The 55,444-nt window shown below is 71.2% G+C and carries 60 protein-coding genes (2 of these 60 cut by a window edge); 34 read left to right on the top strand and 26 right to left on the bottom strand.

Going from position 1 to position 55,444, the window contains the following annotated elements; genetic code table 11:
• A protein-coding gene (gene recF / locus DJ010_RS12615; protein WP_109694522.1) for a DNA replication/repair protein RecF crosses the window boundary here: on the bottom strand, positions 1-946 show its 5' portion. 170 nt of this gene lie to the left of the window's left edge; 946 of the gene's 1,116 nt are visible here — the first part of the coding sequence; its start codon is at positions 944-946; its stop codon lies off the left edge, out of view.
• A 110-nt stretch (positions 947-1,056) separates the two neighbouring features.
• Between recF and DJ010_RS12610 the strand changes: the two genes are divergently transcribed.
• Positions 1,057-1,488: an NINE protein gene (locus DJ010_RS12610; protein WP_109694214.1), complete on the top strand. Its 432-nt coding sequence runs from the start codon at positions 1,057-1,059 to the stop codon at positions 1,486-1,488.
• A gap of 22 nt (positions 1,489-1,510) precedes the next feature.
• Positions 1,511-1,951 (top strand): DUF2752 domain-containing protein, encoded by a 441-nt coding sequence (locus DJ010_RS12605; RefSeq protein ID WP_109694212.1) that lies wholly within the window; start codon positions 1,511-1,513, stop codon positions 1,949-1,951.
• On the opposite strand, the gene gnd is transcribed toward DJ010_RS12605, so the two are convergent.
• The 3 genes from gnd to dnaA all read right to left on the bottom strand — a co-directional run bounded on the left by gnd (position 1,948) and on the right by dnaA (position 6,063).
• Positions 1,948-2,871, bottom strand: a complete 924-nt coding sequence (gene gnd, locus DJ010_RS12600; RefSeq protein WP_109694210.1) for a phosphogluconate dehydrogenase (NAD(+)-dependent, decarboxylating) — start codon at positions 2,869-2,871, stop codon at positions 1,948-1,950. The two genes, DJ010_RS12605 and gnd, sit on opposite strands and share 4 nt — an antisense overlap.
• Before the next feature lie 122 nt (positions 2,872-2,993).
• Positions 2,994-4,139: a DNA polymerase III subunit beta gene (gene dnaN, locus DJ010_RS12595; protein ID WP_109694208.1), complete on the bottom strand. Its 1,146-nt coding sequence runs from the start codon at positions 4,137-4,139 to the stop codon at positions 2,994-2,996.
• Positions 4,140-4,494: 355 nt separating this feature from the next.
• Entirely contained in the window at positions 4,495-6,063 is a 1,569-nt protein-coding gene (gene dnaA, locus DJ010_RS12590) for a chromosomal replication initiator protein DnaA (RefSeq protein WP_170124642.1), read from the bottom strand.
• Between the two features lie 545 nt (positions 6,064-6,608).
• Between dnaA and rpmH the strand changes: the two genes are divergently transcribed.
• From rpmH to DJ010_RS12550, 8 genes are all read left to right on the top strand, one after another.
• Positions 6,609-6,746: a 50S ribosomal protein L34 gene (rpmH, locus tag DJ010_RS12585; protein ID WP_109694204.1), complete on the top strand. Its 138-nt coding sequence runs from the start codon at positions 6,609-6,611 to the stop codon at positions 6,744-6,746.
• Between the two features lie 37 nt (positions 6,747-6,783).
• On the top strand, positions 6,784-7,170 hold the full coding sequence (rnpA, locus tag DJ010_RS12580; RefSeq protein ID WP_109694202.1) for a ribonuclease P protein component: 387 nt from the start codon (positions 6,784-6,786) through the stop codon (positions 7,168-7,170).
• Positions 7,167-7,469 carry a membrane protein insertion efficiency factor YidD gene (yidD, locus tag DJ010_RS12575; RefSeq protein ID WP_109694200.1) on the top strand — a complete coding sequence of 101 codons (303 nt, stop codon included), beginning with the start codon at positions 7,167-7,169 and terminating at the stop codon, positions 7,467-7,469. The genes rnpA and yidD overlap by 4 nt, the downstream gene beginning before the upstream one ends.
• A 90-nt stretch (positions 7,470-7,559) precedes the next feature.
• Complete coding sequence (gene yidC, locus DJ010_RS12570) at positions 7,560-8,627, top strand: membrane protein insertase YidC (RefSeq protein ID WP_109694520.1); 1,068 nt, start codon at positions 7,560-7,562, stop codon at positions 8,625-8,627.
• A 26-nt stretch (positions 8,628-8,653) separates the two neighbouring features.
• Positions 8,654-9,211 carry a Jag family protein gene (locus DJ010_RS12565; protein WP_109694518.1) on the top strand — a complete coding sequence of 186 codons (558 nt, stop codon included), beginning with the start codon at positions 8,654-8,656 and terminating at the stop codon, positions 9,209-9,211.
• Positions 9,212-9,226: 15 nt separating this feature from the next.
• Positions 9,227-9,991: a 16S rRNA (guanine(527)-N(7))-methyltransferase RsmG gene (gene rsmG / locus DJ010_RS12560; protein ID WP_245927507.1), complete on the top strand. Its 765-nt coding sequence runs from the start codon at positions 9,227-9,229 to the stop codon at positions 9,989-9,991.
• 200 nt (positions 9,992-10,191) lie between these two features.
• Positions 10,192-11,136 carry a ParA family protein gene (locus DJ010_RS12555; RefSeq protein WP_281271138.1) on the top strand — a complete coding sequence of 315 codons (945 nt, stop codon included), beginning with the start codon at positions 10,192-10,194 and terminating at the stop codon, positions 11,134-11,136.
• Positions 11,133-12,125: a ParB/RepB/Spo0J family partition protein gene (locus DJ010_RS12550; RefSeq protein WP_109694196.1), complete on the top strand. Its 993-nt coding sequence runs from the start codon at positions 11,133-11,135 to the stop codon at positions 12,123-12,125. Before DJ010_RS12555 ends, DJ010_RS12550 begins: the two co-directional genes overlap by 4 nt.
• A 129-nt stretch (positions 12,126-12,254) precedes the next feature.
• Here the strand turns inward: DJ010_RS12550 and DJ010_RS12545 are convergent, their stop codons facing one another.
• Together DJ010_RS12545 and DJ010_RS12540 are read right to left on the bottom strand one after the other, a co-directional pair.
• Positions 12,255-13,043 (bottom strand): lysophospholipid acyltransferase family protein, encoded by a 789-nt coding sequence (locus DJ010_RS12545; protein WP_109694194.1) that lies wholly within the window; start codon positions 13,041-13,043, stop codon positions 12,255-12,257.
• 95 nt (positions 13,044-13,138) lie between these two features.
• Positions 13,139-14,353: a pyridoxal phosphate-dependent aminotransferase gene (locus DJ010_RS12540; protein WP_109694192.1), complete on the bottom strand. Its 1,215-nt coding sequence runs from the start codon at positions 14,351-14,353 to the stop codon at positions 13,139-13,141.
• Between the two features lie 71 nt (positions 14,354-14,424).
• Between DJ010_RS12540 and DJ010_RS12535 the strand changes: the two genes are divergently transcribed.
• A complete protein-coding gene (locus DJ010_RS12535; RefSeq protein WP_170124641.1) occupies positions 14,425-15,075 on the top strand; it encodes a GNAT family N-acetyltransferase in 651 nt (216 codons plus the stop codon).
• 98 nt (positions 15,076-15,173) lie between these two features.
• On the opposite strand, the gene trxA is transcribed toward DJ010_RS12535, so the two are convergent.
• The 7 genes from trxA to DJ010_RS22100 form a co-directional block, all read right to left on the bottom strand.
• On the bottom strand, positions 15,174-15,500 hold the full coding sequence (gene trxA, locus DJ010_RS12530) for a thioredoxin (protein WP_109694190.1): 327 nt from the start codon (positions 15,498-15,500) through the stop codon (positions 15,174-15,176).
• A 91-nt stretch (positions 15,501-15,591) separates the two neighbouring features.
• The gene (gene trxB, locus DJ010_RS12525) at positions 15,592-16,620 is read right to left on the bottom strand and encodes a thioredoxin-disulfide reductase (protein ID WP_109694188.1); all 1,029 of its coding nucleotides are present in this window, start codon (positions 16,618-16,620) and stop codon (positions 15,592-15,594) included.
• A gap of 131 nt (positions 16,621-16,751) precedes the next feature.
• Complete coding sequence (locus DJ010_RS12520; RefSeq protein WP_109694186.1) at positions 16,752-17,486, bottom strand: hypothetical protein; 735 nt, start codon at positions 17,484-17,486, stop codon at positions 16,752-16,754.
• A gap of 101 nt (positions 17,487-17,587) precedes the next feature.
• Positions 17,588-18,298, bottom strand: coding sequence for an RNA polymerase sigma factor SigM (gene sigM, locus DJ010_RS22695; protein ID WP_109694184.1), 711 nt, complete (start codon positions 18,296-18,298; stop codon positions 17,588-17,590).
• A complete protein-coding gene (locus DJ010_RS22690) occupies positions 18,288-20,345 on the bottom strand; it encodes a protein kinase family protein (protein WP_146207336.1) in 2,058 nt (685 codons plus the stop codon). Before DJ010_RS22690 ends, sigM begins: the two co-directional genes overlap by 11 nt.
• Positions 20,346-20,454: 109 nt before the next feature.
• A complete protein-coding gene (murJ, locus tag DJ010_RS12505; protein ID WP_109694180.1) occupies positions 20,455-22,128 on the bottom strand; it encodes a murein biosynthesis integral membrane protein MurJ in 1,674 nt (557 codons plus the stop codon).
• On the bottom strand, positions 22,125-24,455 hold the full coding sequence (locus tag DJ010_RS22100; RefSeq protein WP_158283011.1) for a DUF6049 family protein: 2,331 nt from the start codon (positions 24,453-24,455) through the stop codon (positions 22,125-22,127). Before DJ010_RS22100 ends, murJ begins: the two co-directional genes overlap by 4 nt.
• 75 nt (positions 24,456-24,530) lie before the next feature.
• Here DJ010_RS22100 and DJ010_RS12490 point away from each other — a divergent pair, with 75 nt between their 5' ends.
• On the top strand, positions 24,531-26,027 hold the full coding sequence (locus DJ010_RS12490; RefSeq protein WP_109694178.1) for a CCA tRNA nucleotidyltransferase: 1,497 nt from the start codon (positions 24,531-24,533) through the stop codon (positions 26,025-26,027).
• Between the two features lie 63 nt (positions 26,028-26,090).
• A complete protein-coding gene (locus DJ010_RS12485; protein ID WP_109694176.1) occupies positions 26,091-26,750 on the top strand; it encodes an HNH endonuclease family protein in 660 nt (219 codons plus the stop codon).
• Between the two features lie 26 nt (positions 26,751-26,776).
• Here the strand turns inward: DJ010_RS12485 and DJ010_RS12480 are convergent, their stop codons facing one another.
• The 3 genes from DJ010_RS12480 to DJ010_RS12470 are packed head-to-tail and all read right to left on the bottom strand — an operon-like array spanning position 26,777 to position 28,567.
• A complete protein-coding gene (locus DJ010_RS12480) occupies positions 26,777-27,523 on the bottom strand; it encodes an SDR family NAD(P)-dependent oxidoreductase (RefSeq protein ID WP_211318768.1) in 747 nt (248 codons plus the stop codon).
• 2 nt (positions 27,524-27,525) lie between these two features.
• On the bottom strand, positions 27,526-28,092 hold the full coding sequence (locus DJ010_RS12475; protein WP_158283010.1) for a VOC family protein: 567 nt from the start codon (positions 28,090-28,092) through the stop codon (positions 27,526-27,528).
• A 19-nt stretch (positions 28,093-28,111) separates the two neighbouring features.
• Positions 28,112-28,567: a MarR family winged helix-turn-helix transcriptional regulator gene (locus tag DJ010_RS12470; protein WP_109694172.1), complete on the bottom strand. Its 456-nt coding sequence runs from the start codon at positions 28,565-28,567 to the stop codon at positions 28,112-28,114.
• Positions 28,568-28,596: 29 nt separating this feature from the next.
• On the opposite strand from DJ010_RS12470, the gene DJ010_RS12465 reads away from it, so the two are divergent.
• Positions 28,597-29,085: a cupin domain-containing protein gene (locus tag DJ010_RS12465; RefSeq protein WP_211318767.1), complete on the top strand. Its 489-nt coding sequence runs from the start codon at positions 28,597-28,599 to the stop codon at positions 29,083-29,085.
• A gap of 11 nt (positions 29,086-29,096) precedes the next feature.
• Complete coding sequence (locus DJ010_RS12460) at positions 29,097-29,660, top strand: GNAT family N-acetyltransferase (protein ID WP_109694170.1); 564 nt, start codon at positions 29,097-29,099, stop codon at positions 29,658-29,660.
• Positions 29,661-29,739: 79 nt separating this feature from the next.
• Here DJ010_RS12460 and DJ010_RS12455 read toward each other — a convergent pair whose 3' ends face one another.
• Positions 29,740-30,822 (bottom strand): inositol-3-phosphate synthase, encoded by a 1,083-nt coding sequence (locus DJ010_RS12455; RefSeq protein WP_109694168.1) that lies wholly within the window; start codon positions 30,820-30,822, stop codon positions 29,740-29,742.
• Between the two features lie 27 nt (positions 30,823-30,849).
• Positions 30,850-31,434, bottom strand: a complete 585-nt coding sequence (locus tag DJ010_RS12450) for a PadR family transcriptional regulator (RefSeq protein ID WP_109694167.1) — start codon at positions 31,432-31,434, stop codon at positions 30,850-30,852.
• Between the two features lie 132 nt (positions 31,435-31,566).
• Here DJ010_RS12450 and DJ010_RS12445 point away from each other — a divergent pair, with 132 nt between their 5' ends.
• Positions 31,567-33,921 (top strand): transglycosylase domain-containing protein, encoded by a 2,355-nt coding sequence (locus DJ010_RS12445; RefSeq protein ID WP_245927506.1) that lies wholly within the window; start codon positions 31,567-31,569, stop codon positions 33,919-33,921.
• A 9-nt stretch (positions 33,922-33,930) separates the two neighbouring features.
• On the top strand, positions 33,931-35,412 hold the full coding sequence (locus DJ010_RS12440; protein WP_109694165.1) for a glycosyltransferase family 87 protein: 1,482 nt from the start codon (positions 33,931-33,933) through the stop codon (positions 35,410-35,412).
• Here DJ010_RS12440 and DJ010_RS12435 read toward each other — a convergent pair.
• Entirely contained in the window at positions 35,314-36,381 is a 1,068-nt protein-coding gene (locus DJ010_RS12435; protein ID WP_109694163.1) for an alanine racemase, read from the bottom strand. The genes DJ010_RS12440 and DJ010_RS12435 overlap by 99 nt on opposite strands.
• A complete protein-coding gene (locus DJ010_RS12430; RefSeq protein ID WP_109694161.1) occupies positions 36,378-37,523 on the bottom strand; it encodes a lipid II:glycine glycyltransferase FemX in 1,146 nt (381 codons plus the stop codon). The genes DJ010_RS12435 and DJ010_RS12430 overlap by 4 nt, the downstream gene beginning before the upstream one ends.
• Positions 37,524-37,557: 34 nt before the next feature.
• Here DJ010_RS12430 and DJ010_RS12425 point away from each other — a divergent pair, with 34 nt between their 5' ends.
• Positions 37,558-37,977 (top strand): MarR family winged helix-turn-helix transcriptional regulator, encoded by a 420-nt coding sequence (locus DJ010_RS12425; RefSeq protein ID WP_109694159.1) that lies wholly within the window; start codon positions 37,558-37,560, stop codon positions 37,975-37,977.
• Between the two features lie 271 nt (positions 37,978-38,248).
• Here DJ010_RS12425 and DJ010_RS12420 read toward each other — a convergent pair whose 3' ends face one another.
• Positions 38,249-39,064, bottom strand: coding sequence for a deoxyribonuclease IV (locus tag DJ010_RS12420; protein ID WP_109694507.1), 816 nt, complete (start codon positions 39,062-39,064; stop codon positions 38,249-38,251).
• Positions 39,065-39,093: 29 nt separating this feature from the next.
• Positions 39,094-39,738, bottom strand: a complete 645-nt coding sequence (locus tag DJ010_RS12415; RefSeq protein WP_245927504.1) for a TetR/AcrR family transcriptional regulator — start codon at positions 39,736-39,738, stop codon at positions 39,094-39,096.
• An 84-nt stretch (positions 39,739-39,822) separates the two neighbouring features.
• Between DJ010_RS12415 and DJ010_RS12410 the strand changes: the two genes are divergently transcribed.
• From DJ010_RS12410 to DJ010_RS12385, 6 genes are all read left to right on the top strand, one after another.
• Entirely contained in the window at positions 39,823-40,260 is a 438-nt protein-coding gene (locus DJ010_RS12410; protein ID WP_170124639.1) for a hypothetical protein, read from the top strand.
• Between the two features lie 164 nt (positions 40,261-40,424).
• On the top strand, positions 40,425-40,712 hold the full coding sequence (rpsF, locus tag DJ010_RS12405; protein WP_109694505.1) for a 30S ribosomal protein S6: 288 nt from the start codon (positions 40,425-40,427) through the stop codon (positions 40,710-40,712).
• 113 nt (positions 40,713-40,825) lie between these two features.
• Entirely contained in the window at positions 40,826-41,401 is a 576-nt protein-coding gene (locus DJ010_RS12400; protein WP_109694154.1) for a single-stranded DNA-binding protein, read from the top strand.
• Positions 41,402-41,583: 182 nt separating this feature from the next.
• Positions 41,584-41,820 carry a 30S ribosomal protein S18 gene (gene rpsR / locus DJ010_RS12395; RefSeq protein WP_109694152.1) on the top strand — a complete coding sequence of 79 codons (237 nt, stop codon included), beginning with the start codon at positions 41,584-41,586 and terminating at the stop codon, positions 41,818-41,820.
• 32 nt (positions 41,821-41,852) lie between these two features.
• The gene (rplI, locus tag DJ010_RS12390) at positions 41,853-42,299 is read left to right on the top strand and encodes a 50S ribosomal protein L9 (RefSeq protein WP_109694150.1); all 447 of its coding nucleotides are present in this window, start codon (positions 41,853-41,855) and stop codon (positions 42,297-42,299) included.
• Between the two features lie 83 nt (positions 42,300-42,382).
• A complete protein-coding gene (locus DJ010_RS12385; RefSeq protein WP_109694148.1) occupies positions 42,383-43,048 on the top strand; it encodes a hypothetical protein in 666 nt (221 codons plus the stop codon).
• On the opposite strand, the gene DJ010_RS12380 is transcribed toward DJ010_RS12385, so the two are convergent.
• Together DJ010_RS12380 and DJ010_RS12375 are read right to left on the bottom strand one after the other, a co-directional pair.
• Positions 43,045-43,611 (bottom strand): hypothetical protein, encoded by a 567-nt coding sequence (locus DJ010_RS12380; RefSeq protein WP_109694146.1) that lies wholly within the window; start codon positions 43,609-43,611, stop codon positions 43,045-43,047. The genes DJ010_RS12385 and DJ010_RS12380 overlap by 4 nt on opposite strands.
• Complete coding sequence (locus DJ010_RS12375; protein ID WP_245927502.1) at positions 43,608-44,984, bottom strand: MATE family efflux transporter; 1,377 nt, start codon at positions 44,982-44,984, stop codon at positions 43,608-43,610. Before DJ010_RS12375 ends, DJ010_RS12380 begins: the two co-directional genes overlap by 4 nt.
• 453 nt (positions 44,985-45,437) lie before the next feature.
• Between DJ010_RS12375 and dnaB the strand changes: the two genes are divergently transcribed.
• Positions 45,438-46,832, top strand: a complete 1,395-nt coding sequence (gene dnaB, locus DJ010_RS12370; RefSeq protein WP_109694144.1) for a replicative DNA helicase — start codon at positions 45,438-45,440, stop codon at positions 46,830-46,832.
• 109 nt (positions 46,833-46,941) lie between these two features.
• Here the strand turns inward: dnaB and DJ010_RS12365 are convergent, their stop codons facing one another.
• Positions 46,942-48,987: an MMPL family transporter gene (locus DJ010_RS12365; RefSeq protein WP_109694142.1), complete on the bottom strand. Its 2,046-nt coding sequence runs from the start codon at positions 48,985-48,987 to the stop codon at positions 46,942-46,944.
• A gap of 74 nt (positions 48,988-49,061) precedes the next feature.
• Here DJ010_RS12365 and DJ010_RS12360 point away from each other — a divergent pair, with 74 nt between their 5' ends.
• From DJ010_RS12360 to DJ010_RS12350, 3 genes are read left to right on the top strand one after another with little or no spacing between them, the layout of a single operon-like run.
• On the top strand, positions 49,062-49,493 hold the full coding sequence (locus tag DJ010_RS12360) for a MarR family transcriptional regulator (RefSeq protein ID WP_245927500.1): 432 nt from the start codon (positions 49,062-49,064) through the stop codon (positions 49,491-49,493).
• 43 nt (positions 49,494-49,536) lie between these two features.
• On the top strand, positions 49,537-50,034 hold the full coding sequence (locus DJ010_RS12355) for a DUF427 domain-containing protein (RefSeq protein WP_109694138.1): 498 nt from the start codon (positions 49,537-49,539) through the stop codon (positions 50,032-50,034).
• Between the two features lie 25 nt (positions 50,035-50,059).
• Positions 50,060-50,641 (top strand): VOC family protein, encoded by a 582-nt coding sequence (locus tag DJ010_RS12350; protein WP_109694135.1) that lies wholly within the window; start codon positions 50,060-50,062, stop codon positions 50,639-50,641.
• A gap of 18 nt (positions 50,642-50,659) precedes the next feature.
• Here the strand turns inward: DJ010_RS12350 and DJ010_RS12345 are convergent, their stop codons facing one another.
• A complete protein-coding gene (locus DJ010_RS12345; RefSeq protein ID WP_109694133.1) occupies positions 50,660-51,124 on the bottom strand; it encodes an Rv1443c family protein in 465 nt (154 codons plus the stop codon).
• 32 nt (positions 51,125-51,156) lie between these two features.
• Here DJ010_RS12345 and DJ010_RS12340 point away from each other — a divergent pair, with 32 nt between their 5' ends.
• The 6 genes from DJ010_RS12340 to DJ010_RS12315 all read left to right on the top strand — a co-directional run.
• Positions 51,157-52,257, top strand: coding sequence for an S-(hydroxymethyl)mycothiol dehydrogenase (locus tag DJ010_RS12340; RefSeq protein ID WP_109694130.1), 1,101 nt, complete (start codon positions 51,157-51,159; stop codon positions 52,255-52,257).
• A complete protein-coding gene (locus DJ010_RS12335) occupies positions 52,257-52,889 on the top strand; it encodes an MBL fold metallo-hydrolase (protein ID WP_109694128.1) in 633 nt (210 codons plus the stop codon). The genes DJ010_RS12340 and DJ010_RS12335 overlap by 1 nt, the downstream gene beginning before the upstream one ends.
• A 32-nt stretch (positions 52,890-52,921) precedes the next feature.
• Positions 52,922-54,022 carry an NAD(P)H-dependent amine dehydrogenase family protein gene (locus DJ010_RS12330; protein ID WP_109694126.1) on the top strand — a complete coding sequence of 367 codons (1,101 nt, stop codon included), beginning with the start codon at positions 52,922-52,924 and terminating at the stop codon, positions 54,020-54,022.
• Positions 54,019-54,513: a carboxymuconolactone decarboxylase family protein gene (locus tag DJ010_RS12325; protein WP_109694124.1), complete on the top strand. Its 495-nt coding sequence runs from the start codon at positions 54,019-54,021 to the stop codon at positions 54,511-54,513. Before DJ010_RS12330 ends, DJ010_RS12325 begins: the two co-directional genes overlap by 4 nt.
• A gap of 67 nt (positions 54,514-54,580) precedes the next feature.
• Positions 54,581-55,324 carry an SDR family oxidoreductase gene (locus DJ010_RS12320; protein ID WP_109694121.1) on the top strand — a complete coding sequence of 248 codons (744 nt, stop codon included), beginning with the start codon at positions 54,581-54,583 and terminating at the stop codon, positions 55,322-55,324.
• Between the two features lie 16 nt (positions 55,325-55,340).
• A protein-coding gene (locus DJ010_RS12315; protein ID WP_245927534.1) for an RrF2 family transcriptional regulator crosses the window boundary here: on the top strand, positions 55,341-55,444 show its start. 343 nt of this gene lie beyond the right edge of the window; the window shows 104 of its 447 coding nt (coding positions 1-104); it begins with the start codon at positions 55,341-55,343; the stop codon falls past the right edge of the window.

The following is a 55,444-nucleotide window of genomic DNA, read 5'->3' as shown; positions in this document are numbered from 1 at the left end:
CGAGGATCAGGATCGGGTCGTCGCCCTCCGCGCGCAACAGGTCGTACGACGCCAGCCGCAGCGCGAGCGCGAACGACCACGACTCCCCGTGCGAGGCGTAGCCCTTGACCGGCAGCCGGTCGGTCTCGCCCGGACCCAGGGTCAGCAACAGGTCGTCACGGTGCGGCCCGACCAGCGTCACGCCGCGGGCGACCTCCTCGTCCTGCCGGCGCGCGAGCTCCTCGCGGAACGAGTCCTCGAACGAGCAGCGGTAGGCGATCCGCGCGTCGTCGCGCGACGCCCCGCGGGCGACGGCCTCGTAGGCCTTGCCGAGGTACGGCGCCAGGTCGGCCACGAGTGCCTGGCGGGTCTCGAGCAGCTCGGTGCCGGCGGCGACCAGGTGGTCGTCCCACACCGCCAGCGTGGCGAGCGCGGCGTCGCGGCTGCTGCCGCGCGCGGCGTAGATCGTCTTGAGCAGGCTGTTGCGCTGCTTGAGCACCCGGTCGTAGTCGGCCCGGACGCCGGCGAGCCGCGGGGTGCGCAGCACGAGCAGGTCGTCGAGGAACCGCCGCCGCTCCGACGGGTCGCCCTTCACCAGCGCCAGGTCCTCGGGACTGAACACCACCGTGCGCAGCAGGCCGACCAGATCGCGGGCCTTGGACAGCGGCGAGCGGTTGACGCGCGCCCGGTTGGCGCGGCCCGGGTTGAGCTCCACCTCGAGCACGGCGGTGCGGCCGTCACGGACCACCGCCGCGCGCACCAGGGCCTGCTCGGCGCCGGCGCGGATCAGCGGCGCGTCGGTCGCGACCCGGTGCGAGGCGAGCCGGGACAGGTAGTCGACCGCTTCGACGAGGTTGGTCTTGCCCTGCCCGTTGCTCCCGACGAACGCGGTGACACCCGCGTCGAGGGGGACCTCCACGTCGGCGTACGACCGGAAGTCGTGGAGGGTCAGGTGCGAGACGTGCACCACGCCATCATCCCGCGCCCCGCCGACGACTGCGCGCTCGCCCGCGGGTTTTGCCCAATCGCTGCAGGAATGAGGTTTCAACACGTCCTCCGGGACCTAGGCTGCACTCCATGACTCAACCTCCAGTTCCCCCGCCGCCCGGTGGCTACGGCGGTCCCCCGCCCCAGCCGGCCAACCCCGGTGGTCCCTTCTACGTCTCGGTGCTCGGCCAGGAGCAGGGCCCCCTCGACTTCAACGGCCTCGCGCAGATGGCGGTCGCCGGCCAGGTCAAGGGCGACACCCCCGTGCGCTCGGGCGACAGCCAGCAGTACATCGCCGCGAAGGACGTGCCCGGCCTGTTCTCCGACAAGGAGTGGCTGACCATGGTGCTGATCGCCTGGATCGGCGGCAGCCTCGGCATCGACAAGTTCTACAAGGGCGAGACCGGCCTCGGAGTCGTCAAGCTGATCACCTGTGGTGGTTGCGGCTTCTGGGCGCTCTACGACGCGATCATGATCGCGCTCCGCAAGCAGCACGACGTCGACGGCCGCCCCTACCGCTGAGCCCGACGCCGAGCCGATCCCCATGACCCCGACGACAGGGACCCCGTCCACCTCCGAGGAGCAGCAGCTCCTCCGGCGCCGCCGCATCTCGGGTGCGGAGGTCGTCGCGGTGGGCGGGGTCGCTGCCATCGGAGCGTCGTTCGTCTTCTCCCCCGACCACATCGAGGACGGCCCGGTCCTCTGCCCGTTCCGCGCCCTCACCGGCCTGCCGTGCCCCGGCTGCGGGCTGACCCGTTCGTGGGTCTACGCCGCGCACGGCTGGTGGGAGCAGTCCTTCTCCTCCCACCCGTTCGGGATGCTGCTCGTCGCCGCGGTCGTAGTGCTGGCGGTGGTCGTCGCCGTCCGTCGCGTACGACGGGTCCCCCCGCCCGATCTCGACAAGGTCCTGCGCCACCCGGTCGCGCTGGGCATCGGGGCGGTCTGGCTGGTCTTCGCAGCCGTCCGCCTGGCCTACGCGCTCTAGCCGTCGGTCGGCGGCGGCGGAGACACCGTCGGCGGGACGTCCTTCCGCGTGACGGCGTGTCCGCCGAAACCGCGGCGCATCGCCGCGACCGCCTTCATCGCGACGTCGTCGTCCTGCCGCGACACGAAGCGGGCGAACAGGCTGGCGGCGATGGCCGGCATCGGCACGGCGTTCTCGATCGCCGCCTCGACGGTCCAGCGGCCCTCGCCGGAGTCCTCGGCGTACCCCCGCAGCTCGTCGAGGTGCTCGTCCTCGCGGAGCTGCTCGACCAGCAGGTCCAGCAGCCAGGAGCGGACGACGGTGCCGGTGCGCCAGGAGGCGAAGACGTCGGGCACGTTCTCGACGATGTCGACCTTCTCCAGCAGCTCCCAGCCCTCGGCGTAGGCCTGCATCATCGCGTACTCGATGCCGTTGTGGACCATCTTCGCGAAGTGCCCCGCGCCCGGCGTCGAGCCGCAGTGGACGATGCCGTCGGGGCTGTCGCCGGGCTTCAGCGCCTCGAAGGCCGGCATCACCTTCTCCGCCTGGTCGGCCGGCCCGCCGTACATCAGCGCGTAGCCGTTCTCCAGGCCCCAGACCCCGCCGGACACACCGCAGTCGACGAAGCCGATGCCCTTCTCCGCCAGCGAGGCCGCGTTGACCGCGTCGTCGGTGTACTTCGAGTTGCCGCCGTCGACGACGACGTCTCCCTCGCCGAGCAGCTCCTTGAGCGCGGCGATCGTGGAGCGGGTCGGGTCGCCAGCCGGCACCATCACCCACACCACCTTGGGAGCGGGCAACGCCTCCACCAGCGCCTCGAGGCTGTCGACGTCGGAGAGGTCGGGGTTGCGGTCGTAGCCGACGACCGTCAGGCCCGCGTTGCGCATCCGGGTGCGCATGTTGCCACCCATCTTGCCGAGTCCGATGAGTCCGATGTGCATGTCGTGAGCCTAGCCGGGCGCGACGAAGGAGCGCACGGCGTGGCGAGGGAGGTCGTGCAGGGCCGCGGCCGAGCTTGCGAGGGCGCGACGGCGGTCGAGACCCGGTTCGGTGCGATGAGGGCTCAGCCCAGCAGCCGACGCGGCATCAAGAGGTAGCGGAACGAGCCGGCGTGGTCGGAGACCGACTCGTCGGGGGTGCCGGTGATGACGACCGGCTTCGACGCCTGCGTGAAGGAGAGCTCGACGACCGCCTCGTCGATGACGCCGAGGCCGTCGAGCAGGAACTGCGGGTTGAACCCGGTGACCAGGTCCTCGCCCTCGATCTGCGCCTCGACCGACTCCGACGCCTGCGCCTCGTCGCCGGACCCGGCGTCGAGCGTGAGGGCGCCGTCCTTGAACGCCAGCTGCACGGCGGTGTTGCGCTCGGCGACGAGCGAGACGCGCTTGAGCGACTCGATGAGCGAGGCCTTGTCGAGCTTGGCGACGGTGAGTCGCTCGCTGGGGAACAGGCTGCGGACCTTGGGGAACTCGCCGTCGAGCAGTCGCGTCGTCGTACGACGGACACCGCCGGGCCCGCTGCCCTCGAAGCCGATGATGCCGTCGCCGCTGCCGGAGGCCGACAGCGCGATGGTGACCTCCGCCCCGGCGGTCAGCGACTTGGCGGTGTCGCCGAGCACGCGGGCCGGGACCAGCGCAGCGAGGCTGGCGTCGGGCTGGCCCGGGTTCCAGGTGAGCTCGCGCTGGGCAAGACGGAACCGGTCGGTGGCCAGGAGCGCGATGGTGTCACCCTCGATCTCGATCCGCACGCCGGTGAGGACGGGGAGCATGTCGTCGCGGCCGGCCGCGGTGACCGCTTGAGCGACGGCGTGCGCGAAGGTCTCGCTCGGCACGGTGCCGGTCGCCGCCGGCATCTCCGGGATCGAGGGGTAGTCCTCGACCGGCATCGTCTGCAGGGAGAACCGCGCCGAGCCACAGGTGAGCGAGACCCGGGCACCGTCGATCATCATGTCGATCGGCTTGGCCGGGAGGCTGCGACAGATGTCGGCGAGCAGCCGGCCGCTGACGAGAGCGGCGCCCTCGTCGCTGACCTCCGCGGTGACGGTCGCGCGAGCCGACGTCTCGTAGTCGAAGGTGGAGAGCACGAGCCCGTCGTCGCCGGCCTCGATGAGGAGCCCGGCCAGGACGGGCGAGCTCGGGCGGACGGGCAGGCTGCGGGCGGCCCAGGCGACGGCGTCTGCGAAGACGTCGCGATCGACACGGAACTTCACGGTGTGTCCTTACACGTCGAACTACACGGGTGTGGCGGCAGGTCGAATCCTGCCATGCGGGGGGTTCTCCACAGAGGGGTGGCGGAGAACTTGTTCACGTCGGATCGGAGCATAGGAATTCTGGGAGTAGTCATAGCGTCGGTGGAAACTGTGGAGATCGGCCGTTCCCGCAGGTGAGGCTGAGAATTCGCGTGTGGACGACGGTGTGGACCACGACGGGCCTGCGTAGGCGGGGTTGTGGAGTTCGTGGGGCTGTGGAACGACAGGAAAGCCGCGGCCACAGAATCCTCCCCGTGTAGTTCGCACCAATTCGGGGGTGCTGTCCACAACGCCGACCCGGTCACCGGACGAGCGGTCAGCCCTGACGGGCCTGCATCTTGACCCGGTTGGTGAGCTCGCTGACCTGGTTGAAGACCGCGCGCCGCTCGCCGAGGAGCTGGTTGATCTTGCGCTCGGCGTACATCACCGTCGTGTGGTCGCGGTTGCCGAACTGGGCGCCGATCTTCGGCAGCGACAGCCCGGTGAGCTCCCGGCAGAGGTACATCGCGATCTGGCGGGCCATCACCAGGTGGCGGCCGCGGCTGGGTCCGGTGAGCTCCTCGATCGAGAGGCCGAAGTACGCCGCGGTCTGAGCGATGATCAGCGGCGCGGTGATCTCGGGCTCGCCGCCCTCGGGGATCAGGTCCTTGAGGACGATCTCGGCGAGGGTGAGGTCGACGTCCTGCCGGTTGAGGTTGGCGAACGCCGTGACCCGGATGAGGGCACCCTCGAGCTCGCGGATGTTGGTCTGGATCTTGCTCGCGATGAACTCGAGCACGTCCGGCGGCGCGGTGAGCCGGTCCATCGCCGCCTTCTTGCGGAGGATCGCGATCCGGGTCTCGAGGTCCGGCGGCTGCACGTCGGTGATGAGGCCCCACTCGAACCGGTTGCGGAGCCGGTCCTCCAGCGCCTCGAGCCGCTTGGGCGCCTGGTCGGAGGTGAGCACGATCTGCTTCTGCGCGTTGTGCAGGTAGTTGAACGTGTGGAAGAACTCCTCCTGCGTCTGGGTCTTGCCCTGCAGGAACTGGATGTCGTCGATGAGGAGGACGTCGACCTCGCGGTAGCGCCGCTTGAACCGGTCCTGGCGGTCGTCGCGGATGGAGTTGATGAACTCGTTCGTGAACTCCTCGGAGCTGACGTAGCGCACCTTCGCACCGGCGTACAGGCTGCGGACGTAGTGCCCGATCGCGTGCAGCAGGTGGGTCTTGCCCAGGCCGGAGTCGCCGTAGACGAGCAGCGGGTTGTAGGACTTGCCCGGCGCCTCGGACACGGCGACGGCGGCCGCGTGCGGGAAGCGGTTGGACGAGCCGATGACGAACGTCTCGAAGGTGTACTTCGGGTTGAGCCTCGACTCCGGTGCCTGGGTCGGGCGGTGGCCGTCGATGCTGGGCGGCGGCGAGGGGAACTTGTTGCGGATGGCGTCGAAGGTGGGCGTGGCGTCGTCGTCGTACGTCGACGAGTCGATCTGTCGATTTGTCGACAAGTCGCTGAATCCACCCTCACCGACCGGCTCCGGCTCGGTCCGCGGCTGCTCGGCAGCGACGACCGGCTGCTCCTCCTCCGCGGGGAGCTCGATGGGTCCGCTACGCAGGCTGGGGTCGACGGTGACGGCGAGCTGCACGTCGTAACCGAACCGGTCGGTCAGCGCGTGCTCGACGTCGCCGCGCACCCGGTCCTCGAGCCGCTTGCGCGTGTAGTCGTCGGGCACGGCGACGATCGCGGTGCTGCCGTGCAGCGTGACCGGTCGGCTGGCCTGGAGCCAGGCCCGTTGCGGTGCCTGGAGCTCCTCGACCACGGACTGCCAGGCGTCCTCCAGGCGGAGGGTGGCCGGATCCGCGTCGGGCGGCTCGTTCCGGGTCTCCGGTGCCTCGTCGTTCCCGGTCACGGCTTCCTCTCCCAATCGTGTCGCTCCACAACTTTGTCCACAGGCTGTGAACACATGGTGAGCGCCGTGCGCGGCGCCTCGCCGAGGCCGTTCCGGATCCGAATGTCCATGCGTTTGCGCAGGTCAGCGGCCAGTTCTACGTTCGGAGGCCGTGATGTCGGCGACGCATGGGCCCTCGTGTGACCCGAACCGGCGGGGAATCCCGGAGAGGCCGAACGTAGCCGGGTTGGGCCTGTGGATCAACCCGTTCTCCACAGGATCTCAGGAACCTGTCGACAACCTTCCGGCGGGGTGCCCAGGATCCTGGCCGGACCCGCCCTAGGGTTGTGCGTTTCGCCGGTTTGACCGGGCGATTCGCCGCCGCGTACCGTTGTTCGGTCATCCGGTGTCGACCGGTGCCGCATGTCCATGGCTCTGCCAGCAGGTCTCCATGGATGCGCGGTGCCAGCCGAAGCTGTGACTGCCCTCGATCGCCCTGTGCGCTCGACTGCCGGGCCGCGCCGGATGACCCTTCCCGAGACGTACTGAAAGCCGAGAGGTCGATCGTGAGCAAGCGGACGTACCAGCCGAACAACCGTCGCCGTCACAAGACGCACGGGTTCCGACTGCGGATGCGCACGCGCGCCGGCCGCGCGATCCTGGCGAACCGTCGCCGGAAGGGCCGCAAGAGCCTGGCCGTCTGAGGCCACGGCCCGACCGGCTCTGCCTCCGGAGGGCTTCGTGCTGCCTGCCGACCACCGGCTGACCCGACCCGACTCGTTCCGACACGCCGTGAAGGCGGGCCGTCGGTCCGCTGCGCGCACCCTGGTGACGCACCTGGCGACCGGTGACGCGGGCGCCGTCGAGCCGGCCCGGGTCGGCTTCGTGGTCAGCAAGGCGGTCGGCAACGCGGTCGTGCGGAACACGGTGAAGCGCCGACTCCGGCACCTCGCCCGCTCGCGGGTCGCCTTGCTGCCCGGCGGCGCGTTGCTTGTCGTCCGGGCCCTGCCGGCGGCGGCCACGTCCTCCTCCGAGGAACTCGCTGCCGACCTGGACCGTTGCCTGGGGAGGAGCCTCGAAGCCGGGCAGTCCGGCCGGCCGGGCTCCGGACAGGTGGCGACGCGGTGAAGTGGCTGTTGGTCGCGCTGCTGCGCGGCTACCGAGCGGTGATCAGCCCGCTCTACGGCGACGTGTGCCGCTACTACCCGTCGTGCTCGGCGTACGCCCTGGAGGCGGTGCAGACCCACGGGAGCATCAAGGGCAGCTGGCTGGCGGTGCGCCGCCTGGGCCGCTGCCACCCGTGGGCCGCCGGAGGCGTCGACCACGTCCCCGCCAAGACTTCGCGTCGTGACCGTGCCGCCGAGGCGGCCAGTCACCACGCGCCATCCATCGAGCAAGGAGCCGCAAGTGGTCCACTCCCCCGCTGAGGCGGGCGTCTCCGCACCCCCGGCACGCGCCTCGCGGCGTTGCCGGCGCTCGACAGACAACCCGGTATGGCGTCGCACCGGCGCCTTGCGATGCACGCACCGGAGGCACGGCTACACCCACCTCATCGAGGGAGAGGACCACTAGTGGGCTTCATCGGCGACATCGGCCACTTCATCATGGTGCCGCTGTACTACATCATCTCGGCGGTACTGCTGGGCTGGCACAAGCTGTTCGACCTCATGGGCCTCGACCCGGCCGGCGGTGCGGCCTGGGCGCTGTCGATCATCGGCCTGACGCTGGTCATCCGCGCGGCGCTGATCCCGCTCTTCGTGAAGCAGATCAAGTCGAGCCGCAACATGCAGCTGATCCAGCCGAAGGTGCGGGAGCTGCAGAAGAAGTACGGCCACGACCGGCAGAAGCTGGCCGAGGAGACGATGAAGCTCTACAAGGACGCCGGGACCAACCCGTTCGCGTCCTGCCTCCCGATCCTCCTGCAGATGCCGATCTTCTTCGCGCTGTTCCGCCTGCTCGACCAGGCGGCGAAGAAGGGCACGGCGCACGGCTTCCTCACCGAGGATCGGGCCCGACAGTTCGGTGAGTCCGAGGTGTTCGGGAAGATCCCGCTGGCCGACTCGTTCTGGGGTGCCCGGACGTGGGGTGACGACCCGAACGGCATCGTCATGGGTGTCTCACTGGTGCTGGTGCTGATGATGACCGCGACCACGTTCCTCACGCAGCGGCAGCTGATGGCCAAGAACATGCCGGCCGACGCGCTCAGCGGTCCCTACGCGCAGCAGCAGAAGATGCTGCTCTACATCCTTCCGGTCGCCTTCGGCCTCGGCGGTGTGGCGTTCCCGATCGGCGTCCTCCTCTACTGGACCACCTCGAACCTGTGGACGATGGGCCAGCAGTTCTACGTCATCCGCAACAACCCCGCCCCCGGCACGCCTGCGTTCAAGGCCAAGGAGGAGCGGGACAAGGCGAAGGCTGCCAAGCACCCGGAGAAGTACGCCGTCTCCGAGGCGGTGGCGGAGCCCGAGCGGCAGGTCGAGGAGCCGCGTCCTTCGCAGCGCGTCCAGCCCAAGCGGCAGACCCGCTCCCAACGCAAGTCCGGCAAGCCGGGCGGATCCAACCCGAACAATGGAGGCAGCAAGTGAGCACCGACGCCGAGGTCGACCCGACCATGGCCGACGACATCGAAGAGACCGACGAGCTCGAGGGCACCGAGGCGGAGGAGTCCGAGGGGTCCGACGCCGACGCCGAGGAGGGGGACACCGACCTCGTCGCCCGCCTCGAGCGCGAGGGCGACATCGCGGCCGACTACCTCGAGGAGCTCCTCGACATCGCCGACCTCGACGGCGACCTGGACATGGACGTCGAGGCAGACCGCGCGGCTGTCTCGATCGTCGGCGCCGATCTCTCGCAGCTGGTGGGTCCGGACGGGAAGGTTCTCGAGGCGCTGCAGGAGCTCACCCGGTTGGCGGTCTACCGCGAGACCGGTGAGCGTTCGCGACTGATGCTCGACATCTCCGGCTACCGCGCCGACAAGCGGACCCGACTCACCAAGCTCGGGGAGCAGGCTGCGGCCGACGTGAAGGCGTCCGGTGAGCCGATGTCGCTCGACCCGATGTCGCCGTTCGAGCGCAAGATCGTCCACGACGCGGTCGCCGCGGCGGGGCTCCGCTCGGAGTCGGAGGGCGTGGAGCCGCGACGGCACGTCGTCGTGCTGCCCGCGGACTGACCCGAGCCGTTTCACGTGAAACATCCCGTCGGCGAGACGGGCGGCGCAGGGCCCGCACCCGAGGTGGTGCGGGCCCTGTTCCCTTCCGATCGCCTCTCCCTGGTCGAGCGCTACGCCGAGCTCCTGGCGACCGACGGCGTCGTGCGGGGGCTCATCGGCCCGCGCGAGGTGCCCCGTCTCTGGGACCGACACCTGGTCAACTGCGCACTCCTGGCCACCGCGCTCCCCCGCGACGCCCGCCTGGCCGACATCGGTTCGGGGGCCGGGCTGCCGGGCCTGGTTGTCGCGCTGGCCCGTCCCGACGTCCGGGTGACCTTGGTGGAGCCGCTCCTGCGTCGCACCACGTTCCTCGAGGAGGTCGCAGCCGGCCTCGGTCTCGACAACGTGCTGGTACGTCGGGACCGGGCCGATGCCGTCCACGGAGACGAGACCTACGACGTGGTGACTGCGCGGGCCGTGGCGCCCCTGGAGCGTCTCCTGGGGTGGTGCATGCCCCTGGTCGCTCCCGCCGGCTTCCTGCTGGCGATGAAGGGTGACTCGGCGGAGGAGGAGATCGACTCGGCGCGGTCCGTGCTGAGGGAGCTCGGCTGTGCGGCACCGACCGTGGAGGTGCTCTCGGCTCCACCGGTCGCGGGCTCGGCTGCCCCCGGCACGACGTCTGCACAGACCAGGGTCGTTCGGGTTACCTGGGCCGATCCGGCGCGAGTATCGTTGCCGACTTCCGGGGGTCGCGGGGGTGGTCGAAGCGGAAAGCGTCGATCGCCGCGACGGAAGAGGTGAGGCTCGTGAACCGCTGGCCGGACGAGTTTTCCACCGGTCCCGAACCCCCTGCTGAGCCTGAAGTTCCACAGTCCGCGCCCACTTTTCCACAGGAGGCCCCGGTGTCGGGTGAACCGACCGAACCGCCGTACGACCCGTCGCCGAACGATGTTTCACGTGAAACGAGCCCCTCGGGTGTTTCACGTGAAACCGGCTTCGGCGTGCGCACGGCCGCTGATCTCGCGGCGTACGAGACCTCCTTCGCGGACGACCAGACTCCGCTCGCTGCGGAAGCCCACCAGTCCGTGATCCTCCGCCAGGGGATCCAGCGCGAGCCGGTACCCCGGCCCGAGGCCACCCGGATCTTCGTCGTCGCCAACCAAAAGGGCGGCGTGGGCAAGACCACGACGACGGTCAACATCGCGGCCGCTCTCTCAGAGCTCGGGCAGCGGGTGCTGGTCATCGACCTGGACCCTCAGGGCAACGCGTCCACCGCCCTCAACGTGGACCACCGCCAGGGCACGGTCGGTACCTATGAGGTCCTGGTGGACGACGTCCCCCTCGCCGAGGCGGTGCAGGCCTGCCCCGACTGCGAGCGCCTCGACGTGGTGCCGGCGACGATCGACCTCGCCGGTGCCGAGATCGAGCTGGTGAGCGTCGTCGCTCGCGAGGGCCGGCTGCGGAAGGCGATCCTGGGCCACCCGCGGGTCGGCGCGGCGGCCCTCACCGGTCCCGACCGCTACGACTACGTCCTCATCGACTGCCCGCCCTCGCTCGGACTGCTGACGCTCAACGCGCTGGTCGCGGGCGCGGAGATGATGATCCCGATCCAGGCGGAGTACTACGCCCTCGAGGGGCTGGGTCAGCTGCTCAAGACCGTCGACATGGTCCGGGCCCATCTCAACCCCGAGCTCGCGGTCTCGACGATCCTCCTCACGATGTTCGACGCGCGGACCCGGCTCGCCGCCGGCGTCGCCCAGGAGGTGCGGGAGCACTTCGGGGACCAGGTCATCAAGACCGCGATCCCCCGCTCGGTGCGGGTGTCGGAGGCGCCGTCGTACGGCCAGACGGTGATGACCTACGATCCGAGCTCACCGGGCGCGCTCAGCTATCTGGAGGCTGCGCGGGAGATCGCGACGCGCGGGACACGAGGGAGCAACGCATGAGTGGCAACACCCCGCGGCGGGGCCTGGGTCGCGGTCTCGGATCGTTGATCCCCACCGCTCCCCCTGAGCCGCCCACTCCGGTGGGCACGGCCACGACGACGGCCGAGCCCGCCGAGGCTGCGACCGGGTCGGCGTCCCCGCCGGCGTCCGCGCCGGCCCAGGACGATCGCCAACCGCTCGTGACCGTCGACGGCGCCTACTTCGCCGAGCTCGAGCCCACCTCGATCCGTCCGAACCACGTGCAGCCGCGCCAGGTCTTCGAGGAGGAGGCGATGGCCGAGCTCGTGCACAGCGTGCGCGAGATCGGGCTGCTGCAGCCGGTGGTCGTCCGGGAGATCTCCGCCGGGTCCTACGAGCTGATCATGGGCGAGCGCCGGTGGCGCGCGGCCCAGCAGGCCGGCCTGGACAAGATCCCGGCCATCGTCCGCCAGACCGACGACGCCGACATGCTGCGCGACGCGCTCCTGGAGAACCTCCACCGCGCCCAGCTGAACCCGCTGGAGGAGGCATCGGCCTACCAGCAGCTGCTCGAGGACTTCGGCTGCACCCACGACGAGCTCGCCCAGCGGATCGGCCGGTCGCGGCCGCAGATCAGCAACACGCTGCGCCTGCTGAAGCTGAGCCCCGCGGTCCAGCGCCGGGTCGCCGCCGGCGTGCTCTCGGCCGGTCACGCTCGGGCGCTGCTCGGCGTCCCGGATGCCGAGGTCCAGGACCGGCTCGCCCAGCGGGTGATCGCCGAGGGCATCAGCGTCCGCGGGTTGGAGGAGATCGTCGCGGTCGGCGACGACGGCCCCACCACGAAGCGGCGAGCCGTCCACCCCAAGCCGTTCGCACCCGGGCTCGTCGAGCTCAGCGACCGGCTGGCCGATCGGCTGGAGACGCGGGTCAAGATCGACCTGGGCAAGGCCAAGGGCAAGATCACCGTCGAGTTCGCGACGCTCGAGGACCTGCGCCGGATCATCAACATCATGGACCCGCAGGCCGACTGAGGTCGGCCGACCGGGGCCGGGCGCCTCGACCGCGGTGGTCACCCGCGACCGCGGAGCGGACCATGTCGACAAAGCGACCTGACGACCTGACGACTTGTCGACGAGTCGATCTGCCGACAAGTCGATAGGTCACTTGGACGACTTGTCGCCCTTCGCGGCGCGCTTGGCGGCGGCCTTCTGGGCGCGCGCCCGCCGCTCCTCCTGGTCCAGCCGCGCCGCCTCCTCGGGCGTCGGGGCGCTCCCGCCGAAGCGGGCCGGCGTCCACCAGGAGCCAGGTGCCTTCTCGTCCTCGGGGTAGGCGGCGATGGTCTCGTCGAGGAGTCGCTGCATCGCCGTACGCAAGGCGGCCGTCTCGGCGTTGATGTCCTCCCCCGTGGGGTGCATCGGCTGGCCGACGCGGACCGCGATCGTCTTGCGGGAGCGGGAGAAGTCGCGGGGGTGGTCCTTGGTCATCAGCCGGTGCGCGCCCCAGACGATGACCGGGATCAGCGGGACGCCGGCGTCGGCCGCGATCCGGACGGCACCGCTCTTGAGCTCCTTGATCTCGAAGGACCGGGAGATGGTGGCCTCGGGATAGATCCCGACGACCTCGCCGGCCTCGAGGTAGGACCGGGCGTCGAGCATCGACTGGACGCCGGAGTCGCGGTCGACGCGGATGTGGTGGAAGCTCCGCAGCAGGTGGCCGACCCCGGGCTTGTCCATCATCTCGCGCTTGATCATGAACCGGACCAGCCGCTTCGAGGGGTTCGCGGCGAGACCGCCGTAGATGAAGTCGACGTACCCGGTGTGGTTGATCGCGAGCAGGGCACCGCCCTTGCGCGGGACGTGCTCGGTGCCGGACAGCTGGAAGCGCTGCCCGAGGAGCTTGAACAGCACCTTCGCCGTGACGATGACCGGGGGATAGGTGATGTCGCGCACCGATCGAGTCTCTCAGGCCGGCTCGCTAGAAGCGACAGCGGTCCAGGCAGAACCAGTCGCAAAAACTGTGCGGTACGAACAAAAAGCGGGCTCGGTCATCGGCGGGTGGCGAGGAACTCCGCGATCCTGCCGATCGCCTCCTCGAGCACGTCGACGTCGGGGAGCGTGACCAGCCGGAAGTGGTCGGTGTCGGGCCAGTTGAAGCCGGACCCGTGCGTGACCAGGATCTTCTTGGCTCGCAGCAGCTCGATGACGAACTGCTCGTCGTCCTGGATGTCGTAGACCTCGGGGTCCAGGCGCGGGAAGCAGTAGAGCGCGCCGCGCGGCTTCACCGACGTGACGCCGGGGATCTCGTTGAGGAGTCGGTGCGCGAGCATGCTCTGCTCGTAGAACCGGCCGCCGGGCACGATCAGCTCGTTGATCGACTGGTAGCCGCCCAGCGCGGTCTGGATCGCGTGTTGGGCCGGCACGTTCGCGCACATCCGCATGTTCGCGATCAGGGTCAGCCCCTCGAGGAACTCCTCGGCGATCTCCTTCGGACCGGAGATCATCACCCAACCGGCGCGGTAGCCGCAGACCCGGTAGGCCTTGGAGAGACCGCTGAACGTCAGGCACAGCACGTCCTGCCCCGCGGCGGCGGCCGCGTGGTGGTGGACGGCGTCGTCGAAGATGATCTTCTCGTAGATCTCGTCGGCGAAGACGACCAGCTGGTGACGCCGGGCGATGTCGACCAGCGCCTCCACCATCTGCTTGCTGTAGACGGCACCGGTGGGGTTGTTGGGGTTGATGATGACGATGGCGTGGGTGTTGTCGGTGATCTTCGACTCGATGTCGGCCAGGTCGGGCATCCAGTCGTTCTCCTCGTCGCACCGGTAGTGCACCGGGGTCCCGCCGGAGAGCGTCACCGCGCCGGTCCACAGCGGGTAGTCTGGCGCCGGGATGAGGATCTCGTTGCCGTCGTCGACGAACGCCTGGAGCACCATCGAGATCAGCTCGGAGACGCCGTTGCCGATGAAGACGTCCTCCACGTCGGTGTCCCGGAGGCCGCGCGACTGGTAGTACTGGGCGACCGCGGTCCGCGCGGAGTAGATGCCCTGCGAGTCGCTGTAGCCCTGCGACTCCGCGAGGTGGTGCGTCACGTCGGCGAGGATCGCCTCGGGTGCCTCGAAGCCGAACGGCGCCGGATTGCCGATGTTCAGCTTGAGGATGCGGTGGCCCTCGGCCTCGAGACGCTGGGCTTCGACGAGGATGGGGCCGCGCACGTCGTACCGGACGTTGCGGAGCTTCTTGCTCTGGCGGATCTTGCGCACGGCACCAGTGTCGCAGCCGCCGATGTGCCGATGCAGGTCGATATCGCCCGCTGGCGGCCTACCCTGGTCGGGTGGCCCGTACGACGGTCCCGTTCACCCTCGACCACCTCGACGCCCTGGACGCCATCGAGGTGCCGTGCCGCGCGTGCCTGTTCTGGGAGCTCGACCCGGTCCGCCGCAGCCGCCTCGACGAGCAGGAGGCCCGTGACGTCAAGGAGTCCTGGATGTCGGAGGTGCTGCGGGAGTGGGGGTCCTGCGGCCGGGTCGCGATCGTCGACGGGGTCGCGGTCGGCTACCTGACCTATGCGCCGCCGTCGTACGTCCCGGGTGCGGCACAGTTCCCGACCGCCCCCGCCAGCCCCGATGCCGTGCTGCTGACGACGGCCTACGTCGCCGACGGGTACGACGGCGCCGGCATCGGCCGGCTGCTGGTGCAGGGGATGGCGCGCGACCTGGTCGGCCGCGGCGGGATCCGCGCGGTCGAGGCCTTCGCCCACGGCGGCAACCGGCTGGTCCCCGATCGCGGCTGCCTGCTGCCGGCCGAGTTCCTCGCCCGCGTCGGCTTCAAGACCCACCGCCCGCACCCGAGGACCCCTCGGATGCGGATGGAGCTGCGCTCGCTGGTCAGCTGGCGCGACGAGGTCGAGGCCGCGATCGAGCGGCTGGTGGGCGCCGTACGCCCCGCCAAGAACCCCTCGCCCGCTCACCGCGAGGTGGACTGACCGGAGGGCCGAAAACGGGATAGTCCCTGACGAAAAGCACCCGAATCACGGGATTCTCGGTGCTTTTCGTCAGGGACTATCCGCCCTGCGGGCTGACCTCAGGCGATGAAGTCGGCCAGCTCGTTGAGGATGGCGGCCTTGGGGCGGGCGCCGACGATGGTCTTCACGACCTCACCGTTCTGGTAGACGTTGATCGTCGGGATGCCGGTGACGCGGTACGACGCGGGGGTGACCGGGTTCTCGTCGACGTTCATCTTCAGGAAGGTGATCTTGTCACCGTGCGCGGCGTTGATCTCGTCCAGGATCGGGGCGACCTGGCGGCACGGGCCGCACCACTCCGCCCAGAAGTCCACGAGCACGGGCTTGTCGGACTTGAGGACCTGCGTGTCGAACTCGGCGTCGGTGACGGCGGGGATGTTGCCCACGGTTCTTCCCTTCGATGGATCGGTGCGGTGGTGTCTCTAGTGAACACGAGGGGCGGGGGAGATGTTCCCGGCGCGGCTCGTGCGGGGTGGGTCAGGCCGGCGTGCTCACGGCGGCGGCGACCTCGGTGACCTCGGCAGCCGTCGCCTCGGCCGAGCCGGCCGACGACGCGACGTGGTCGAGCATCGCGAGGTAGCGCTCGGCGTCCAGCGCGGCGGCGCAGCCGGTGCCGGCGGCGGTGATGGCCTGCCGGTAGTGGTGGTCGACCAGGTCGCCGGCGGCGAAGACGCCGGGCAGGTTCGTCGCCGTGCTCGGCTGCTGGACCAGCACGTAGCCGTTCTCGTCGAGGTCGACCTGGCCCTTGAGCAGCTCGGAGCGCGGCTCGTGGCCGATCGCGATGAACAGGCCGGTCACGGCGAGGTCGCGGGTCTCGCCGGTCACGGTGTCCCGCAGCGTGATCGACTCGAGCGACTCGGTGCCGTTGATCGAGACGACCTCGGAGTTCCAGACCAGCTCGAGCTTGGGGTCGGCGAACGCGCGCTCCTGCATGATCTTCGAGGCGCGCAGGGAGTCGCGGCGGTGGATGAGCGAGACCTTGCTGCCGAAGCGGGTGAGGAACGTCGCCTCCTCGACCGCGGAGTCGCCGCCGCCGATGACGGCGATGTGCTGCTCGCGGAAGAAGAACCCGTCACAGGTCGCGCAGTACGACACCCCGCGGCCGGACAGCTCGTCCTCCTTCGGCAGGCCCAGCTTGCGGTAGCCGGAGCCGGTCGCGAGGATCACGCTGCGCGCGGTGTAGGTGTCGGTGGCGGTCTTGACGACCTTGACGTCGCCGGTGAGGTCGACCTCGACGATGTCGTCGGCGACGAGCTCGGCGCCGAACCGCTCGGCCTGGGCGCGCATCTCGTCCATCAGCGCGGGGCCCATGATGCCGTCGCGGAAGCCGGGGAAGTTCTCGACCTCGGTGGTGGTCATCAGCGCACCGCCGGCGGTCACCGAGCCCTCGAAGACCAGCGGCTCGAGCTGGGCGCGAGCGGCGTAGATCGCGGCGGTGTAACCGGACGGCCCGGAGCCGATCACGATCACGTTGCGCGGCGTGGACTGCTCGGAAGTGTCGGACATGGAAGCCTCATCGGTCGGGGACACGTCAAAAGGACCTGACAAAGGGGTGCAACCCGATCGTAGGGGGCGGCATTCCCCCACGACAGCCCGCGCCAGCGCGGCCAGCGCGGACCAGCGCGGACCCGGCCCGATCAGCCGGGCACGGGCAGCGTGGTCGAGCGCAGCACGTCGCTGGTGCCGCACTGCAGCACCTCCACCACCTGGGCGTCGCCCATCGGCTCGCGGAACACGACCAGGGCGGGGTCGCCGTCGTACTGCACGCCGACGAGCACCCCCTTGCCCCACGCGGCGACCTTGCACCTGAAGCCGCTGGGCAGGTACTCCGCGTAGTGGGAGTACATCGCCCCGACCGGGGACGGCAGCACCAGGCGCTGGACCCGGACCAGGTCGACCCCCAGGTGGTCGGAGCGTACGACGTAGGGCCGGTCGGGCCGGGCCAGCTCCTCGCTCGGGGTGGCCTCGGCCTCCGGGGCCGCCTCGCTCGCCGCGACGCCGGCGTCCTCGGCCTCGGTGTCCCGGCGGTCGAAGTCGGAGCTCACGGCGCCGCTGTCGCCGGCGTCGAGGTCCTCACCCTGGTCGACGAACGAGCCGATGCCCAGGCCGACCACCACGGCGGCAGCGGCGGCGCCCAGCAGCGCGACGACGCGGTGGCGACGGGTGCGGGCGATCGGCACGACGTTGTCGGCGGGCTCGGGGTCGAGCTGGACCCGCTCAGCGGCCAGGCCGGCGAGCGACGACTCGAGGCGCGCGACGACGTCGGCCGGCATCGGCCCGTTCGCGCGGGCGTCCGCGAGCAGCGCCCGGACCTGCTCCTCCTCCGCGGGAGAGAGCGGGTCGAGCTGCTCGTCGGGCTCGTCGGTGGTCATCGGGGTCCTCGGTCGGGCTGGGTCGCGCTGGCGGGGTCAGGCACGGGTGGGGCGACGGTCAGGCAAGGGTCAGACAAGGGTCAGGCGGGGTCAGGCAAGGGTCAGGCGGGGTCGGCGGCCGCCTCGCCGGGTGGTCCTCGGGGCGACAACGATCCGACGTCCGGGGTGGCGGCAGGGTTCCCGGTGACGGGTGTGGGCTCGCTCTCGTCGGGCTCGTCCATCAGCGGACGCAGCAGCACGGCGAGCCGAGCCCGGCCGCGCGCGCACCTGCTCTTCACGGTGCCCTCGGCGCAGTCGAGCATCACGGCGACCTCGGCGACCGGGTAGCCCTCCATGTCGACCAGCACCAGCGCCGCGCGCTGCTCGGCGGGGAGCTGCTGGAGCGCGGCCAGCACCGCGGCCCGGCGCTCGGAGCGCAGCCCGTGCTCGGCGGGATCGAGGGTCGCGTCGGAGCCGTCGGTCGCGGTCAGGTGAGATCCCCGGCCCGCCTCGTCGAGGTCGTCGGGGAGGGGCTCGGCGCGTCGTACCTTCGCGGACCGGAGACGGTCCAGGCAGGCGTTGACGACCACCCGGTGCAGCCAGGTCGTGACGGCAGCGTCGCCGCGGAAGCTCCCGGCCCGGCGGAACGCGGCGACCAGCCCGTCCTGGAGCCCGTCGGCGGCGACCTCGGGGTCGCCGCTGGTGCGGAGCGCGACGGCCCAGAGCCGGTCGCGATGGCGGGCGAAGAGCTCACCGAAGGCATCGGCGTCGCCGGCGACGTGGGCAGCGAGCAGCTCGGCGTCGGTGCGGTCGCCGACGACCTCACCGTCCACGCACGACCACCTCCGCCAGGCCCGCCCTGAAACCACCCGAGACCACCGGGAGCGAAGTGAACCACACGACGACGTAGCGCCCGGTGACGGCCGTGCCCGGGCCCTTCGCCGAGGCCGGCTCGAGGGTGAGGTCGGGGCCCGCGGACTCGGCGGCGGCGGCGGGCGGACCGGTCGGCACGGCGTCGGGAACCTCGTCGGTGACGTAGAGCTCCACCGAGGTGGGCGTCCCGACCAGGTCGAGGTCGACCCGGGCCACCTCCCGCACGACGCCGAGGTCGAGGTAGACCCCGACCCCCTCCTTGAGCGCCGGCAGGGCGGGGCCGAGCTGGTCGCGGTAGGTCGAGGTCGACCAGCTGGTCGAGGCGTTGCCGTCGACGGCGAGGGGGACGTCGGCGTCATTCTCGGCGCCGTCCTCGCTCTGCGGGTCGAAGGCGCGCACGGTCACGTCGGGCAGCGGGCTCGTGGTCGGCTCGGGCGGCGTCGTCAGCGACGGGGTCCGGGTCGGGTCGCGCTCGGCGCCCAGCGGGGTGCGGCCGCGGCCGAGGTTGAAGGCCACGGCAACAGCGACCACGAGCGCCAGGCAGGCCGCGACCACCATCGCGAGCCGCAGCCAGCTGCGCCCGGGTACGGCGTCCTGGTCGGCCGTGTGCTCGCCGGTGTGGTCCAGGTCGGGCCCGGCGCCGGTGTCCTCCCACGGCCAGAACCCAGCGGCCGCCAGCGACGCCTCCGCCGCGGGCGGCGAGGGCCGGACCGGCTCGGGCACGTCGGTCCGCGGTCGCCGTACGGGCGCACCCTCGGGCGGCTCGGGCGCGAACAGCGGACGCTCGGGTGGCTCGTCGAACGGCGGCGGCGGGGGCGGCGGCACGCTGCGGGCGCGCAGCCAGGCCACCTCGTCGCCGTCCTCCGGGTCGCCGAAGACCGGCATGCCGGCCTCGGTCGGCATGTCGACGATGTCGGCCACCGACGGGATGGGCGGCTCGTCGGGCTCGTCGGGCTCCTCGAGCTCGTCGAGCTCGTCGAGCTCGGTCGATCCTTCCTCGGTCACCTCCGGCTCGTCCGCCGGAGCGTCGTCGAACGGCGCGGCGGTGCGCTCGAAGTCGCGCACGGTCATCTCCGGCACCTGCGGGAGCACGACCGGGCGCACCTCGTTGATCGGCGGGATCGACCCGGCGAGCGCCTCGGTCAGCCCGGTGGTGTCGCCGAGGAACTCCAGCAGCCGATCCTGCACGGCCTGGGCAGTGGTCACCTCCTCGCTCGGGCCGGCGCCGTTGTCGCCGACCCAGCGTCGGACCTGCATCAGCTGGCGGGTCTGCAGCAGCTGCTTCGATCGCCCGCTCTTGCCCGGCTTCGCCTGCTGGTGAGCCGTCTCGGTGATGTCGGTCCACAGCTGGTCGAGCGGCCGCGGCACCCCGGCCCGCACCTGCCGCGGCGCCAGCACCTCGTCGTGGGCGTGGGGCGCGGCCGGGACGATCGAGGAGGACGGGCCGGGCCAGGTCGCGGTCAGCGAGCAGTACAGCAGTCCCGCCAGGTCCTGGCGGTCGTGGTCGAGCCGACCCGCGGGCAGCCCGTGGAGCGCTGCGTCGACGCAGAGGCCGATCAGCCGGACCGCGCCGAGCCGGTCGATGAGCACGTTCTCGGGGTTGAGCCGCCCGTGGGCGACACCGCGGGAGTGGGCGGTGGCGACCGCGCCGGCGACCTCGGCCGCCAGCCACGCGGCCCGGCGGGGTCCGAGCGGCCCCCCCGCGGTCACCAGGATGTCGAGCGAGGTGCCGGTGCCCCACTCGTTGACGACGAAGCACTTGCCGTCGACGATCTCGGCGTCGAGCACGCGGAGGATCCGGGCGTCGAGGACGGTGGCCGACTCGCGCGCGGCGGCCATCAGCAGCGGGGCGCGCGGGTCGTCGTCGGGGATCACGTGGAGGGCGACGTACCGCTCCAGGACGTTGTCGTGGGCACGCCAGAACCGCCCACCGTCGCTCTCGGTCAACAGGTCGATCAACCGATAGCGGCCGGCCAGCACGTCGCCTGGCCGAGTCGACGTCGTCAACCCCCAGTCCTTCGTGTTCGGGTCTGTCCCACCACTCGTGCGCCGATAGTTCGGAGCGCCTGCGCCTCCCATCGTAGGGCGGTTCGGCGCCGGTTTCCGGGGAGTTGGGTCAGCCGCGCCGCAGTCGTGCCGAGACGGTGTCGATCACGGTGGTGACCTCGCGCAGCCGAAGCGCCCGCGCCAGCAGCACGACGACCGTCGCGGCGACCAGTCCGAGCACGGCGACCTCGACCGCCGACCACCACCAGCGGCCCGCCCCGGGCGTCTGGTCGAGCAGGTCGTCGAGCCCGAGGTCGACCAGCCACGCGGCCGCGGCGCCAGCGGCCGCGGCGACGACCAGCCGGGCGAGGAAGCCGAGGAACGGCCCCACGTCGAGGCCGCCCAGCCGGCGGGCGAGGATCGAGAACGAGACCAGCGAGCCGACGCCGTAAGCCGCCGTGTAGGCGACCACCAGCATCGCAGCCGTGTGGTCGGGATCGGTGCGGGCCACGAGCACGGTGGCGGCGGTGATGTTGACCGCTGCGATCACGCACTGGATGAGGAAGACGGTGCGGTTGAGCTCGAGCGCGTAGAAGCCGCGCAGGATCAGGTAGTGCAACGTGAAGAAGACGATGCCGACGCCGAACAGCGCGAGCGACTCCTCGTAGTTGACGTAGTCCGCGGCCGCGGCGCCGTGCCCGAACAGCGTCTGCGCGACGGGCAGCGCGATGAGGGGCATCAGCGCGGCGACGGGTACGGCGACGACGAGCGCCGTGCGGATGGTGCTCACCAGGGTGCGGGACAGTGCCGCGTCGTCCTGGGCGGCGGCGTGGGACGACAGCCGCGGCAGGATCGCGGTCGCCAGCGACACCGTGATCACCGAGTGCGGCACCATCGCGACGAGCAGGGCGGAGGAGTAGATCGTGATGCCGGTGCCCTCGTCGGATGCCGCGGTGCCGCCGGAGGCAAGCCGCACCACGACGACGTAGGCGGCCTGGTTGACGACCACGAACAGCACCGTCCACACCGCGAGCCGGAGGGTGTGGCCGAGACCGGTGCCCTTGAAGTCGAAGCGCGGCCGGATCCGCACGCCCGCCGCGCGCAGGTAGGGCACGAGGATCGCGAACTGGGCCAGGATGCCGACCGTCGAGCCGATGCCGAGCCACGCCTCCTGCGCGGTGGTGAACGCGCTGTGCTGCTCGGCCTCCGTGGCCGGCCCGAACCACACCAGGTAGACGACGAGCACGCCGACCGCGATCACGTTGTTGGCGATCGGCGCCCACATCATCGGTCCGAAGCGGCCGCGGGCGTTGAGGACCTGTCCGACCAGCACGAACATGCCGTAGAAGAAGACCTGCGGCAGGCAGTAGCGGGCGAAGTCGATGGCCGACTGGCGCTCCGCGGCCAGCGCCGGGTCGCCGTACTCGCTGTCGAGGAGCAGGTCCATCACCCACGGCGCCGCGAGCACCAGCACGACGGTCACGGCGCCGAGGAAGAGGACGGCGAGGGTGACGATGCGGTCGACGTACGCCGCGCCGCCGTCGCTGTCGTTCTTCATCGACCGCACCAGCTGGGGCACCAGCACGGCGTTGAAGACACCGCCCGCCAGCAGGATGTAGAGCATGTTGGGGACGGTGTTCGCGATCGTGAACAGGTCCGCGTGCAGCCCGACGCCGAGCGCCGCCGCCAGCAGGATCGAGCGGATCAGGCCGCTGAACCGGGAGACGACGGTGCCCGCCGCCATCACCGCGCTGTTGGCGAGGATGCCGCGCTGCTCGGTGCCCGCGTCGGGCAGCTCGCTCATGCCGACGCCCCGGACCCGGTGGTCGAGCCGGACCCGGTGGTCGGGCCGGACCCGGTGGTCGGGCCGGACCCGGTGGTCGAGCCGGACCCGGTGGTCGAGCCGGACCCGGTGGTCGAGCTTGTCGAGACCCCCCGGCCCCGGATCCGCCGGACCAGCCGCAGCCCGATCGCCACGAACAGGATGGCGACGCCGGAGCCGATGATCACCCAGATCACCTCGCTGACCTGGCCCGACCGGATCGGCACCTCGACCGACGACCCGAGCGGGGTCCCGTCGACATCGGTGACCGAGAGCGTGACGTTGTGGACGCCGGTGCCGCGGGAGTGGGCGTCGAGCTGGATGGTCGTCCGGCTCTCGGCGGCGAGCACGATCGGCTCGCCGACGTCGACGGTCACCTCGTCGTCGACGCTCTCGGCGACCAGCCGCACGGTCACGTTGCGTTGGAGGTCGTTGTTGATGGTCACCGCGAAGGTGCCGTTGGCGCTCGACAGCGTGACGGCCGGCGGTCCGTCGACGCCGATCTTGCCGAGCCGACGGTCGATCCAGCGCCGCGAGCGGGCGAGCCGGGCCTCCGCGCGGTCCGGGGAGGTGCGGAAGTGGTACGACGCGCCGGTCAGCGCCTCGTCCCGCACGTCGGCGGCGGTCGTCTCGGCGTCGGGCAGCAGGTTCTGCAGGGTGGTGCCGGAGGCGATCAGCTGCTGGGCCTCGGAGAAGACGGACGCCGCGAGCTCGACGGTCTCCTGGTCGACGGGGTAGGTCAGGCTGTCCGGCTCGACCGGGGTCGGCGTGCGGTCGGTGGCGTCGGCGACCGTCGTCAGGTTGAGCCAAGCCGCGTCGAGCCCGCTCCAGAACGACGCGCCCGCGGCGCTGTCCACCCGGCGCGGCACGACGACGATCAGCGGGTGCCGGCGGCCCGGCGCCACCAGCCGCACCGCCGCCTCGGCGAGGACCCGCTGGCGGAAGGCGACCGGCCCGAGCCGGGGCTCCGGTCCCGGCCCGCCGGTCGCGGCGCCGTACGACGTGGGCGCGACGGTGTGGTCGCCGTACTCACCGACGACGGGAGGACCGTTGCGGAAGCTCTCGGGCCCGAACATCCGGTCGGTGACGAGCAGGGTGCTGTCGTCGACGATGTCGTCCATGACCGACGGGTCGAGGTAGCCGCCGGGAGAGGCGACGACCGGGGTGGTCGGCGTCTCCCAGGAGGAGAGCACGTCGCTGACCCGGGCGCGGGAGAGCGGGTAGAGCTCCGGCATCCGCTCGGGGGCAGCGGACATGTCGAGGTCGCCGTACGGCAGCGACAGCACCTCCTCCCCGCGCAGCTGGACCTCGAGGGCGCCGAGCCAGTCGCCGGCCGCGGTCGCGAGCGGGCCCTGGGGCTCCTCGGTGTCCTCGGCGTCCGGCTCCTCGGTCGTCTCCTCGGAAGGGGTGGCCTCCCCGTCCTCGGGGCCGTCGACGACGGCCGGCCCCAGGTCGCGCGGCGGGTTGCCGCGTCGGAGCCGGCGGACCGCGTCGGGGATCGCGGGGTCGAGCAGCCACGTCACCGGCTTGCCGACGGCCGCCGCGCCGAACAGGAGCGGTCCGCCGAGCTCGCCGGCCGTCGTGAACGCCTCCTCCCAGGCGTCCGTCTTCGCGAGCCGCCCGTTCTGCTGGTAGCGGACCCGGTAGCGCAGCGGCACCACGATCGCGGTGTCCACCTGGCCGCGCACGTCGTCGCGGCCGCGGGGGACGAAGGGGAGGAAGGTCCGCGCCCGGCCGTCGGCGACGTTGTCGTCGGGGGTCGACTCGCTCGCGCCGAGCGCGTGCACGCCGAACCAGTAGACGCCGGGCGTCGTCACCGGCAGCAGCCGGCGCGGCACCTGGATCGAGAACGGCAGCTCCTCGCCGGGAGCGAGCTCCTCGACCAGGTAGCTCACCTCGGGGATCCGGGCGCCCACGACGGTCGTCGGGTCGGACTCCGCGGCCTCGACCAGCCCGGCGGTCGACGTGATGGGGGGCGGGCACCCGACCGCGTCGCAGTCGGTCCCCGCGTTGATGAACGGGTAGAGCCGGATCCCGCTCCACGTCTCGACGTCGCGGTTGGCGACCGTGCCCGAGATGCTCACCCGCCCGCGCTCGGGCACCTCGCCCGGCGTCAGCTGGTCGATCGTGACCAGCAGCGGCGCGTCGTACGACGGCGGCACGGTGTCGGCCGCCACGTCCACCGGCTGCGGCTCTGCCGCTGCCGGGACGCTCATCAGCCCCACCGGCCCCACCGCCCCGGCCAGCCCGACCAGCGCTGTCGTCACCACGCCCACGGCAGCACGCAGCGACAGGGGGCGGAGGACCACGCCCCGAGACTAGTCGGCGCGCTCCCCGCCGAGAGGACCCGGCAGCCGCGTCGATCCCTCCCTCCTCGACAACCGATGAGGGCGGAACCAACCGCGCTCCGTAGACTCCCGCCCGTGTCCGAGCCCCGTGATCCGACGTCGGAGCCGATCCGGCTGGTCGACGTGCAGCGGGCGGTGGCGGCGGAGCTGGAGCGGATCGGGCCGGTGATCGGGGAGCTCGGGGAGCTGTTCGCGGCCGCGGGGCACGAGCTGGCGCTGGTCGGGGGGCCGGTGCGGGACGCGATGCTCGGCCGGCACTCCAACGACCTCGACCTCACCACCTCCGCGCGCCCGTCGGACACCGAGCGGATCCTCAAGAAGTGGGGCGACGCGTGGTGGGACTTGGGGCGCGACTTCGGCACGATCGGCTGTCGCAAGGGCGACTGGGTGGTCGAGGTGACGACGTACCGCTCCGAGGCCTACGACCCGGGCTCGCGCAAGCCCGAGGTGCAGTACGGCGACACGCTGGCCGGTGACCTGGGTCGGCGCGACTTCTCCGTCAACGCGATGGCGGTGCGACTGCCCGGCCAGCAGATCGAGGACCCGTACGGCGGCGTGGTCGACCTGGCCAACCGGGTGCTCCGCACGCCGGGCCGTCCTGAGGACTCCTTCTCCGACGACCCGCTCCGGATGATGCGGGCCGCGCGGTTCGCCGCCCAGCTCGGTTTCACGGTGGACGACGCGGTCGTGGCGGCGATGACGGAGATGGCCGAACGGATCGAGATCGTGTCGGCCGAGCGGGTGCGCGACGAGCTGGTGAAGCTGATCTGCGCGCCGTACCCCCGCCTCGGCCTGACCCTGCTCGTCGACACCGGCCTCGCCGACCACGTGCTGCCCGAGCTGCCGCGGCTCAAGCTCGAGCGCGACGAGCACCACCGGCACAAGGACGTCTACGAGCACACGCTGACCGTGCTCGAGCAGGCGATCGACCTCGAGGACCGGCTCGGCGGCGGGCCCGACTTCGTCTCGCGGTTCGCCGCGCTCATGCACGACGTCGGCAAGCCGAAGACCCGGCGGTTCCTCGACGACGGCACCGTCACCTTCCACCACCACGACGTCGTCGGCGCCAAGATCACCCGCAAGCGGATGCAGGCGCTGCGGTTCTCCGGCGACGAGACCGACGCGGTCTGCCACCTCGTCGAGCTGCACCTGCGGTTCCACGGCTACGGGTCGGGGGAGTGGACCGACTCGGCCGTCCGACGCTACGTGCGCGACGCCGGCGACCAGCTGACCCGGCTGCACGTGCTGACCCGCGCCGACTGCACGACCCGCAACCAGCGCAAGGCCGACCGGCTGCGTCGTACCTACGACGACCTGGAGGCCCGCATCGCCCGGCTGTCGGAGGAGGAGGAGCTGGCCGCCATCCGGCCCGACCTCGACGGCAACCAGATCATGGAGATCCTCGGGATCCCGCCGGGTCGCGAGGTGGGCGAGGCCTACAAGTTCCTGCTCGAGCTGCGGCTCGACAACGGGCCGATGAGCGAGGACGACGCGAAGGCCGCTCTCCGCGACTGGTGGGCGGCGCGCGGCTGATCCTGTATCAAACCGGGCCCCCGGAGTGTCAGTGTCACGTCAGGACACCACTCGGAGGCTCACATGAAGAAGCTCGTCCCCTCGATCATGGCCGCGGTGTCCGCGGTCGCCGCCACCCTCCTCGTCGCCGCCGGACCCGCACCGTCCGCCCACGCGGCGGGGGAGACCTACTCCGCCCCGCTCACCACCGCGATCGGCAGCCTGACGGTCGCAGCGGAGGTGCGCACGGGCTACGAGCGCAGCAAGTTCAAGCACTGGGTCGACGCCGACGGTGACGGTTGCAGCACCCGGTTCGAGGTCCTGGACGTCGAGTCGGAGACCTCGGTGACGTGCAGCAACCTGGCCGGCGGACGCTGGTTCTCGTACTACGACCGCGTCTCCTGGACCGACGCCGGCCGGATCGACATCGACCACATGGTGCCGCTCGCCGAGGCCTGGGACTCCGGCGCACGCAGCTGGACCGCCGGCCAGCGCGAGGCCTATGCCAACGACCTCGGCGACCACCGCACCCTCGTCGGCGTCACCGACTCGGTCAACCAGGCCAAGGGCGACCAGGACGTGGCGCAGTGGTTGCCGACGCACGACAAGTGCCGCTACCTGCGGGAGTGGGTGGCGGTGAAGATCCGCTGGCGGCTCTCGGTCAACAGCGCCGAGAAGACCGCGCTGCAGAACCTCGCAGCCGGCTGCACCAACGTCACCATCACCGTCACCCGCGCGATCTGAGAGGACCGATCGCGGGACCGCCCCGCTCAGTAGTCGGAAGCCGCCGAGATCCCGCCGTCGACGACGAGCTCCTGGCCGGTGATCCACGTCGCGAGGGGTGAGGCCAGGAACAGGCACGCGTCGGCGACGTCGCGCGGTCGCCCGAGCCGCCTGCTCGGGCTGCGGGCCAGCCAGCCGGCGACGCCTTCCGGCCAGGCGCTACCGAGGCCTGGCCGGTCGACGAGGCCCGGGGAGACGGCATTGACCCGGACGCCGTACGGCGCCAGCTCGACGGCGGCGGCCCTGGTCAGCGCCAGGATGCCGGCCTTCGCGCTGTCGTAGACGGCCTGCTCGTGGCCGGGGCGGGAGGCGTTGAGCGACCCGATGTTCACGACGACGCCGCGCCCCCGGCCGCGCATGGAACGGCCGGCCTCGCGCAGGCAGCTGAACGTGATCCCGAGATTGCCGCGGACGACGCGCTCGACCTCCTCGTCGCCGGTCTCCAGCAGCGGCCGGCTCGGGTACGAGCCGGCGTTGTTGACCAGGACGTCGATCGGCCCGTACGGCGCGGACTGTGCGAACAGGTTCTGCACGAACGCCGCATCCTCGAGGTCTCCGACCGCCAGGTGGGTCCCGGACCGCTCGCCGAGCGCCGCCAACGAGGGCGTCAGGGTGCGCCCGTGGGCCACGACGGTGGCGCCGGCGTCGAGGAACCGCTCGGCGACGGCCTCGCCGATACCGCCGCCGGCACCGGTCACCAGCGCCGTCGACCCGCTGAGGTCGATCGCGATCACGGTCAGCCGACCTCGTAGGGGCCGGCGTCCGGATCGGTCGGCGACCACTCGGCGTGGCGGAAGCCGGCGAACTCCGCACCTTCGAGGACACAGACGTCGTGCAGCGACCGCCGGTAGAACTTGACGTGGGTGTAGTCCGGAAAGAGCCGGTAGACCGGGGTGTTGAGCGTTCCCTGGAACTGCTTGCCGGTCAGCACGCCCAGGTGGGCCTTCTCGAACCCGTCGATCTGCTCGCCCACGACGTAGCCGACGTGCTCGAGTCCCATCCGGTAGACGCGTTGGTGGAAGGGCGGGATGAGCTCGATCATCGGCACCGTCCTCCCGGCCGACACCGGGACCGGGTCGGCGAGCAGGATCTTCGAGATCGGTCGCCCGTTCCAGACGTTCTCGAGGTTCGCCACTGCGACCTGCTCCAAGGCGTCGCGGACGCGGAGGTAGTCCCGCCAGGTGCGGCAGCGCACAGCGACGTGGCTGAGGGCGAAGCCGGAGACGTCGATCCCCAGCCCGGCGCACCGCTCCGCCTGCGCTGCCTCGAACGCGGGGATGGCCTGCAGCAGCTCCTCCACCATGCCTCCTCCTCGCGGGCGATCAGCCCGATCCATGTCCGTCCGCGGTTGCTCGGATCCGCTCGAGGTCGGCGCGGAGGGCCGCGGCCCTCCGCGCCCCGAGCAGATCATCGAGCATCTTCTCGATCTCGGGTAGCAGCTCCTGGGCGATCGCGAAGACCTCCCGCCCCTTGGGGGTCGGCAGCACCAGCTTCGCCCGCCGGTCGTCAGGGTCGGGGATCCGGGTGACGTAGCCGTGCCGCTCGAGGTGGGCGACCAGCTCGGCCATCGCCTGCTTGGTCATCTGTGCGCGCTCCGCCAGGCGGGCGACCGGCGTGCCTCCGTCGTCGACGTGCTGGAAGACGGCGCCATGGGCTGGGCGCACGACACCGTGGCCGCGCTGCTCGAGGCGCTGGATCATCCGGTCGTTCAGCGCCACGAACGCCTCGCGCAGGAGCACCGCCGTGTTGGCGGAGCGGCGGGAGTCCTCACTTGACATTAGACAAGCCACCTGTCTATCTTCGAGATATGGACATGTTACCTGTCAATATTCCGGTGGACCTGGCCGAGGGCGAGCGACTCGCCATGGGCACCGACGAGATCGTCATCCTGACCAGCTGTGCGCAGACGCGCGACGACATCTACGCCTACCTCGTCCGGATGCCTCCCGGGGGCGGGCCACCGGTGATGCACCGTCATGCACCGAGCGAGGTCTACCACGTGCTCGAAGGCGAGTTCGCCTTCTACGTGGCCGAAGCCGAGGGCGTCGTACGCCGGCACGCGGTGCGGGCCGGGCAGGTGATGCCTCTCGCCGGCGGCACTCCGCACACCATCCGCAACGAGACCGACCAGGACGCGGTGGCGTTCGGCGTGCACTCCCCCGGCGCTGCGATGGAGGGGTTCACGCGGGCCGCGGCCGCGCTGGCCGCCGCAGGGGAGCCCTCGATGGAGGCCGTGCTGGCGATCGCCGACGAGCACGGCATCGAGATGCTCGGCCCGGTCCCGGACCTCGGTTAGGGCGCGGAAGAATGTCCGACCGTCCCGCACCACCCCGGCCGCGGATCGAGCTGTTGCGCGGACAGCCGACCGACGTCCTGCCCGTCGTGGAACCCCTCCTCCTGGACTACCTGCGCTGGTGCGCGCGCCGCATCGCCGCCGATTGCGGCTACACCTTCGAGGACCCCGAGGCCGTCGTCGCCCGTCACCACGAGGACTTCTGCTGCGAGCTCCCCCGCCTCCTCGCCGAGGACGGTCGGCTGGTCGTCGCGCGCGCGGGTCACGACACCCTCGCAGGGGTGGCAGGGCTGAAGACCGTGGGCGCCGGGGTCGCCGAGGTCAAGCGGATGTACGTCCGCCCCGAACTGCGTGGACGCGGCACCGGCAGAGGGCTGATGACCCGGCTGCTGGAGGAGGCCGTCGGGATCGGCCACCGGGTCGTCCGCCTGGAGACGGCGAGCTTCATGGTCGAGGCACAGCGCCTGTACCGGTCGTTGGGCTTCGAGGAGACCCGGCCGTTCGCCGGCTCCGAGGCCGACCTGTCCGGGCTGGGCGGGGCGATGCGGTTCTACGAGCTGCGCCTGGCCGCGGGCTGAGCGAGCACCGCACCGAAAAACACGCCGACCCGTCGCGAGAAGCTCGCGACGGGTCGGCGTGTCTGTGGGTCGAGCTGGGTCACTCCCCGGCGATGAACTTCTCCAGGAGCGTGCGACCCTCGGTGTCCTCGATCTGCACCGGCGGGCTCTTCATGAGGTACGCCGAGGCGGGGATGATCGGGCCGCCGACGCCGCGGTCCTTGGCGATCTTCGCGGCGCGGACGGCGTCGATGATGATGCCCGCGGAGTTCGGGGAGTCCCAGACCTCGAGCTTGTACTCGAGGTTCAGCGGGACGTCACCGAAGGCGCGGCCCTCGAGGCGGACGTAGGCCCACTTGCGGTCGTCGAGCCAGGCGACGTAGTCGGACGGGCCGATGTGGACGTTGTCGTCGTGGACCAGGCCGGACAGCGGACCGGACAGGTTCGAGGTGACGGCCTGGGTCTTGGAGACCTTCTTGGACTCCAGGCGCTCGCGCTCGAGCATGTTCTTGAAGTCCATGTTGCCGCCGACGTTGAGCTGGTAGGTGCGGTCCAGGACGACGCCGCGGTCCTCGAACAGCTTCGCCATCACGCGGTGGGTGATGGTCGCGCCGACCTGCGACTTGATGTCGTCACCGACGATCGGGACGCCGGCGTCCTCGAACTTCTTGGCCCACTCGGGGTCGGAGGCGATGAAGACGGGCAGGGCGTTGACGAAGGCCACGCCGGCGTCGATCGCGCACTGGGCGTAGAACTTGTCGGCCTCCTCGGAGCCCACCGGCAGGTAGGACACGAGCACGTCGGCACCGGAGTCCTTGAGGGCCTGGACGACGTCGACCGGGTCGGCAGCGGACTCCTCGATGGTGGCCCGGTAGTACTTGCCGAGGCCGTCGAGCGTCGGGCCGCGCTGGACCTCGATGCCGAGCGTCGGGACGTCGGCGATCTTGATCGTGTTGTTCTCCGAGGCGTTGATCGCCTCGGACAGGTCCTTGCCGACCTTCTTGTCGTCGACGTCGAACGCCGCGACGAACTCGACGTCGCCGACGTGGTAGTCGCCGAACTGCACGTGCATCAGACCGGGGACGCTGCCGTTGGGGTCGGCGTCCCGGTAGTAGTGCACGCCCTGGATGAGCGACGTGGCGCAGTTGCCGACGCCGGCGATCGCTACTCGTACCGAACCCATGGGATCCCTCTCCTTGATCGAAATCGATCAGTCGTTATCGGTTGCCGCGGCGGCCTGGGGCCCAGGCATGCCACGCTCTGCATTGATGAGGTCCGAGAGCCACCGGACCTCGCGCTCGACGGACTCGACGCCGTGCCGCTGGAGCTCGGTGGCGTAGCGGTCGACTTCCTTCTGCGTCATGGCGAGCTCGCGCTGCACGCGGTCGAGCCGCTCCTGCAGCCGCGACCGACGCCCCTCCAGCACACGCAACCGGATCTCCATGTCCGTGGAGGAGAAGAACCGGAAGCGGATGTCGAAGTTGTCGTCCTCCCACGCGGCAGGACCCACCTCCGACATCAGCCGGTGGAACTCTGCCGTGCCCCGCTCGGTCACCTGGTAGGTGATCCGCGGGCGCCGCGAGGTCACCGTGCCGGAGGCGGCACTGGTGGTGACCTCCTCGATGAGGTTGCCGCGCAGCATCTTCTTCAGGGCCGGGTAGAGCGACCCGTAGGAGAGCAGCCGGCCCCACCCGAGCATCAGGTTCAGGCGCTTGCGGAGCTCGTAGCCGTGCATGGGTCCCTCGTGCAGCAGTCCGAGGACTGCCAGCTCGATGGTCTCTCCACGCCGTGCCATGCGATCTATCGTAGCGATATATCCGCGGAATCTGAACACCCGATGGATCGCGAGCGTCGAATCGGTGGCTCCAGGGATGGGTGCGTACCCTGATCTGCGGCATTCCCCGGGGCAACTGAGCGAGGCAGGACGTTGGCGGACGGCAAGCGCAGGGCAGGCTCGACCTCTCGACCCTCCACCAGGAAGGGTGGCGGGAAGGGCGCCGGGAAGACGGCGAAGCCCTCGCCCGAGCCGGGCTGGCCCACCTGGCGGCACCGGCTGCTGAAGACGGCGAAGTGGGGCTCGATCGCCGGGCTGGTGATGGTGCTGATCGCCTCGGCGTTGTTCTTCATCGCCTACCGCTCGATCGACATCCCGGAGCCGAACTCCGAGTACCTCACCCAGACGACCCACGTCTACTACGCCGACGGCGAGACCGACCTCGGCGAGTTCGCGATCCAGCGCCGCGACCCGGTGGGCCTCGAGGAGATGCCGGACACGCTGAAGGACGCGGTCGTCGCAGCCGAGGACCAGACCTTCTGGACCAACGAGGGCATCGACCCCAAGGGCATCCTGCGCGCGGCGTTCACCAACGCCTCCGGCGGCGTCACCCAGGGCGCGTCCACGATCACCCAGCAGTACGTGAAGATCCTCTACCTGACCCAGGAGCGCACCTGGAAGCGCAAGGTCAAGGAAGCGATCCTCTCGCTGAAGATCCAGAACCAGTACTCGAAGGAGGAGGTGCTCGAGGGCTACCTCAACACCATCTACTTCGGGCGGGGGGCCTATGGCGTCCAGGCCGCGGCGCAGGCCTACTTCAAGGTCGACGCCAAGGACCTGAACCTCAAGCAGAGCGCGGTGCTCGCCGCCGTCCTCAACGACCCCAACGACCTCGACCCCGCCAACGGCAAGGCCGCCAGGTCCGAGCTCAAGGGCCGTTACCAGTACGTCGTCAACTCGATGGTCGAGATGGACGCCATCAGTGAGGACGACGGCAACCGCGCCTACGACAAGCTTCCGAAGTTCCCCGAGCCTGACGCCGAGCAGGCCTACGAGGGCCAACGCGGCCACGTGCTCCAGATGGTGAGGAAGGAGCTGCTGCGGCTGGGCTTCAACGAGCAGGAGATCAGCGGCGGCGGCCTCGAGGTCACGACCACCTTCACGAAGAAGGCGATGGACGCGGCCAAGGACGGTCAGGCGGCGATCCGCCCGCCGAGTCTCGGTTACAAGAACCTCCACGTCGGCATCGCCACCGTCGAGCCCGGCAGCGGGGCGGTGCGCGGCATCTACGCGGGGCAGGACTACCTGCTCTCCCAGCTCAACTGGGCGGTCGAGGGCGGCCAGGCCGGATCGACGTTCAAGCCGTTCGCCCTCGCCGCCGGGATCAAGGCTGGCTTCTCGCTCGAGGACACCTTCGAGGGCAACTCGCCGTTCACGACCGAGAACGGCTACACCGTCGGCAACCAGGGCGACACGGACTACGGGCGCCCCAACCTCATCGCCGCGACCGAGAGCTCGATCAACACCGCCTTCATCGACCTGACGACGTCGATGGAGAACGGGCCACAGGAGATCATCGACACCGCGGTCGACATGGGCATCCCGCCGGCGGAGGCGCCGAAGAAGGACGCCTGGGGCTTCCCGACCTCCACGCCCGGCCTGGAGGCGAACGAGCAGGTCGCGCTCGGCTCCCAGACGGTGAGCCCCATCAACATGGCCAACGCCTACGCGACCATCGCCAACGGCGGCGTCGCCGCCGAGCCCTACATCATCGAGAAGGTCGTCGACCAGGACGGTGAGACCCGCTACGACCACAAGGTCCAGGACCACGAGGCTCTGTCCGAGGACATCGCCGCCGACGTCTCCTACGCGATGGAACAGGTCGTCGAGACCGGCACCGGTGCCGCGGCGATGAGCGGGTTCGCCTGGCCGGCCGCCGGCAAGACCGGCACCGCGACCAACGCTGCGGACGAGGTGTCCTCGTCCTGGTACGCCGGCTTCACCGCGCAGTACGCGACCGCGGTCATGTACGTCCGCGGAGACGGGGACGACGGCCTCGACGGCTACCTGGAGCCGTTCTACGGCGGGGAGTTCCCTGCCAAGACCTGGCGGGCCGTGATGGACACGGTGATGGCGGGCGAGGAGCCGATCGAGCTGCCGGAGCCGGTGTTCGTCGACGGCGAGGCGCCGGAGGAGGGTCACGCGCCCTACACCCCGCCGCCGAGCCCGACCAAGACGAGGAACACCGACCGACCGGACCCCGACGACTCGACGGACTCGAGTCCGACCGGGGACCCGACGACCCCGACCGGTGACCCGACCACGCCGACCGGTGACCCGACCACGCCGACCGGTGACCCGACGACCCCGACCGGCGACCCCACGACGCAGCAGACCCAGCCGACGACGCGGGGCACGGGCGGCCAGGGCGGTCAGGGTCGCCAGGGTCGCCAGGTGGGGCGCCGGCGTCGCGCAGGGCACCACGGTCGTCGTACGACGCTCACGTAGTCTCACCGCGTGCCGCACGTCCACCCGACCCGCGACGACCGCGTCGTCGGCGCCGTCAGCGAGGTGGTCGGCGGCCCGGTCGGCGACCACGCCGGCCGGCACCGGTGGTGGACGCCGGCGCGGGTGCTGCTGCTGCTGACCGCCTGCACGTTCGTCCTCGGCATGGTGCAGAAGGCACCGTGCTCGCTGGCGGAGGGCAAGGACCAGCAGTGGGTCTACTCCCACATGTGCTACACCGACCTGCGCCCGCTCTACGTGCCGCGTGGGCTGGCCGAGCTGGCCTGGCCCTACTCCGGCGACGAGGAGACCCGCGACCGCTACGAGGTCATGGAGTACCCGGTCGGCATCGCCTACTGGGCGTACGGCGCCGCGTGGGTGACCCAGGTGCTGGGCGGTGGTCCTGACAGCGACGCCCGCGCGGACCGCCCGGTCGACGACCTGTACGCCGACGAGGAGGTCGACGACGAGCTGTCGATCTTCCTGCTCGTCAACGCCGTCGGGTTCGGGGCGCTCGCGCTGCTGGCGGTCTGGCTGATGTCGCGGGTCAACCCCGGCCGGCCCTGGGACGCGGCCGCCTTCGCGCTGTCACCGACGCTGGTGCTCACCGGCCTCATCAACTGGGACCTGATCGCCGTCGCGCTGGTCGCCGGCGCGTTGTGGGCGTGGGCCCGGGACCGGCCGGTGCTGACCGGCGTCCTGATCGGGCTCGGCACCGCAGCCAAGCTCTACCCGCTGTTCCTGCTCGGCGCGATCCTCATCATCTGCATCCGCCGAGGCCGTTGGGGCGCCTTCGCGCTCGCCACGGTCTGGGCGGCGGTCACCTGGGTCGCGGCGAACCTGCCCGGCTACCTCAGCGGGGCCGAGCAGTGGAAGGTGTTCTGGTCGTTCAACGCCGACCGCGGCGCCGACCTGGGCTCGGTGTGGATGATCATCGACCAGGTGCGCGACCGCGGCGTCGAGGTGGACACCGTGAACACCTGGTCGTGGATCCTCTTCGTCGCCTGGTGCGCGGGCGTGCTCGTGCTCGGCCTGCTCGCGGGCCGGCGTGCCGACCACGTGCCGCGGTTGGCCCAGCTCGGCTACCTGATCGTGGTCGGGTTCCTCATCGTCAACAAGGTCTACTCGCCGCAGTACGTGCTGTGGCTGCTGCCGCTCGCGGTCCTCGCCCGGCCGCGGTGGCGCGACCAGATCATCTGGCAGGCCGGCGAGGTCTTCTACTTCTGCACGATCTGGTGGTACCTCGGCGGCTACCTGCAGCCAGCCGGTGGCGGCGACGTCGGCTTCTACTGGGTCGGCATCTCGGTGCGGGTCGCCTGCGAGCTCTACCTGGCGGCGGTCATCGTGCGCGACATGTTCCGGCCCGACCACGACCCGGTCCCCGCGGACGCCGGGTCAGCCCTCGACGACGATCCGGTCGAAGGCGGTCGCGGTGTAGCGGACCCGCACGTCGATCCGGTCGCCGACGGCCGGCACGCGGGCGCCGTGGGGTAGGAACAGCATCGACGCCTGCATGTGCGGTGGCTCGGCGAAGAGCCGCTGCTTCCCGTCGATGGAGTACGGCGAGCGCACGAACCCGACCGCGTCCAGACCGCCTCGCGCCAGGGTCGCGGCCCGGGCCTTGATCGACTGGTCGCCGGTCGGCGCCTCGAGCCCGATGCCGTGGGCGGTGCCGCCGCTGACGACGAGCAGGTGCCCGGACTTCGGAGCGGTGCGGGCGCGGTAGCCGAAGATGTCGCCGCGGTCGACCGGGTGCACGTCGAGGACGGTGGCCGTCACGCGGAGCGCGCCGCGGTCGCCGAGCCAGAGCTGGGTGCCGATGCGCGGGCGGATCGTGAAGTCGCCGTACTGCTCGCGGAGGGTGGCGAGCTCGCCGTCGGTGAGGTGGCTGACCCACACGCTGGTGATGCCGCAGTCGGCGGCGATCGCGTCGGTCAGCAACCGGTTGACCTCGCCGAGGTGGTTGCCCTGGGCGAGCGGCAGGTGCAGCGCGACGCCCTCGAGGCGGGCGTCGGGGTGGCGGCGCAGCACCTCGCCCGCCTCCCACAGCTCGCGACCGGACATCCCGTGCCGCTGCATGCTGGTGGTGCGCTCGAGCACCACGCGGGAGCCCGGCACCGCGCCGAGCAGCTGCTCGAGGTCAACCAGCCGGCTGACGGTGTGGATCACCCGGCCGGTCAGGCCGGGGTCGAGCGGTTCGACGAACGGTCGCCACGGCGTCAGCACGAGGATCTCGCCGTCCCACCGGGAGGCGACCTCGGCCACCTCGTCGTACGTGCCGACGGCGATGGTCGTCACGTCGTGCCCGCGGTCGCGCAGCCACTGCGCCTTGCGGGCCAGCCGCCCGAGCGTGAAGCCGTAGCCGTTGCCCTTGGCCACCGGCACGATGCCGGGGTTGGCGCCGGCGACGCTCCCGAGGTGGGCCCGCCAGCGCGGGCCGTCGACGGTCAGGGTCAGGCTCATCGCCGCGCCAGGTAGATCTGGAACGCCTTGTAGAGCGCCCGGTTGATCGGCAGGTCCCACTCGCCGGCGTACTCGACCGCCTCGCCGCCGGTGCCGACCTTGAACTGGATCAGCCCGACGTGGGAGTCGTCGGCGTCGAGGGTGTCGGTGATGCCGCGCAGGTCGTAGACGGTCGCGCCGGCGGCGAGCGCGTCGCGCATCATCGCCCACTGCACGGCGTTGGACCCGCGCACCTCCCGCTTCTCGGTGGAGGAGGCGCCGTAGGAGTACCAGGAGTGCCGGCCGACCCGCACCGCGAGCGTCGCGGCGACCAGGTCACCCTGGTGCCGGGCCAGCCACACCTTGAGCCGGTCGGGCTCGTCGGCGTTGAGGGCGTCGTACATGACCTCGAAGTAGCGCAGCGGCCGCGGCGTGAAGTGGTCGCGCTCGGCCGTGTGGACGTAGAGGTCGTGGAACGCCTTGAGGTCCGACGCGGTCCCGACCGAGACCTCGACGCCCTCCTTGTCGGCCTTCTTGATGTTGCGGCGCCAGAGCTGGTTCATGCCCTTGAGGAGCGACTCCTCGGTGTGCGGCTCGAGCTCGGCGGTCGAGCTTGTCGAGACCCGCACCAGCGGAACCTGGTAGACGAACTGCGGCTGTCCGGCCGCGAAGCCGCCCTCGGCCGACTGCTGCCGCCAGCCGAGCTCGTGCAGCTGGGCGACCACGCGGGCGCCCGCGGCGGACCGGTCGAGGGGCGGCACCTGGCCGAGGCGTCGTACCTCGGGGTCGGCGATGCCCTCCTTGATCTGGGCCGCGGACCAGCGGCGGGTGACGACCGGAGGCCCGATCCGTACGGCGAACGCCCCCTGCTTCCTCACGTGGCGCACCATCGGGTCGAGCCAGTCCCCGAGCCGGTCGGTCGACCAGTCGATCACCGGCCCCTCGGGCAGGTAGGCGAGGTAGCGCTTGAGCTTGGGGAGCTGCCGGTAGAGCACAAGCGCGGCGCCGACGATCCGGTCCTGGTCGTCGACCCACGCCAGGTGCTCGGCCCGCCACTCGGCCTTCACCTTCGCCCAGCCGGGCGTCTGCAGGAAGCTCGTGGAGGGGAGGGTGGCGAGGTAGTCGCGGTGCTCGTCCGGGGAGATCACGCGCAGGCTCGGCATGCTTCGAGCGTATCGGTGTGGGTACCGCCTGCTCATGACCGCACCACAACCGCTGAGCTTCTGGCTCAGGACCCTGGACACCCAGCTGCAGAACGAGTTCGCGCAGGCCGCCGCCGATGCGGGCATCGACCCCGGTCAGTGGCAGGTGCTGACCCGGCTCCGGACCGGCGCGGTCGCCGACGACGTGCTCGTCGACGGGCTGGCCCCGTTCGTGCCGCCCGACGACACCGTCGAGAACGTCGTGCAGCAGGCGATGAAGGACGGCCTCGTCGAGCACCAGGCCAACGAGTACCGCCTCACCGACCAGGGCCTCGACCGGGCCGCGCAGGTCGAGGAGCAGACCCTCGGCGGCCTCGACGACCGTGCCTTCGCCGGCGTCTCGCCCGAGGAGCGCGAGCAGCTGCTCGTCACCCTCGAGCGGGTCGCGACCAACCTGGGCTGGCAGCCGGCCTAGAACGTCGTTCCCTGGTCGTCGAGTAGCCGGCTTTGGTCGTCGAGTAGCCGGCTTTGGTCGTCGAGTAGCCGGCTGTTGGTCGTCGAGTAGTCCGAGCGCGCTAGCGCGAGGACGTATCGAGACGCCGTGCCGTTGGTCGTCGAGTAGTCCGAGCGCGCTGGCGCGAGGACGTATCGAGACGCCGAGCTGTTGGTCGTCGAGTAGTCCGAGCGCGCTGGCGCGAGGGCGTATCGAGACGCCGAGCTGTTGGTCGTCGAGTAGTCCGAGCGCGCTAGCGCGAGGACGTATCGAGACGCTCGCGGAGCCACGCGAAGTCGGCCACGTGCGCCTCGGCCGGCCCCGGCGTCTCGCAGACGACCGGGGCACCGGCGTCGCGCACGACGGCGGCGAGCAGGTCGGGGTCGATCTGGCCGTGGCCGAAGTTCGTGTGCCGGTCGGCGCCGGAGTCGAAGGCGTCGCGGCTGTCGTTGCAGTGCACCAGGTCGATCCGGCCGGTGATCTTGAGGACGTCCTCGACGACGGTCTTCAGCGGGTTGCCGCCGGCGTGGGCGTGACAGGTGTCGAGGCAGAACCCGACCATGTCCGCACCCTCGGCCGCGCCGATCGCGTCCCAGACGCCGGCGATCCGCTCGAGGTAGCGGGTCATCGCGTTGGTGCCGCCGGCGGTGTTCTCGATGAGCAGCGGGACCTTGATGTCGGTCGCCTCGACCGCCTTGCGCCAGTTGTCGAAGCCCTTGGCCGGGTCGTCGTCGTCCTGCACGTGGCCGCCGTGGACGATCAGCCCCTTGGCGCCGATCTCCGCGGCCGCGTCCATGTGCTGCTGGAGGAGCTTGCGGCTCGGGATCCGCTGGCGGTTGTTGGTGGTGGCGACGTTGATGAGGTACGGCGCGTGCACGTACAGGTCGACACCGGCCGCCTCCGCATCGGCACGCAGGGCCTCCGGCCCGCCCTCGTAGGCGAGCACCGGGCCCTTGTAGGACTGGGGGTTGCCGAGGAAGAACTGCACCAGCGGCGCGTTGCGCGCTTTCGCCTCGGCGATCGGGTCGGTCTGCTCGACGTGCGCGCCGATCCGGATGGTGTCGCTCATGTCGTCCACCCTAGGCACCGCCGCCGACGTCACCGAGCGGTGGTCGTCGAGGCGCGGCGGAGGTGGCGTCGTACGGCGCGTGCCTCGAGCGGGCCGAGGTCCGCGAGCACGGCGGCCAGCCCGGCCAGCTGCTCGAGCGCGGTGAGCGCGGAGGATGCCCCGGCGGCGTCGACGCCGTCGTAGAGCTCGAGCCCGACGAACGAGGCGGCGACCGCGCGGGCGAGCCCGGTGACGTCGACGAGGTCGGCAATGGCGGTGTCGGCGAGCAGCCGACCCAGGACCGACTCGACCTCGGCGATCCACAGGCCGAGCCCGGTGGCGACGGCTGCGGCGAGGGGCCCGTGCGACGGCGCGCCCGCGAGCAGCTGCCCGAGCAGCGCGACGTGGCCGGCTGCCCGTTCGGTCTCGTGCAGCCGCCGGGCCACGGTGACGAGCTCGGGGAGGGAGGCGACCTCGGCGATCGCCTCCCGGTTCGCCTCGACCCGCTGCCGGGCGCCGTGCTCGCAGGCCGCGACGAGCAGGTCGTCGATCGACCCGAAGTGGTAGAAGACCAGCGCCTGGTTGACCCCCGCCTCGGCGGCGATGGTCCGAGCCGAAGCCTTCGCGATGCCCTGCTCCGCCACCACCGTCAGGGTCGCTGCGAGCAGCCGGTCCTTCGTCGAGCTCTCCGCCACCCGTCCCCCTCTACTTGAGCGATCGCTCAAGGATAGGGCATGATTGTGTTTGAGCGATCGCTCAAACGACGCTGGGAGGCGGAGATGTCGAGGTCGAGAGCCACGCCGAGTCCGGGGGAGTACCTCCTCGCCTACTTCGCCAGCATCGGGTGCTTCGCGATCTGCTTCGCGATCGTGGTCACGGCGACCACCCATCCGTTCGACCCGGTGATCGCGGCTGCCGCCGTCGTGGTCGCGACGACGTACACCGCGATGTGCTCGATCCCGTTCGCAATCGTCGGCATCCCGCTGGTGCACCTGCTGGGGCGGCGGGTCGAGAGCCAGGGTGCCCAGGTGGTGATCACCGGGGGCGTGACGGTCGCCGTCGTCGGCGCCGGAGTCGCGTTCCTCACCGACTCCTCGGACCTGGGCTTCTCGATCGGTGCCGCGACCGCACTCGCGACCATGGCCGGTCGGGCGGCGGTGATCCCGCTCGTCCGTCGTCCGGTCAACCACCACCCGTGGGAGGTCCCTCATCGGTGATGTCACGAGGGCGGCGGCGAGGCGGCGCGAGGATTCGGCGCGCGCCGTACCTCGTTGTTAGCCTGTCTCGTCGCGCTGCTCCCACCCGGGGAGGTGCGCACGTGCAGAGCCCTCCTGTCACGGAGAGTCCGTGACCGCCCAGTCCAGAGGAGGTGGAGACCGCTTTGCGTCCCTACGAAGTCATGGTCATCCTCGACCCCAGCCTTGACGAGCGCACGGTCGAGCCGTCGCTCGACAAGTACCTCAACGTCGTCCGCAAGGACGGCGGCACCGTCGACAACGTCGACATCTGGGGCCGTCGTCGGATGGCGTACGAGATCAAGAAGAACGCCGAGGGCATCTACGCCGTCATCAACCTGACGGCCACGCCCGCGACGGTCGCGGAGTTCGACCGGCAGCTCGGCCTCAACGAGGCCATCCTGCGCACGAAGGTCCTGCGTCCCGGTTCGTGACCCGGAGCGACGCGCGACTTGTGGACGAGACCTACCCAATGTCGGACGGTCGCGACACGATGAGCCGTCGTACTCCTCATCACCGAACTCAGACACGCTAAGGGAGACCTGAAATGGCAGGCGAGACCGTCATCACCGTCGTCGGCAACCTCGTCGACGACCCGGAGCTGCGCTTCACCCCGTCGGGTGCGGCCGTGGCCAACTTCCGGATCGCGTCGACGCCGCGCACCTTCGACCGCCAGACCAACGAGTGGAAGGACGGCGACGCGCTGTTCCTCTCCTGCTCGGTGTGGCGGCAGGCCGCCGAGAACGTCGCGGAGTCCCTGCAGAAGGGGATGCGCGTCGTCGTCCAGGGCCGGTTGAAGTCGCGGCAGTACGAGACGCGCGAAGGTGAGAAGCGCACGGTCTTCGAGATCGAGGTCGAGGAAGTCGGCCCGTCCCTGAAGTACGCCACGGCCAAGGTCACCCGCGCCGCCCGCTCCGGTGGGGGCGGCTACAGCAACCAGGGCGGCGGCCAGGGTGGCGGCGGCTACGGCGGCGGCGCTCCGGCGTCCGACCCGTGGGCCTCGTCGCCCGGCGGCGGGTCATCCGCGCAGGGTGGCGGCGCACCCGCACAGGGCGGTGCCCCCGCCGGCGACCCGTGGGGTGCGCCGGGCGTGGGCGGCGGCAACGACGAACCGCCGTTTTAGGCGCCCGATGCCGAGCCTGCGAGGCGTTGGAAGCAGCGGCAAGATCGAGTAGCGGCGCGGCTGAGGAACGAGGCCGCGACCCGCGTATCGAGATCAGTAGATCCACTCTCGAGAAACACCAACCAACAACCATTCCGACCCCGTTCGACTGACGCGGTCGGGCTCTGAGGAGGAGCACCACAATGGCTAAGGCAGTCATCCGCAAGCCGAAGAAGAAGGTTTGCCAGTTCTGCAAGGAGAAGGCGACCGGTGTCGACTACAAGGACACCGCCCTGCTCCGGAAGTTCATCTCCGACCGCGGCAAGATCCGCGCGCGGCGTGTGACCGGCAACTGCGTCCAGCACCAGCGCGACGTCGCCATCGCGGTCAAGAACGCCCGCGAGATGGCGCTGCTGCCCTACACGGCCAGCGGCCGCTGATCGCTCGTCGGTAGAGAAGGAGAGAGCCAACAATGAAGATCATCCTGACCCAGGAGGTCGACGGTCTCGGCGCTGCCGGTGACGTGATCGAGGTCAAGGACGGCTACGGCCGCAACTACCTGCTGCCGCAGGGCCTCGCGATCCGGTGGACCAAGGGCGCCCAGTCCCAGGCCGACGCGATCAAGTCGGCCCGCAGCGCCCGCGCGGTCCGCGACGAGGCGCACGCCGCCGAGATCAAGGCCAAGCTCGAGCAGGGCCCGGTCGACGTCAAGGTCAAGGCCGGCCAGGGCGGCCGCCTCTTCGGCGCCGTCACCGTCGGCGACGTCGCCGACGCGCTCGGCGAGGTGACCGGTGAGTCGATCGACAAGCGGACCATCGTGCTCGCCAACCCGATCAAGACCCTCGGTGCCCACCAGGTCTCGATCAAGCTGCACGACGAGGTCTCCGCGGCGGTCGCGCTCAACGTGATCCCCGCCTGACGCTCCCAGCGCACACGCACGGCCGGCCCCTCGGGGCCGGCCGTTCGTCGTTGCGAGCACGGCGGTCGGGCATGATCGGGGGCATGCGTCCGTCCTCGGGTCAGGCCCTCGTCGTGCTCCTCCTGCTCGCCGCACCGGCACTCGCCTCGTGCGGTGACAGCGACAACACCACCGACGACGCCGCCCCACCGCCGTCCTCGTCACCGTCGGACCCCGAGTCGGGCGGGAGCCCTTCGGCACCCGAGACGTCCGGAACCTCGGAGAGCAGCGGGACGACGGACGCGACGTCGGGCGGTACGGCGCTGCCCGCCGCGTGCGAGGTGATCACTGCCGAGGAGGTGGGCGCCGCCTTCGCGGTCTCCTTCGGTCCGGGCTCGCCCGGCGGCGGTGGCACCTCGGAGGGCGACCTGGAGTGGCAGAGCGAGGACTGCAGCTTCGAGGCCGAGGACCTGCTCGAGGTCGAGCTCGCCCTGACCGCGCCCGAGGACTTCACCGCAGGTGAGTTCCAGTGTCCGAAGCCGACCGCGATCGCGTCGACCGTCACCCCCGTCGAGGGGCTGCCGGCACCGGCCACCCAGGCGTGGTGGGACCGCGACGATGCGCCCCCGCTGGAGGCGACGCTGCGGGTGTGCACCGACGCCTACAACTTCGAGGTCCAGCTCGAGTACGAGGACGGGGTGGACTTCCAGGGTGACCCGCAGCAGCAGGCCACCGCCCTTGCCGGAGTCGTGCTCGCGAACCTGGGTTAGCCGGGCTGGTCCGGCTCGGTCTGCTCGGCGGGCCGGGCCCCTGCCCACTCCTTGCTGCCGTAGACCAGGAACAGGACGACCAGCACCAGCTGGACGGCCTGGGCGGCGGCCTCCCCGGCCTCGCCGACGCCGTCGAGCCCGCCGCCGAACGCGAGCGGCGGGGCGATCAGCACGAACAGCAGGGCCAGCGCCGAGAGGTTGAAGCCGACGGCGGCCACGGTCGCCCGGTGCTTCAGCGCGGCGGAGCTCAGCTCGTAGGAGAGCACCGCGAAGAACGCGAACCGCGGCACGTCGGCGGCCCAGCCCAGGGAGGGGTCGGTGGCGACCCAGCGGGCCGCAGCGGGTACGACGAGCGCCGCCGAGATCACGAAGGCGGTCGCGCCGAGGAAGCGGAGGACGCCGAGCCGTCGCTGCTCGAGCGACCCGCCGAGGCCGAGCAGCCCGATGAGCGCGAACAGCCAGCCGAGCGGGTCGGGCAGCGGGTCGAAGACGTCGGGATCGGGGTCGGTCGGGCCGAGGGCGATCAGGACCAGTCCGAACGCGACGGCGTAGAGCGGCTTCACCGGGCCGCCCCGGTCACCAGCCAGCGGTCGCCGGCGGCCCTGCGGGTGAGCGTGAGGTACCGCCCGCCCATGAAGACCACGCCGAACACCGCCCAGAGCCAGGGCAGGCCACCGCCGACCCAGTCGTCGGCGATCACGGCGGCACCCAGCACGAGCGGAGCGTAGCCGCAGAGAACGGCCAGGCCGGCCCAGGCCAGGTAGGCGCCGTCCCCCGCGCCGATCAGCACGCCGTCGAGCACGAACACCACGCCGGCGACCGGCTGCGCGAGGGCCGCGACGAGGAGGACGGGGACGAGCGCGCGTCGTACGTCGTCGTCGCTGGTGAACAGGATGCCGAGCACCGGGCTGGCCGCGGCCAGGGCGAGGCCGGTGACGACGCCGCTCACGACGCCCCAGCCGACCATCCGCCGAGTGACGGCGCGCGCGGCGTCGACGTCGCCGGCGCCGAGGTGGCGACCGGTGATGGCCTGGGCGGCGATGGCGATCGCGTCGAGCGCGAACGCGAGGAATCCCCAGATCGTCATCGCGAGCTGGTGGGTCGCGATCGGCACCGCCTCGTCGCTCGTCGCGTCGGCGGTGAGCACGACGGCGTAGGTCGTGACGAGCAGCGACGCGCGGAGGGTGAGGGTGCGCACCAGGAGCGGTACCCCGGCTCGACCGGCGGAGCGGATGCCGGGCGCGTCGGGGCGCAGCGACGCGCCCTCGCGGCGGGCGGCGGCGACCACGACCAGGACGAGGGCCGCGGCCGAGCCGACCTGGGCGAGGACCGACCCGAGCGCCGAGCCGGCGATGTCGAGGCGGGGGACCGGCCCCACGCCGTACACGAGGAGGACGTTGAGCACCAGGTTGGCCACGTTGCCGAGCACGGCGACGACCAGCGGGGTGCGGGTGTCCTGCAGCCCGCGGAGGACCCCGGTCGCCGCGAGCATCAGCAGCAGCGGGGTGACGCCGAGCAGGGCGACGCGGAGGTAGGTCTCGGCCTCGTGGGCGACCGCGGCCCCGGGGCCGAACGCCGCGACCATGGGGTCGGTGAGGAGGATGCCGACGACGGTGACCGGCACGCCGATGAGGACTGCGAGCCAGAGCCCGTCGACGCCCTGCGCGAGGGCGGCGGCGCGCCGGCCGGCGCCCAGCTGGCGGGCGACGCCAGCCGTCGTGCCGTAGGCGAGGAACACGCACAGGCCGACCAGGGTCTGGAGCACGGTCGCCGCGATCCCGAGGCCGGCCAGCTCCTCGGTGCCGAGGTGGCCGACCACGGCAGCGTCGCCGAGCAGGAACAGCGGCTCGGCCACCAGCGCGAGGAACGCGGGAACCGCGAGGCGCCGGATCTCCCGGTCGTCGGCGGTCAGCCGCCATCGACTCAGCCGGCGCAATGTCGACCTCTCGACTGTGGATAAATGCCGTGGAGCGCGGATCGTACGTGGTCTAGTCGGCTACCGCCAGATGACGGACAGGTGAACGAGATCGGCGACGTACTTTTTCGGTTCCACAGCTGGGTATCCGCGTTTCCGCAGGTCAGGCGGGGGTCCGTTGTCCCATTTGGCACCAGATCCACAGTTTCCTCCCCAGCCCGTGCACACGGCTCTTGCGTGTCGTCCACGTCCCGCCGGTGGTTATCCCCAGGTTGTCCCAGAGGCTGTTGATAGGCCACTGGCCAAGGGCTCCACCGGTGCGTAGGTTCGCTCTCCGAGTCTCGCGCACGCTCCGCCTCGCGGTGTCGGCGCACCCCGGTCCCAGGGGTTGCGTCGGACCCCGGCGGCAGCCTGCCCGGCACGACGCACAGCGCACGGTTGGCCTGCAGATCAGCGGACGAAGGGGGAAGTCGCGTGAGCCTCGCGGAGGTGCCGCCGCCGGACGACGAGTGGGGCGACGGACCGGCGCCGTACGCTCCGGGCGACGCGCCGTCCGGGGGACGTACGCCGCCGCAGGACATCGCAGCGGAGCAGTCCGTGCTCGGCGCGATGATGATCTCCAAGGACGCCATCGCCGACGTGACGGAGACGCTGCGCGGCCAGGACTTCTACCGGCCGGCGCACGAGTCGATCCACGACGCGATCATCGACCTCTTCGGCCGCGGCGAGCCCGCGGACATGATCACCGTCGCCGGCGAGCTCCAGCGGCGCGGCGAGCTGGCGAAGATCGGCGGCGCGCCGTACCTCCACACCCTGGCGGCCAACGTCCCGATCGCCGCCAACGCCGGCTTCTACGCCGAGATCGTCCGCGAGAAGGCGATCCTGCGTCGCCTCGTCGACGCCGGCACCAAGATCGTGCAGATCGGGTACGCCGGCGAGGGCGAGGTCGACCACATCGTCGACGCCGCCCAGGCCGAGGTCTACGGCGTCACCGACCGCCGCAAGGCCGAGGACTACGCGCCGCTCAGCGACATCATGGACAGCGTCCTCGACGAGATCGAGGCGATCGAGAACCGCGAGGCGGGGATCTACGGCGTCCCCACCGGCTTCGCCGACCTCGACGAGCTCACCAACGGTCTTCACGCCGGGCAGATGATCGTCGTCGCGGCGCGCCCGGCCATGGGGAAGTCGACGCTGGCTCTCGACCTCTGCCGGGCTGCTTCGATCCACAACAACCTGACCAGCGCCTTCTTCAGCCTGGAGATGACGCGGTCGGAGATCACGATGCGTCTGCTCTCGGCCGAGGGACGCATCCCGCTCAACCACATCCGCAACGGCAAGATGTCGACGGAGGAGTGGGACCGGCTGGCGCGTCACGTCGCCAAGATCTCCTCGGCGCCGATGTTCATCGACGACAGCCCGAACATGACGATGATGGAGATCCGGGCCAAGGCGCGGCGGCTCAAGCAGCGTCACGACCTCAAGCTGATGGTCATCGACTACCTCCAGCTGATGACGTCCGGCCGCAAGGTCGAGTCCCGCCAGCTCGAGGTCTCGGAGTTCTCCCGCCAGATCAAGCTGCTCGCCAAGGAGCTCGAGGTCCCCGTCATCGCGCTCTCGCAGCTCAACCGTGGTCCCGAGCAGCGTGCCGACAAACGTCCGATGATGAGTGACCTTCGCGAGTCGGGCAGCATCGAGCAGGACGCCGACATGGTGATCCTGCTGCACCGCGACGACGTCTTCGAGAAGGAGTCGACCCGCCCCGGCGAGGCGGACCTGATCGTCGCCAAGCACCGCAACGGCGCCACCCGTGACATCGTCGTGGCGTTCCAGGGTCACTACTCGCGCTTCGTCGACATGGCCCACTGACCTCAGCAGCGCTGTCGGCGGCGGGGCCGAGGCGAGCAGGGCGACCTCGATCAACCGATGGACAGGCCGGATCGACCGGCCGGGCACCGATGCGTGGCGTTCCTCGCGACTACGCGTCGACCGCGTCGGCGGACTCCCGGACGCGCCGCGGCCACCAGAACCGGTCGTCCAGCTCCCAGGCCAGGGCCGGCACGAGCACGGTGCGGACCAGCAGGGTGTCCAGCAGGACGCCGAGGCAGATGATCGCGCCGAGCTGGGCGAGCACCACGAGCGGGAGGACGCCGAGCACGAGGAACACCGCGGCCAGCACCACACCGGCGCTGGTGATCACGCCGCCGGTCGCCGTCAACGCTCGAAGCATGCCCTCGCGGGTGCCGTGCTCGGCGGCCTCCTGGCGGGCGCGGGTGACGAGGAAGATGTTGTAGTCGACGCCGAGCGCGACGAGGAACAAGAAGGCCAGCAGCGGCACCCCCGAGTCGAGCGCGTCGAAGCCGAGGGGCCCGGTGAAGACCCACCAGGACGCGCCGAGGCTGGCGAGGTACGTCGCGACGACCGTGGCGACCAGCAGCAGCGGTGCCACCAGCGCCCGCAGGAGCAGGAACAACGCGCCGAGCACGAGCAACAGGATCAGGGGCAGGATCACCGTCCGGTCGCGGGCGGCGCCGTCCGCCTCGTCGATCGCCTCGGCTTCGGTGCCCGTGACGTGGGTGTCGTCGTAGTCCGACAGCGCCGTGCGCAGGTCCTCGATCGTCGCCTTGGCCTCCTCGGATCCGGGGCTCGCCTCGAGCACCGCGTCGACCTGGGTGATCCCGTTGCCGGTAGCGGACACCCGGGCACTCGCCACGCCGGCGGTCTCCTCGACGGTCGCCAGGACGGCGCGCCCGTCGTCGCGGGTCAGCACCTGGGTGGGGTCGGTCAGGCCGGCGGGGAACGACTCGGCGAGCCGCTCGGCCGCGGCGATCGCCTCGGGCTTGTCGAGGAACTGTTCGGCCTGGTCGAGCCCGAGGTCGATACGGACGACCCCCACGCTCAGCACGGCGAGCAGGAGCACCGAGCCGGCGACGAAACCACGCGGGCTGCGCGAGACACGGGTGCCGACGCGATGCCAGAAGGAGTCGGTCTCGACCAGAGCGGGCTCGCCGAGGTGAGGGACCCGCGGCCAGAACACCCAGCGCCCGAAGAGCACCAGTCCCGCGGGCAGCACGACCAGCGCGAAGCCCGCCGCGATGACGACGCCGATGGCGCAGGCCAGGCCCAGTCCGCGGGTGGTGGGGATCAGCGAGAGGAGCAGCGTCAGCAGGCCGAGCACGACCGTGGCCGCACTGGCAAGGATCGCCTCGGCGGTACGGGAGACCGCGATCCGCATCGCGTCGTACCGCGACTCGTGCGATCGCAGCTCGTCGCGATAGCGGGCGATGAGCAGCAGGGCGTAGTCGGTGCCCGCACCGAACACCAGCACCGACAAGATCCCCACCGTGGAGGCGTCCCAGGAGAAGTCGAGGGCGGCCATCGCCTGCGTCGCCAGCACGGCGGCGACCCGGTCGGCGGCGCCGACGACCAGCAGCGGGACCAGCCAGAGGATCGGGCTGCGGTAGGTCACCACCAGCAGCAGTGCCACCACCAGCGCCGTCGCCAGCAGCAGGTTGGTGTCGGCGCCGTCGAAGACGGCGGCGAGATCGGCCTGCACCGCGGCCGGTCCGGTGACCTGGACCGAGACACCGTCAGGTGTCGCCGCGACGAGCTCGTCGCGGAGGTCGCCGACGAGGTCGGCGGTCTCCTCGGCGCCCGACGTCGCGAGCGGTACGACGGCCAGCGCCGCCGTGCCATCCTCGGCTGTCGAGACCGGACCCTGCCGGCCGCCGACCGCACCGGAGGAGTCAGCGACCCGGGTCAGCTCCTGCACGGTGCCGCGATCGAGGGTGCCGGAGTCGGTGGCCCAGAGCACGACGGCGGCGCTGGTGGAGTCCTCCGGCAGTGCGTCGAGGAGCTCGGCGCCCTCGGTGCTGTCCAGGCCGGCGGGCAGGCTGTCGGTCGGGCGGGCGTCGTGCTCGGCCTCGCCGAGCACCCCGATGACGAGGCCGCTGAGCAGCAGGCCGAGCAGAACGACGACCGGGGCGGTGTGGCGTCGAGCCGGAGCCGTCAGGAGTGACATCATGTTAGAGAGATTAGTAACTAAGTTGGTGAAACAAAATGTCGGATCCGAAGGACGAGTGGAGCCAGACGCCTAGCTTGACCGCGCTCCGTGCCGCGGTCGGTGCCGCGGCGCGTGTGCGTCCGGTGGTCGCCCATGCAGCGCGACTGAGCAGCTCGGAGCTGGTCGCGTTGGAGCACTTGACGGCTGGCCCCACCGGGCCCGCCGAGCTCGCCCGGCTGCTCGACGTCAGCACCGCCGCCTCGACGGGCATCGTGGACCGCCTCGAGGAGCGCGGTCACGTCGCGAGGGTCGCCGATCCGAGCGACCGGCGCCGGGTGAGCGTGCAGATCACTGAGTCCGGACGCGCCGAGGTCGTGAGCCTGCTGCTGCCGATGTTCTCGGCCCTGCAGCGGCTCGACGCGGAGTTCGACGAGGAGGAGCGCGAGATCGTCGCGCGCTACCTGCGCGGCGCCACCGCCGCCTTCGAGACCGTCGCCGGTCCGACCCCGGTGCGCCGCGACGTGTGAAGGGGCCGAGGCCTGACTGGAACGACTCTCGTTTACTGGACCCGTGACGAGCAAGCAGCCGATCAAGCCCGGACCAGGCCAGGAGTCCTGCTGGGACTACCCCCGCCCGCCCGCGCTCGAGGTGTCCCAGGAGAACGTCGAGGTGGTCCTCGGCGGCGAGGTGGTCGCCCGTACGACGCGCTCGTGGCGGGTCCTCGAGACCAGCCACCCGCCGACGTACTACCTGCCGCGCGAGGCGTTCGTCCCCGGCTCGCTCCGGGAGGCGGAGGGCGCATCGTTCTGCGAGTGGAAGGGCACTGCGTCGTACCTCGACGTGATCGGCGGCGGGAAGGTCGCCCCCCGCGCCGCGTGGACCTATCTCCGCCCGTCGCCGCGCTTCGCCGACATCGCCGGCGCGGTGTCGGTGATGCCGGGGCAGGTCGACCGGTGTCTGGTCGACGGCGAGGAGGTCCAGCCGCAGGCCGGCGGCTTCTACGGCGGGTGGATCACCTCGCGCGTCGTCGGTCCGTTCAAGGGCGAGTCCGGCACCTGGGGCTGGTGAGGGGGCCGCGACCTAGGCTGAGGTCGTGTACCTCGAGAACGTCGTGTTCGACGCCGTCGACCCACGAGCGCTCGGCCGGTTCTGGGAGGCCGCGCTCGGCACCGAGCAGCTGACCGACGAGCCGGCCGGTTACGAGACCCGGCTGGCGGTGCCCGGCGGACCCACCCTCGACCTCTGCTTCCAGCGGGTGGAGGAGAAGCCGGAGGGCCCGGAGCGCCTCCACCTGGAGTACGACGACCGGGCCGGTGAGCTGCGTGCCCTGCGCCTCGAGAGTGCCGATCCCGGGCGGGACCGGGAGTTCTGGGCCTGGCTGACCGGGTGGGTGCCGGCCGAGGGCGGGCTGACCGCCCTCCGGCACGCGTCGGGCCGCGGCCCGCTGCTCGAGCTGCACCCCGAGAAGGAGCCCAAGGGACCCGGCAAGAACCGGATCCACCTCGACGTCCGGCTCGAGGCGGGCGAGGACGCCGACGCGGTCGAGCGCGCGATCGACGAACGCGGCGGCCGCCGCGAGCACCACCCGGAGTGGGGCGAGCTGCCGTGGCGCACCTACACCGACCCGTCGGGCAACGAGTTCTGCGTGCTGCGGGCCTACCCGACCTCTTCCTGAAGAGCGCTCCGCTCGCGCTCAGCCACCGAAGTGCCGGACCAACCGCCGGTGCCGATGAGCGAACAGGTGCCGCACGACGGGCTCCAGAAGGCCGGCGAGGAAGCGGATCCGCGGCTCGAACCCGATGGTGTCGGTCACCTCGGTCCGCCCGTCGTCGAGCCGGCGCAGCTCGCGGCGGTGCTCCCAGCGGCGCATCGACAGCATCGTCGACACCTCCTGGAAGTGGGAGCCCGGCTCGAGCTCGGTCAGTGTCAACCGGTCGTAGTCGAGCGGCAGGAAGCCCAGGTAGAAGATCCACACCCTGCCGAGCGACGCGCCGACCGGCACGTTCGCGACGGTGGTGCCGCGGTGGGCGCGCGGTACCCGCATCCGCATCAGCGGCATCAGCTCCTCGTTGATGCCGGCGAAGTCCGTGATCCGCTCCCACACCATGTCGGTGCCGGCGGCGACCACGGAGGTCTGCTGGAAGGTCCTGAACGCCATGACCCATTTCACCGCACGTTAGTTTGTGGACCATGCAACAGGTGAAGGCCGTCGTCGCCCGCGCCAAGGGCGCCCCCGTCGAGATCGCGACCATCAACGTCCCGGACCCCGGGCCCGGCGAGGCCGTGGTGAAGGTGCTGACCTGCGGGGTCTGCCACACCGACCTGCACTACCGCGAGGGCGGCATCAACGACGACTTCCCGTTCCTGCTCGGCCACGAGGCTTCCGGCATCGTGGAGTCCGTCGGCCCCGACGTCACCGGCGTCGCGCCCGGCGACTTCGTGATCCTCAACTGGCGAGCGGTGTGTGGCCAGTGCCGCGCCTGCAAGCGCGGCGACCTCCAGTACTGCTTCGCCACCCACAACGCCACGCAGAAGATGACGCTCGAGGACGGCACCGAGCTCTCCCCGGCACTCGGCATCGGAGCGTTCGCCGAGAAGACGCTCGTCGCCGCCGGCCAGTGCACCAAGGTCGATCCAGAGGCGCGACCGGCCGCGGTCGGCCTCCTGGGCTGCGGGGTGATGGCCGGCATCGGCGCGGCGATCAACACCGGCGGCGTCACCCGCGGCCGCAGCATCGCGGTCATCGGCTGCGGCGGCGTCGGCGTCGCCGCCATCGCCGGCGCCGCGCTGGCCGGCGCCAGCCCGATCATCGCCGTCGACATCGACGCCAAGAAGCTCGAGCAGGCCCGCGCGATCGGCGCGACCCACACCATCGACTCCTCGACGACCGACCCGGTCGAGGAGATCAAGCGCATCTGCGCGGAGACGTACGACGGCGCCGACGGCGCCGACGTGGTCGTCGAGGCCGTCGGGCGCCCGGAGACCTGGAAGCAGGCGTTCTACGCGCGCGACCTGGCAGGCACGCTGGTCCTCGTCGGCGTACCGACCCCCGACATGGTGGTGCCCGACATCCCGCTCATCGACGTGTTCGGGCGCGGTGGTGCGCTGAAGTCGAGCTGGTACGGCGACTGCCTGCCCACCCGCGACTTCCCGCTGCTCGTCGACCTCTACCGCCAGGGGAGGCTCGACCTCGACGCGTTCGTGACCGAGGAGATCGGGCTCGGCGACATCGAGGCCGCCTTCGAACGCATGCACCACGGCGACGTGCTGCGCTCGGTGGTCGTCCTCTGATGACCGACCACGGACTGCGCATCGACCACGCCGTCTCCAGCGGCACCTTCTCCCTCGACGGCGAGACCTTCGAGGTCGACAACAACATCTGGGTGGTCGGCGACGACAACGAGTGCATCGTCATCGACGCCCCGCACTCCGTCGACGACATCCTCGCCGTGGTGGGCGACCGCAAGGTGAGGGCGATCGTGTGCACCCACGCCCACGACGACCACGTCCGCGTGGCACCGGCGCTGCGCGAGCGGGTGGCCGCGCCGATCCTGCTGCATCCCGACGACAGGCCGTTGTGGGAGCTCGCCCACGGCGGGCCTGACGACGTCGACGCCTACCTGTGGGACGTCGACCTCGCCGACAGCATGCCGATCGAGGTCGCCGGCACGACGCTGACCGTGCTGCACACGCCCGGCCACGCCCCGGGCGCGGTCTGCCTCTCCGCGCCCGACCTCGGCTGCGTGTTCACCGGCGACACCCTGTTCCAGGGCGGGCCGGGCGCGACCGGGCGCTCCTACAGCGACCGCTCCACGCTCGAGCAGTCGATCCGCGCGAAGCTGTTCGCCCTGCCCGACGACACCGTGGTGCACACCGGCCACGGCGACGACACCACCATCGGTGCGGAGCGCGCCGGACTCTAGCGCAGGCCAGTAGAACGTGTTCTACTTCCGGCATGATCACGACAGTCGTTTGGGGCACGGGCAACGTCGGCCGTGCCGCGATCCGGGCGGTGCACGCCCACCCCGCGCTCGAGCTGACCGCGGTCGTCGTCCGCAACCCCGACCTGGTCGGTCGCGACGCCGGTGAGATCGCCGGCATGGCCGGACCGACCGGGGTGGCCGCGACCGACGACCTCGACGCCGTCCTCGCCACCGGGCCGCAGGCCCTCGTCTACGCGGTCACCGGCGACGGCCGCGACGCCGAGGCGTTCGCCGACGTGCTGCGTGCCGTCGGTGCGGGCTGCGTCGTCGTGACGCCCTCGCTCTACCCGCTCTACGACCCGCGCAACGCGCCGGCCGAGATGATCGACCCGCTGAAGGAGGCGGTCGCCGCCGGCGGCGGCGCGTTCTTCGGCAGCGGCGTCGACCCGGGCTGGGGCAACGACATCCTTCCCGCACTGCTCACCGGCGTCGGCACTGCGATCGACGAGGTGCGCTGCCAGGAGATCTTCGACTACTCGACGTACGACGCCGAGGACTCGGTCCGCTACCTCGTCGGCATGGGCCAGCCCATGGACTACGAGCCGCTGATGACCGCACCCACCGTGCCGACGATGGTGTGGGGCGGGCAGGTCCGGATGATCGCCCGCGCGCTCGGGGTCGAGCTCGACGAGATCCGCGAGTCCGTCGTCCGCGAGCCGCTGACCGAGACGGTGACGACCGCGGCGATGGGCGCCTTCGAGACCGGCACCCAGGGCGGTGTCCGGTTCGAGGTGCAGGGCATCGTCGGCGGCGAGCCGCGGATCGTCATCGAGCACGTCACCCGCATCCACCCGTCGGCCGCACCGAACTGGCCGCAGGCCCCCAACGGCGTCGGTGCCCACCGCGTGATCATCGAGGGCCGGCCCCGGATCGAGGTCACGCTCGAGGCGACCGACGAGGGCGGCAACCCCGCCGCGGGTGGCAACGCGACCGCGGTCGGCCGGCTGGTCAACGCGATCGACTGGCTGGTCGAGGCCGGCCCCGGCGTCTACGACGCGTTCGACGTACCCCTCCGCCCCGCGGCCGGCCGGCTCGGCGCCGTCGCGCCCGAGCTCGCCGAGGTGACCGCATGACGCTCCGCATCGACCTGCCCGAGGACAAGGACCCGATCGGCTACGTCTGGGGCGAGCTGGTCCCCGGCATCGGCGTCGCCGCGTCCGGCTTCTCGCTCGCCGTCTACGAGCACACCACGCTCGGGCTGCGCGAGTTCGAGGCCGCCCGGCTGCGGATCGCGCAGATCAACGGCTGTGTCTTCTGCCTGGACTGGCGCACCGACCGCGACGGCGAGAAGGTCGAGGACCGCTTCCTCGACGCCGTCGAGGAGTGGCGCACCACCGCGGCGTTCGACGAGCGCACCCGGCTGGCAGCGGAGTACGCCGAGCGCTACGCCCTCGACCACCACGGGCTCGACGACGGGTTCTGGCAGCGGATGAAGGCGGCCTACACCGACCGGGAGATCGTCGAGCTCAGCATGTGCATCGGCTCCTGGCTGGCCTTCGGCCGGCTCAACCACGTGCTCGGGATCGACGGCGTCTGCGTGCTGCCGAGTGCCGCTTCTCGCTGACTCTTGACTCGGATAAGTCCTGTCGCAGTAAACTGCGATAGCACTTATCCACGTTAGGAGCATGAGCATGAGGATCGTCATCTTCGGAGCAGGCCTGATCGGCAGCCAGCTCGCCACCCATCTGGCAGCAGCCGGGCACGACGTCACGGCGTTGGGCCGCGAGGACGGGATCGACACCACGACCGGCGCAGGCGTCGCGGAGGCGGTCGCCGGTGCCGAGGTGGTGGTCGACCTGACCAACTCGCCGTCCTGGGCGGACGACGACGTGCTCGCGTTCTTCCGGGACTCGACCCGGCACCTGTTGGCGGCGGAGGAGACGGCCGGTGTCGGCCACCACGTGATCCTCTCGATCGTCGGTGCCGACCGGCTCACCGACGCCGGCTACATGCGCGGCAAGCTGGCCCAGGAGGCGGGCGTCGAGGAGGGCGCCGTGCCCTACACGATCGTCAGGTCGACGCAGTTCTTCGAGTTCGTTCCCGGCATCGCCGACGCCTCGACCAGCGAGGGTGTCGTCCGCGCGACCCCCGGGCGGCTCCAGCCGATCGCGTCGCGGGACGTCGTCGCCCACCTCGCCGAGGTCGTGACGGGGCCCGCGGTCAAGGGCACCGTGGAGATCGCCGGGCCCGAGGCGATCGGCATCGACGAGCTGGTCCGCCGCTACTTCGCCGCGAAGGGCGACGAGCGCACGGTGGTCACTGATCCTGCTGCCGGGTACTTCGGCGCCCGGCTCGACGACACCGCCCTCACGCCGACCTCGGGCGCAGACCTCTGGACCGCACCGACGACCTTCGACGAGTGGCTCCGCGGGTAGCCTTCGCGCGGTGAGGATGTCGGCGGGGGTCGAGTGGGCGGTGCACTGCTGCGTGGTGCTCAGCCAGGCCGAGCACCCGGTGCCGAGCTCGCGACTGGCCTCGCTGCACGGCGTGTCCAA

The sequence above is a fragment of the Nocardioides silvaticus genome, assembly GCF_003160695.1.
In the GTDB taxonomy this organism is placed as follows: Bacteria; Actinomycetota; Actinomycetes; order Propionibacteriales; family Nocardioidaceae; genus Nocardioides; species Nocardioides silvaticus.
Note: the sequence above shows the minus strand (reverse complement) of the source record. Positions and strands in the feature narration are given on the sequence as shown.

What these genes read in the sequence shown, in the direction of transcription:
- rpsR (WP_109694152.1), top strand. Translation starts at nt 41,584, where the DNA reads ATGGCTAAGGCAGTCATCCGCAAGCCGAAGAAGAAGGTTTGCCAGTTC.
- trxB (WP_109694188.1), bottom strand. Translation starts at nt 16,620, where the DNA reads ATGTCCGACACTTCCGAGCAGTCCACGCCGCGCAACGTGATCGTGATC.
- DJ010_RS12605 (WP_109694212.1), top strand. Translation starts at nt 1,511, where the DNA reads ATGACCCCGACGACAGGGACCCCGTCCACCTCCGAGGAGCAGCAGCTC.
- DJ010_RS12400 (WP_109694154.1), top strand. Translation starts at nt 40,826, where the DNA reads ATGGCAGGCGAGACCGTCATCACCGTCGTCGGCAACCTCGTCGACGAC.
- DJ010_RS12470 (WP_109694172.1), bottom strand. Translation starts at nt 28,567, where the DNA reads ATGTCAAGTGAGGACTCCCGCCGCTCCGCCAACACGGCGGTGCTCCTG.
- DJ010_RS12420 (WP_109694507.1), bottom strand. Translation starts at nt 39,064, where the DNA reads ATGAGCGACACCATCCGGATCGGCGCGCACGTCGAGCAGACCGACCCG.
- DJ010_RS12460 (WP_109694170.1), top strand. Translation starts at nt 29,097, where the DNA reads ATGTCCGACCGTCCCGCACCACCCCGGCCGCGGATCGAGCTGTTGCGC.
- DJ010_RS12550 (WP_109694196.1), top strand. Translation starts at nt 11,133, where the DNA reads ATGAGTGGCAACACCCCGCGGCGGGGCCTGGGTCGCGGTCTCGGATCG.
- DJ010_RS12335 (WP_109694128.1), top strand. Translation starts at nt 52,257, where the DNA reads ATGACCGACCACGGACTGCGCATCGACCACGCCGTCTCCAGCGGCACC.
- DJ010_RS12455 (WP_109694168.1), bottom strand. Translation starts at nt 30,822, where the DNA reads ATGGGTTCGGTACGAGTAGCGATCGCCGGCGTCGGCAACTGCGCCACG.
- DJ010_RS12520 (WP_109694186.1), bottom strand. Translation starts at nt 17,486, where the DNA reads ATGACCACCGACGAGCCCGACGAGCAGCTCGACCCGCTCTCTCCCGCG.
- DJ010_RS12435 (WP_109694163.1), bottom strand. Translation starts at nt 36,381, where the DNA reads ATGAGCCTGACCCTGACCGTCGACGGCCCGCGCTGGCGGGCCCACCTC.
- DJ010_RS12365 (WP_109694142.1), bottom strand. Translation starts at nt 48,987, where the DNA reads ATGATGTCACTCCTGACGGCTCCGGCTCGACGCCACACCGCCCCGGTC.
- DJ010_RS12475 (WP_158283010.1), bottom strand. Translation starts at nt 28,092, where the DNA reads ATGGTGGAGGAGCTGCTGCAGGCCATCCCCGCGTTCGAGGCAGCGCAG.
- DJ010_RS12465 (WP_211318767.1), top strand. Translation starts at nt 28,597, where the DNA reads ATGGACATGTTACCTGTCAATATTCCGGTGGACCTGGCCGAGGGCGAG.
- DJ010_RS12490 (WP_109694178.1), top strand. Translation starts at nt 24,531, where the DNA reads ATGAGGGCGGAACCAACCGCGCTCCGTAGACTCCCGCCCGTGTCCGAG.
- DJ010_RS12320 (WP_109694121.1), top strand. Translation starts at nt 54,581, where the DNA reads ATGAGGATCGTCATCTTCGGAGCAGGCCTGATCGGCAGCCAGCTCGCC.
- DJ010_RS12425 (WP_109694159.1), top strand. Translation starts at nt 37,558, where the DNA reads ATGACCGCACCACAACCGCTGAGCTTCTGGCTCAGGACCCTGGACACC.
- DJ010_RS12345 (WP_109694133.1), bottom strand. Translation starts at nt 51,124, where the DNA reads ATGGCGTTCAGGACCTTCCAGCAGACCTCCGTGGTCGCCGCCGGCACC.
- DJ010_RS12565 (WP_109694518.1), top strand. Translation starts at nt 8,654, where the DNA reads ATGGCCGACGACATCGAAGAGACCGACGAGCTCGAGGGCACCGAGGCG.
- DJ010_RS12385 (WP_109694148.1), top strand. Translation starts at nt 42,383, where the DNA reads ATGCGTCCGTCCTCGGGTCAGGCCCTCGTCGTGCTCCTCCTGCTCGCC.
- yidC (WP_109694520.1), top strand. Translation starts at nt 7,560, where the DNA reads ATGCACGCACCGGAGGCACGGCTACACCCACCTCATCGAGGGAGAGGA.
- rplI (WP_109694150.1), top strand. Translation starts at nt 41,853, where the DNA reads ATGAAGATCATCCTGACCCAGGAGGTCGACGGTCTCGGCGCTGCCGGT.
- DJ010_RS12430 (WP_109694161.1), bottom strand. Translation starts at nt 37,523, where the DNA reads ATGCCGAGCCTGCGCGTGATCTCCCCGGACGAGCACCGCGACTACCTC.
- DJ010_RS12330 (WP_109694126.1), top strand. Translation starts at nt 52,922, where the DNA reads ATGATCACGACAGTCGTTTGGGGCACGGGCAACGTCGGCCGTGCCGCG.
- DJ010_RS12410 (WP_170124639.1), top strand. Translation starts at nt 39,823, where the DNA reads ATGTCGAGGTCGAGAGCCACGCCGAGTCCGGGGGAGTACCTCCTCGCC.
- DJ010_RS12340 (WP_109694130.1), top strand. Translation starts at nt 51,157, where the DNA reads ATGCAACAGGTGAAGGCCGTCGTCGCCCGCGCCAAGGGCGCCCCCGTC.
- murJ (WP_109694180.1), bottom strand. Translation starts at nt 22,128, where the DNA reads ATGAGCGAGCTGCCCGACGCGGGCACCGAGCAGCGCGGCATCCTCGCC.
- DJ010_RS12485 (WP_109694176.1), top strand. Translation starts at nt 26,091, where the DNA reads ATGAAGAAGCTCGTCCCCTCGATCATGGCCGCGGTGTCCGCGGTCGCC.
- DJ010_RS12450 (WP_109694167.1), bottom strand. Translation starts at nt 31,434, where the DNA reads ATGGCACGGCGTGGAGAGACCATCGAGCTGGCAGTCCTCGGACTGCTG.
- gnd (WP_109694210.1), bottom strand. Translation starts at nt 2,871, where the DNA reads ATGCACATCGGACTCATCGGACTCGGCAAGATGGGTGGCAACATGCGC.
- DJ010_RS12325 (WP_109694124.1), top strand. Translation starts at nt 54,019, where the DNA reads ATGACGCTCCGCATCGACCTGCCCGAGGACAAGGACCCGATCGGCTAC.
- DJ010_RS12610 (WP_109694214.1), top strand. Translation starts at nt 1,057, where the DNA reads ATGACTCAACCTCCAGTTCCCCCGCCGCCCGGTGGCTACGGCGGTCCC.